The organism is Pseudonocardia charpentierae (assembly GCF_031845345.1).
In the GTDB taxonomy this organism is placed as follows: domain Bacteria; phylum Actinomycetota; class Actinomycetes; order Mycobacteriales; family Pseudonocardiaceae; genus Pseudonocardia; species Pseudonocardia charpentierae.
This window is the reverse complement of the sequence record NZ_JAVREJ010000003.1, coordinates 56,125-112,661: the sequence shown is the minus strand read 5'-3', so window position 1 is coordinate 112,661 and position 56,537 is coordinate 56,125. Positions and strand designations below refer to the sequence as shown.

Annotated in this window: 52 protein-coding genes and 4 pseudogenes (2 of these 56 only partly in view); 24 read left to right on the top strand and 32 right to left on the bottom strand. The window is 73.0% G+C overall.

Features of this window, described 5'->3' with window-relative positions; all coding sequences use genetic code 11:
- Positions 1-1,157: the 5' portion of an aminotransferase family protein gene (locus RM445_RS05975; RefSeq protein ID WP_311555044.1), read on the bottom strand. It extends 145 nt beyond the left edge of the window; the window shows 1,157 of its 1,302 coding nt (coding positions 1-1,157); it begins with the start codon at positions 1,155-1,157; the stop codon falls past the left edge of the window.
- A 98-nt stretch (positions 1,158-1,255) separates the two neighbouring features.
- On the opposite strand from RM445_RS05975, the gene RM445_RS32295 reads away from it, so the two are divergent.
- The 3 genes from RM445_RS32295 to RM445_RS05965 all read left to right on the top strand — a co-directional run bounded on the left by RM445_RS32295 (position 1,256) and on the right by RM445_RS05965 (position 3,502).
- Positions 1,256-2,056, top strand: a complete 801-nt coding sequence (locus RM445_RS32295) for a diguanylate cyclase (RefSeq protein ID WP_397469240.1) — start codon at positions 1,256-1,258, stop codon at positions 2,054-2,056.
- Positions 2,057-2,110: 54 nt separating this feature from the next.
- Positions 2,111-2,251: a hypothetical protein gene (locus RM445_RS05970; RefSeq protein WP_311555043.1), complete on the top strand. Its 141-nt coding sequence runs from the start codon at positions 2,111-2,113 to the stop codon at positions 2,249-2,251.
- Positions 2,252-2,347: 96 nt separating this feature from the next.
- Positions 2,348-3,502, top strand: coding sequence for a glycosyltransferase (locus RM445_RS05965; RefSeq protein WP_311555041.1), 1,155 nt, complete (start codon positions 2,348-2,350; stop codon positions 3,500-3,502).
- An 84-nt stretch (positions 3,503-3,586) separates the two neighbouring features.
- Here RM445_RS05965 and RM445_RS05960 read toward each other — a convergent pair whose 3' ends face one another.
- The 4 genes from RM445_RS05960 to RM445_RS05945 all read right to left on the bottom strand — a co-directional run bounded on the left by RM445_RS05960 (position 3,587) and on the right by RM445_RS05945 (position 6,595).
- The gene (locus RM445_RS05960; protein ID WP_311555040.1) at positions 3,587-4,375 is read right to left on the bottom strand and encodes a DUF899 family protein; all 789 of its coding nucleotides are present in this window, start codon (positions 4,373-4,375) and stop codon (positions 3,587-3,589) included.
- Between the two features lie 77 nt (positions 4,376-4,452).
- The gene (locus RM445_RS05955) at positions 4,453-5,685 is read right to left on the bottom strand and encodes an RNA polymerase sigma factor (RefSeq protein WP_311555039.1); all 1,233 of its coding nucleotides are present in this window, start codon (positions 5,683-5,685) and stop codon (positions 4,453-4,455) included.
- The gene (locus RM445_RS05950; RefSeq protein WP_311555038.1) at positions 5,682-6,017 is read right to left on the bottom strand and encodes a YciI family protein; all 336 of its coding nucleotides are present in this window, start codon (positions 6,015-6,017) and stop codon (positions 5,682-5,684) included. Before RM445_RS05950 ends, RM445_RS05955 begins: the two co-directional genes overlap by 4 nt.
- Positions 6,014-6,595: a TetR/AcrR family transcriptional regulator C-terminal domain-containing protein gene (locus RM445_RS05945; RefSeq protein WP_311555037.1), complete on the bottom strand. Its 582-nt coding sequence runs from the start codon at positions 6,593-6,595 to the stop codon at positions 6,014-6,016. Before RM445_RS05945 ends, RM445_RS05950 begins: the two co-directional genes overlap by 4 nt.
- A gap of 44 nt (positions 6,596-6,639) precedes the next feature.
- Between RM445_RS05945 and RM445_RS05940 the strand changes: the two genes are divergently transcribed.
- From RM445_RS05940 to RM445_RS05920, 6 genes and pseudogenes are all read left to right on the top strand, one after another.
- Positions 6,640-7,098 carry an FAD-dependent oxidoreductase gene (locus tag RM445_RS05940; protein ID WP_397469239.1) on the top strand — a complete coding sequence of 153 codons (459 nt, stop codon included), beginning with the start codon at positions 6,640-6,642 and terminating at the stop codon, positions 7,096-7,098.
- A gap of 12 nt (positions 7,099-7,110) precedes the next feature.
- A pseudogene (locus RM445_RS32290) lies at positions 7,111-7,293 on the top strand (glycosyltransferase); the annotation flags it as partial.
- A 494-nt stretch (positions 7,294-7,787) separates the two neighbouring features.
- A complete protein-coding gene (locus RM445_RS32285) occupies positions 7,788-8,342 on the top strand; it encodes a glycosyltransferase (RefSeq protein WP_397469248.1) in 555 nt (184 codons plus the stop codon).
- Between the two features lie 113 nt (positions 8,343-8,455).
- Complete coding sequence (locus tag RM445_RS05930) at positions 8,456-8,740, top strand: hypothetical protein (protein ID WP_311555034.1); 285 nt, start codon at positions 8,456-8,458, stop codon at positions 8,738-8,740.
- Between the two features lie 50 nt (positions 8,741-8,790).
- Positions 8,791-9,375, top strand: coding sequence for a TetR/AcrR family transcriptional regulator (locus tag RM445_RS05925; protein WP_311555033.1), 585 nt, complete (start codon positions 8,791-8,793; stop codon positions 9,373-9,375).
- Complete coding sequence (locus RM445_RS05920; RefSeq protein ID WP_311555031.1) at positions 9,372-10,364, top strand: DMT family transporter; 993 nt, start codon at positions 9,372-9,374, stop codon at positions 10,362-10,364. Before RM445_RS05925 ends, RM445_RS05920 begins: the two co-directional genes overlap by 4 nt.
- Here the strand turns inward: RM445_RS05920 and RM445_RS05915 are convergent.
- The gene (locus RM445_RS05915) at positions 10,282-11,460 is read right to left on the bottom strand and encodes a DUF4185 domain-containing protein (protein WP_311555030.1); all 1,179 of its coding nucleotides are present in this window, start codon (positions 11,458-11,460) and stop codon (positions 10,282-10,284) included. The two genes, RM445_RS05920 and RM445_RS05915, sit on opposite strands and share 83 nt — an antisense overlap.
- Positions 11,461-11,569: 109 nt before the next feature.
- Here RM445_RS05915 and RM445_RS05910 point away from each other — a divergent pair, with 109 nt between their 5' ends.
- Complete coding sequence (locus RM445_RS05910; RefSeq protein WP_311555029.1) at positions 11,570-12,367, top strand: isocitrate lyase/PEP mutase family protein; 798 nt, start codon at positions 11,570-11,572, stop codon at positions 12,365-12,367.
- A gap of 231 nt (positions 12,368-12,598) precedes the next feature.
- Here RM445_RS05910 and RM445_RS05905 read toward each other — a convergent pair whose 3' ends face one another.
- Positions 12,599-13,273 carry a DUF4386 domain-containing protein gene (locus RM445_RS05905; RefSeq protein WP_311555028.1) on the bottom strand — a complete coding sequence of 225 codons (675 nt, stop codon included), beginning with the start codon at positions 13,271-13,273 and terminating at the stop codon, positions 12,599-12,601.
- A gap of 52 nt (positions 13,274-13,325) precedes the next feature.
- Here RM445_RS05905 and RM445_RS05900 point away from each other — a divergent pair, with 52 nt between their 5' ends.
- Positions 13,326-13,811, top strand: a complete 486-nt coding sequence (locus tag RM445_RS05900) for a MarR family winged helix-turn-helix transcriptional regulator (RefSeq protein ID WP_311555027.1) — start codon at positions 13,326-13,328, stop codon at positions 13,809-13,811.
- A 6-nt stretch (positions 13,812-13,817) separates the two neighbouring features.
- Here the strand turns inward: RM445_RS05900 and RM445_RS05895 are convergent, their stop codons facing one another.
- From RM445_RS05895 to RM445_RS05870, 7 genes and pseudogenes are all read right to left on the bottom strand, one after another.
- Positions 13,818-14,660, bottom strand: coding sequence for an alpha/beta fold hydrolase (locus RM445_RS05895; RefSeq protein WP_311555026.1), 843 nt, complete (start codon positions 14,658-14,660; stop codon positions 13,818-13,820).
- Between the two features lie 100 nt (positions 14,661-14,760).
- Positions 14,761-15,741: an alpha/beta hydrolase fold domain-containing protein gene (locus RM445_RS05890; RefSeq protein WP_311555025.1), complete on the bottom strand. Its 981-nt coding sequence runs from the start codon at positions 15,739-15,741 to the stop codon at positions 14,761-14,763.
- A 40-nt stretch (positions 15,742-15,781) separates the two neighbouring features.
- Positions 15,782-17,026 (bottom strand): FAD-dependent oxidoreductase, encoded by a 1,245-nt coding sequence (locus RM445_RS05885; RefSeq protein WP_311555024.1) that lies wholly within the window; start codon positions 17,024-17,026, stop codon positions 15,782-15,784.
- Positions 17,023-17,298 carry a hypothetical protein gene (locus RM445_RS05880; RefSeq protein ID WP_311555023.1) on the bottom strand — a complete coding sequence of 92 codons (276 nt, stop codon included), beginning with the start codon at positions 17,296-17,298 and terminating at the stop codon, positions 17,023-17,025. Before RM445_RS05880 ends, RM445_RS05885 begins: the two co-directional genes overlap by 4 nt.
- Positions 17,299-17,357: 59 nt before the next feature.
- A pseudogene (locus RM445_RS32280) lies at positions 17,358-18,176 on the bottom strand (MFS transporter); the annotation flags it as partial.
- Positions 18,177-18,220: 44 nt separating this feature from the next.
- Positions 18,221-19,177 (bottom strand): hypothetical protein, encoded by a 957-nt coding sequence (locus RM445_RS05875; protein ID WP_311555022.1) that lies wholly within the window; start codon positions 19,175-19,177, stop codon positions 18,221-18,223.
- A gap of 83 nt (positions 19,178-19,260) precedes the next feature.
- Positions 19,261-21,228 (bottom strand): acyl-CoA thioesterase/BAAT N-terminal domain-containing protein, encoded by a 1,968-nt coding sequence (locus RM445_RS05870; protein ID WP_311555021.1) that lies wholly within the window; start codon positions 21,226-21,228, stop codon positions 19,261-19,263.
- 68 nt (positions 21,229-21,296) lie between these two features.
- Between RM445_RS05870 and RM445_RS05865 the strand changes: the two genes are divergently transcribed.
- Complete coding sequence (locus RM445_RS05865) at positions 21,297-24,140, top strand: AfsR/SARP family transcriptional regulator (protein ID WP_311555020.1); 2,844 nt, start codon at positions 21,297-21,299, stop codon at positions 24,138-24,140.
- A 21-nt stretch (positions 24,141-24,161) separates the two neighbouring features.
- Positions 24,162-24,914: a DinB family protein gene (locus RM445_RS05860; RefSeq protein ID WP_311555019.1), complete on the top strand. Its 753-nt coding sequence runs from the start codon at positions 24,162-24,164 to the stop codon at positions 24,912-24,914.
- Here the strand turns inward: RM445_RS05860 and RM445_RS05855 are convergent.
- The 5 genes and pseudogenes from RM445_RS05855 to RM445_RS05835 all read right to left on the bottom strand — a co-directional run bounded on the left by RM445_RS05855 (position 24,878) and on the right by RM445_RS05835 (position 28,980).
- A complete protein-coding gene (locus RM445_RS05855; protein ID WP_311555018.1) occupies positions 24,878-25,306 on the bottom strand; it encodes a VOC family protein in 429 nt (142 codons plus the stop codon). The two genes, RM445_RS05860 and RM445_RS05855, sit on opposite strands and share 37 nt — an antisense overlap.
- A gap of 23 nt (positions 25,307-25,329) precedes the next feature.
- Positions 25,330-25,614, bottom strand: a complete 285-nt coding sequence (locus RM445_RS05850; protein ID WP_311555017.1) for a three-helix bundle dimerization domain-containing protein — start codon at positions 25,612-25,614, stop codon at positions 25,330-25,332.
- 115 nt (positions 25,615-25,729) lie between these two features.
- A pseudogene (locus tag RM445_RS05845) lies at positions 25,730-27,349 on the bottom strand (bifunctional metallophosphatase/5'-nucleotidase).
- A gap of 369 nt (positions 27,350-27,718) precedes the next feature.
- On the bottom strand, positions 27,719-28,147 hold the full coding sequence (locus tag RM445_RS05840) for a pyridoxamine 5'-phosphate oxidase family protein (protein WP_311555016.1): 429 nt from the start codon (positions 28,145-28,147) through the stop codon (positions 27,719-27,721).
- The gene (locus tag RM445_RS05835) at positions 28,144-28,980 is read right to left on the bottom strand and encodes an NmrA family NAD(P)-binding protein (RefSeq protein WP_311555015.1); all 837 of its coding nucleotides are present in this window, start codon (positions 28,978-28,980) and stop codon (positions 28,144-28,146) included. The genes RM445_RS05840 and RM445_RS05835 overlap by 4 nt, the downstream gene beginning before the upstream one ends.
- 82 nt (positions 28,981-29,062) lie before the next feature.
- Between RM445_RS05835 and RM445_RS05830 the strand changes: the two genes are divergently transcribed.
- Positions 29,063-30,028 (top strand): AraC family transcriptional regulator, encoded by a 966-nt coding sequence (locus RM445_RS05830; RefSeq protein ID WP_311555014.1) that lies wholly within the window; start codon positions 29,063-29,065, stop codon positions 30,026-30,028.
- On the opposite strand, the gene RM445_RS05825 is transcribed toward RM445_RS05830, so the two are convergent.
- Positions 29,991-30,449 (bottom strand): MarR family winged helix-turn-helix transcriptional regulator, encoded by a 459-nt coding sequence (locus tag RM445_RS05825; RefSeq protein ID WP_311555013.1) that lies wholly within the window; start codon positions 30,447-30,449, stop codon positions 29,991-29,993. The two genes, RM445_RS05830 and RM445_RS05825, sit on opposite strands and share 38 nt — an antisense overlap.
- An 82-nt stretch (positions 30,450-30,531) precedes the next feature.
- Here RM445_RS05825 and RM445_RS05820 point away from each other — a divergent pair, with 82 nt between their 5' ends.
- The gene (locus tag RM445_RS05820) at positions 30,532-31,773 is read left to right on the top strand and encodes an FAD-dependent monooxygenase (RefSeq protein ID WP_311555011.1); all 1,242 of its coding nucleotides are present in this window, start codon (positions 30,532-30,534) and stop codon (positions 31,771-31,773) included.
- A gap of 47 nt (positions 31,774-31,820) precedes the next feature.
- Here RM445_RS05820 and RM445_RS05815 read toward each other — a convergent pair whose 3' ends face one another.
- The 3 genes from RM445_RS05815 to RM445_RS05805 form a co-directional block, all read right to left on the bottom strand.
- Positions 31,821-32,051, bottom strand: a complete 231-nt coding sequence (locus RM445_RS05815) for a hypothetical protein (RefSeq protein WP_311555010.1) — start codon at positions 32,049-32,051, stop codon at positions 31,821-31,823.
- Entirely contained in the window at positions 32,051-33,316 is a 1,266-nt protein-coding gene (locus RM445_RS05810; protein WP_311555009.1) for an FAD-dependent oxidoreductase, read from the bottom strand. The genes RM445_RS05815 and RM445_RS05810 overlap by 1 nt, the downstream gene beginning before the upstream one ends.
- A 94-nt stretch (positions 33,317-33,410) precedes the next feature.
- Positions 33,411-35,681 (bottom strand): LuxR C-terminal-related transcriptional regulator, encoded by a 2,271-nt coding sequence (locus RM445_RS05805; RefSeq protein WP_311555008.1) that lies wholly within the window; start codon positions 35,679-35,681, stop codon positions 33,411-33,413.
- A gap of 204 nt (positions 35,682-35,885) precedes the next feature.
- Here RM445_RS05805 and RM445_RS05800 point away from each other — a divergent pair, with 204 nt between their 5' ends.
- The gene (locus RM445_RS05800; protein ID WP_311555007.1) at positions 35,886-36,662 is read left to right on the top strand and encodes a CPBP family intramembrane glutamic endopeptidase; all 777 of its coding nucleotides are present in this window, start codon (positions 35,886-35,888) and stop codon (positions 36,660-36,662) included.
- Here RM445_RS05800 and RM445_RS05795 read toward each other — a convergent pair.
- On the bottom strand, positions 36,659-36,757 hold the full coding sequence (locus RM445_RS05795; RefSeq protein WP_311555426.1) for a hypothetical protein: 99 nt from the start codon (positions 36,755-36,757) through the stop codon (positions 36,659-36,661). The genes RM445_RS05800 and RM445_RS05795 overlap by 4 nt on opposite strands.
- Positions 36,758-36,967: 210 nt before the next feature.
- Between RM445_RS05795 and RM445_RS05790 the strand changes: the two genes are divergently transcribed.
- The gene (locus tag RM445_RS05790; protein WP_311555006.1) at positions 36,968-37,723 is read left to right on the top strand and encodes a hypothetical protein; all 756 of its coding nucleotides are present in this window, start codon (positions 36,968-36,970) and stop codon (positions 37,721-37,723) included.
- Positions 37,724-37,744: 21 nt separating this feature from the next.
- On the opposite strand, the gene map is transcribed toward RM445_RS05790, so the two are convergent.
- The 3 genes from map to RM445_RS05775 all read right to left on the bottom strand — a co-directional run bounded on the left by map (position 37,745) and on the right by RM445_RS05775 (position 40,659).
- A complete protein-coding gene (gene map / locus RM445_RS05785; protein WP_311555004.1) occupies positions 37,745-38,524 on the bottom strand; it encodes a type I methionyl aminopeptidase in 780 nt (259 codons plus the stop codon).
- 84 nt (positions 38,525-38,608) lie between these two features.
- Positions 38,609-40,111 (bottom strand): FGGY-family carbohydrate kinase, encoded by a 1,503-nt coding sequence (locus RM445_RS05780; protein WP_311555003.1) that lies wholly within the window; start codon positions 40,109-40,111, stop codon positions 38,609-38,611.
- A 305-nt stretch (positions 40,112-40,416) separates the two neighbouring features.
- Positions 40,417-40,659 (bottom strand): hypothetical protein, encoded by a 243-nt coding sequence (locus RM445_RS05775; RefSeq protein ID WP_311555002.1) that lies wholly within the window; start codon positions 40,657-40,659, stop codon positions 40,417-40,419.
- A 77-nt stretch (positions 40,660-40,736) separates the two neighbouring features.
- Here RM445_RS05775 and RM445_RS05770 point away from each other — a divergent pair, with 77 nt between their 5' ends.
- Positions 40,737-42,287 carry an amidase gene (locus tag RM445_RS05770; RefSeq protein ID WP_311555001.1) on the top strand — a complete coding sequence of 517 codons (1,551 nt, stop codon included), beginning with the start codon at positions 40,737-40,739 and terminating at the stop codon, positions 42,285-42,287.
- Positions 42,288-42,652: 365 nt separating this feature from the next.
- Here RM445_RS05770 and RM445_RS05765 read toward each other — a convergent pair whose 3' ends face one another.
- Positions 42,653-43,342 (bottom strand): histidine phosphatase family protein, encoded by a 690-nt coding sequence (locus RM445_RS05765; protein WP_311555000.1) that lies wholly within the window; start codon positions 43,340-43,342, stop codon positions 42,653-42,655.
- A gap of 71 nt (positions 43,343-43,413) precedes the next feature.
- On the bottom strand, positions 43,414-44,202 hold the full coding sequence (locus RM445_RS05760; RefSeq protein ID WP_311554999.1) for a maleylpyruvate isomerase family mycothiol-dependent enzyme: 789 nt from the start codon (positions 44,200-44,202) through the stop codon (positions 43,414-43,416).
- A gap of 134 nt (positions 44,203-44,336) precedes the next feature.
- Here RM445_RS05760 and RM445_RS05755 point away from each other — a divergent pair, with 134 nt between their 5' ends.
- The 6 genes and pseudogenes from RM445_RS05755 to RM445_RS05730 all read left to right on the top strand — a co-directional run.
- Complete coding sequence (locus RM445_RS05755; RefSeq protein WP_311554998.1) at positions 44,337-44,570, top strand: AzlD domain-containing protein; 234 nt, start codon at positions 44,337-44,339, stop codon at positions 44,568-44,570.
- Positions 44,571-44,753: 183 nt separating this feature from the next.
- Positions 44,754-46,193, top strand: coding sequence for an NAD-dependent succinate-semialdehyde dehydrogenase (locus RM445_RS05750; RefSeq protein ID WP_311554997.1), 1,440 nt, complete (start codon positions 44,754-44,756; stop codon positions 46,191-46,193).
- Positions 46,194-46,255: 62 nt separating this feature from the next.
- Complete coding sequence (locus RM445_RS05745; RefSeq protein WP_311554996.1) at positions 46,256-47,152, top strand: D-hexose-6-phosphate mutarotase; 897 nt, start codon at positions 46,256-46,258, stop codon at positions 47,150-47,152.
- A gap of 219 nt (positions 47,153-47,371) precedes the next feature.
- Positions 47,372-51,247 carry a Pls/PosA family non-ribosomal peptide synthetase gene (locus tag RM445_RS05740; RefSeq protein ID WP_311554995.1) on the top strand — a complete coding sequence of 1,292 codons (3,876 nt, stop codon included), beginning with the start codon at positions 47,372-47,374 and terminating at the stop codon, positions 51,245-51,247.
- On the top strand, positions 51,238-52,575 hold the full coding sequence (locus tag RM445_RS05735) for a M1 family metallopeptidase (protein WP_311554994.1): 1,338 nt from the start codon (positions 51,238-51,240) through the stop codon (positions 52,573-52,575). Before RM445_RS05740 ends, RM445_RS05735 begins: the two co-directional genes overlap by 10 nt.
- Before the next feature lie 34 nt (positions 52,576-52,609).
- Positions 52,610-52,969, top strand: a pseudogene (locus RM445_RS05730) (SDR family NAD(P)-dependent oxidoreductase); the annotation flags it as partial.
- 18 nt (positions 52,970-52,987) lie between these two features.
- Here the strand turns inward: RM445_RS05730 and RM445_RS05725 are convergent.
- The 3 genes in view from RM445_RS05725 to RM445_RS05715 are tightly spaced (at most 55 nt apart) and all read right to left on the bottom strand, a layout consistent with a single transcriptional unit that may run on beyond the window.
- Positions 52,988-53,536, bottom strand: a complete 549-nt coding sequence (locus tag RM445_RS05725) for a dihydrofolate reductase family protein (protein WP_311554993.1) — start codon at positions 53,534-53,536, stop codon at positions 52,988-52,990.
- 55 nt (positions 53,537-53,591) lie between these two features.
- Positions 53,592-56,117 (bottom strand): ATP-dependent helicase HrpB, encoded by a 2,526-nt coding sequence (gene hrpB / locus RM445_RS05720; protein ID WP_311554992.1) that lies wholly within the window; start codon positions 56,115-56,117, stop codon positions 53,592-53,594.
- A gap of 34 nt (positions 56,118-56,151) precedes the next feature.
- A protein-coding gene (locus RM445_RS05715) for a threonine/serine exporter family protein (RefSeq protein ID WP_311554991.1) crosses the window boundary here: on the bottom strand, positions 56,152-56,537 show its 3' end. It continues 883 nt past the right edge of the window; 386 of the gene's 1,269 nt are visible here — the last part of the coding sequence; the start codon falls outside the window, past its right edge — the gene reads right to left on this strand; it ends in the stop codon at positions 56,152-56,154.

Here is a 56,537-nt window from a genome sequence, read left to right as displayed (position 1 = left end):
TCGGCGATGTGCTCGGCGGCGAGGTGGTCGGCCAGGGTGACGCCCCCGAGCAGGCCGGCGACGCGGACGTCGACGACGGCGGACTGCCGCTGCGCGAGGCCGTCCAGCGCGTCGCGGAGCACGGCCTCGAGTTCGACGACCCGCGGCAGGAGCTGGTCGCGGTCGAGGATGTCGAGGTGGCACAGGGCGACTGCGGAGGCGGTGGCGTGGCCGGCGTAGGTCGCGCCGTGGCGGAAGACGGGAGTGCTGGACTCGTCGCGGTAGAAGGGCTCCCAGATCCGCGGCGCGACCAGCACACCGCCGAGCGGGGCGTAGCCGGACGTGACGCCCTTGGCGAAGGTGACCAGGTCCGGCCGGACGCCGTAGCGCTGCGCGGCGAACATGGCACCCGTGCGCCCGAAACCAGTGATCACCTCGTCGAGGATCAGGAGGATGTCGTTGTCCCGGCAGATCTTCTGCACCGCGTCGAGGTAGCCGGTGGCCGGCGGGTTCACGCCGCCCGTGCCCTGCACCGGCTCGGTGACCAGCGCGGCGATGTTCTCCGGGCCGATCTCTGCCACCGTGCGGGCGATCTGCTCGGCGTCGTGCAGCGGCACCCGGGCCGTCTCGGGGACCAGCGAGTCGGTGCCGTAGCCCTCGCGGTTGAACTCGAGGCCGGCGATGCTGGTGCCGAAGGCGTGCAGCCCGTGGTAGGCGAACTCCCGGCTGAGGATCACCTTCTTGGACGCGCGGCCCTCGCGCTGCCAGTGGCGGCGCGCGAGCTTGCAGGCCACGTCGATCGCATCCGACCCGCCCGAGTTCAGGATGACCTTGGCCCGCTCGATCGGCGCGATCGCGGCGAGCCGCTCACCGAGCGCCTGGGCCTTGTCGTTCATGAACCGGGCGAAGATGTGATACGTCTCGAGGCGCAGCATCTGCTCGTACGCAGCGCGCGCGAGTTCCGGATGGGCGTGCCCGACGTTGGCGTGCCAGAGGCCCGCGGTGCCGTCGAAGAGGCGGCGGCCGTCCGTGGTGTGGACGTACGAGCCCTCGCCACGATCGATCACCAGTTGGCGCCCGAGGACGGTGGGGAGGTGCGCCTGCGCCGGCCAGAGCGCCGGACCGTCCAGCAGCGGAGCATTCGGTGACGCCAGTGGCGACGTTCCGGTGAGAGTCATCAGGTCTCTTGTCCTCCCGTAGCGGACGGTCGCCCACAGCACACCTGCGCAGTGCCCCGACCGACATTCTGCAGTGTGGCGGCCCGTGCCACGAAGGGGTGGAACTCGCCTCGCCGCCGGTCGGGGAGCGACAGAGCGGCCTTCCTCGACGCGGCCATCCTCACCACGGGCACCGCCATGCCGGCTGCGGTGTTCGTGATCGGGCCGATGACCGCCGACACGAGCCTGAGCACGCTCGGCAAGGTCGTCGCATCGGCGTACCCCTACCGGCTACTGATGAGTGCGCTCGTGGTCACCACCGTCACGGACGTGGCGTGGAACGTCCTCGTCGCGATGTCCGGCGACGTGAACCCGGACCGGCGGTGGATCGACGTCGGGTGGCTGACCGGGTACATCCTGATGACCGCGGCCGCCACCCGGCCGTCGATGGTCCTGGTCGCCGAGCCCGTCCCCCCGACCGACGTGCAGCCATTCCGACGGCGGCGGATCGTCGCGATGGCCGTCGGGTTGCTCCTGCCCCCGACGGTCCTGGCCGTGGAAGGCCTCGGCGGCGGGACGGACGGCAGGCCGGTGATCGCGGCAGGCGCGGCGGTGATGTCCGTGCTCGTCCTGCTCCGCTTCGTCGACCTGTTCTCGGTGGCGCAGACCCAGGCCGTGCAGCTCGCGGCGCTCGCCCGAACCGCGACCACCACCGCCGCCTCTCGGTCGCGATGCTCGACATCGACCACTTCAAGGCCTTCAACGACACCTTCGGACACCAGGCAGGCGACGACCTCCTGCACAGGCCGTCGCCGCCTGGACCGCCGCCCTCCCGCCAGAGGCGTTCGTCGCCCGCTACGGCGGCGAGGAGTTCGCGGTCCTGCTCCCAGACCACGACGTCCATGCTGCGCACGCGGTGATCACCGACCTGGGCGTGCGGGCCCCCCGGGGCCAGACGGTTCTCGGCCGGGCTGGTGGAGCGGCTGCACCACGACCCGAGCACCCCGCCGGCCCTCGTCGCGGCGGCCGACAAGGCGGTTTACCGCGCCAAACGCGGTGGCCAGAACCGGGTGCTGACCGCGACGGAGAAGGATCTGCCTGCACCGATCCGCTGAGGCAGGACGGCTGTCACCGGTGGGCGGCGCACAAATCTCCGTAGTCGCCACCGATGCCGGTCGAGTCCCCGGTGCGGCTCACTGACAGTCATGAGAATGCTCTTCACCGCCAGCCCGCTCGTGGGGCACGTCTTCCCGATGCTCCCGCTGATGTATGCCGCCCGCGACGCAGGGCACGAGGTCGTGATGGCCACCGGTGCCGACATGGTGCCGGACCTGCAGCGCCGTGGTTTCACGACCTGGACCGTGGGGCCGGGCCTCGGCGAGGCCGTCGCCGAGCTCACGTCGGCGAGCGCCGTCCCGGCCGCCAATCACGAGGAACAACTCGGCCGTGACGCCGTCCACCTGTTCGCGCGCCCCTCGGTCCGCCGGGCGCTGGACCTGCTCCCCCGCGCCGCCGGCTGGGGCCCGGACATCGTGATCAGCGAGATCACCGAGCTGGCCGGCCGGGAGGTCGCGTGTGCGACCGGAGCGCTGTACGTCACCCACGGCTTCGGCACCCACGTGCCCGGAACCTCGGCCCTGGCAGCCGTGATGTTCGACCACGTCAGCGCCCAGCTCGGCACCCCGAACCGGCGGCACGCCTTTGAGACCGGCCTCTACATCGACCCGTGCCCGCCGGGCCTGCAGTCCCCGGAGCTCGGCGAGATGAACGTCCGGTCGATCCGGCCGGGCCCCGGCGGGATCGCCCCCGACGAGCGGCTCCCCCCGCAGATCCTTGAGCTGCCGGAGCGGCCGCTGGTCTACGTCACCCTCGGCACGGTCTTCAACGATCCCGACCTGGCGCGCAGCGTGCTGGACGCCATCCAGGACCTGCCGATCTCGATCGCGATCACGACCGGTCCGGGGTTCGACCCGGCGCTCCTCGGCCGGCGTCCGGCCAACGTCGCGGCGGCGCCCTTCGTCCCGCAGGCGCTGCTCCTGCCGCTGGCGTCCGCCGTCGTGTCCCACACCGGCTCGGGCACCATGCTCGGCGCCCTGGCTGCAGGGCTGCCGCAGGTCTGTCTGCCCCGCGGCGCCGACCAGTTCGCCAACGCCGACCGCCTGCACGCCGTCGGTGCGGGCATCCGGCTCCTGCCCGACGAGGTCACCCCGGAGCGTCTGCGCGCCGCGGTGTCGTCGGTTCTCGACGACCCGGCCTACGCGGACGCCGCCACCGCGATGAAGTCCGAGATCGCCGCCATGCCGTCGGCCGCCGACGTGCTCGACGACCTCGTGGGCCTCGCGTGCACCACACGGCAGATCGCCTGAGCACCGTGAGGTGAGCGGCCCGGTGATCGTTGCGGGCGTCGCCCCACGGCTGCCGTGGTAACCGTGGCGTGACGCTCGTGGTGATCATGGCCGAGGTGCGCCGGTGAGGTCGTCGGAGTGCCCGGCCCGCAGTCGCGACCAGTGCGGGATGGGGCGTCCACCCGGCCACTCCGCCGTCGGCGGCCAGTCGGGCGCGCCGTCGGCGCTCCGGGTGTAGGAGCACTCCTGCGGCCACCCCTGAGGCGAGTCCTCCCACGGCTCCTGGCGGCCGTAGGGGGTGATGTCCATGAGCGCGTAGCTGAAGTCCATCTGCTCCACGCCGCGGCGGGTCGTCCAGTAGGTCTCGAAGACGCGGTCGCCGTCGCGCAGGTAGCAGACGAGGTGCATCATCCCGATGGTGCGCCCGACGAGGAGCGTGTCGAGGGAGGCCACGGCCGAGTACCAGGAGATGTCCCAGCCCATGAACTCCCGGTAGCGGACGCTCTCCTCGTAGGGGCCCTGGCAGAAGACCGCGAAGGTGATGTCGCGGGAGTGCAAATACGACAGCTCGGCGACCTGGCTGGCGCACCACGTGCAACCTTCGCACTGCTGGGCCGCAGGTGCCTCGGGGTGCCACATGAAGTAGTAGGCGATCAGCTGGCGACGGCCGTCGAAGGCGTCGATCAGCGGGACGGGGCCCTTCGGGCCGATCAGCTCCGTGGCGGGGTCCACCTCCACCATCGGCAGCCGCCTGCGGGCGGCCGCGATGGCGTCGCCCTCGCGGGTGTGGGCCTTCTCCCGGTCGCGCAGCCTGGTCAGCTCGGCCTCGAAGCCGTCCCGGTCGACGACCGGTGGCGCGGGCGCAGCGGCGTCGGTGTGCGGGTCGATGGTCATGATGATCTCCTTCCGGTGGACTGTCACCCCACCGACGAAGAGCACCGCGCGACTTCGACATGTCGACAGCCTGGAATTCAGAGCTCGCGGAGGCGGCTCGCCAGGTACCGGCGCTCGGCGTCCGTCGGTGCCAGCTCGAGGGCCTGCTCGTAGGCCTCCTTCGCCTCGGCGGCACGGCCGGCGCGACGCAACAGATCGGCCCGGGTCGCAGGCAGCAGGTGATACCCGTCGAGCAGACCGGACGCGGCGACCTCGTCGACCATGCGCAAGCCGGCCGGAATGCCGTCGACCATCGCGACCGCCACGGCACGGTTGAGATCGACGACCGGCGACGGCGCCAACTGCGCGAGCCGCGCGTACAGGGCCGCGATCTGCGGCCAGTCGGTACTCGCGGCGTCGGGAGCGCCCGCATGACACGCCGCGATCGCGGCCTGCACCTGGTAGGGCCCGGTACGCGCCAGGGCCAGCGCTGCGTCGAGCGTGGCCACCCCCTCGTCGATCAGCGCACGGTCCCACCGGGACCGGTCCTGGTGTTCCAGCGTCACCAGGACGCCGTCGTGCGTCCGCGTCGCGCGCCGCGCCTCGTGGAGCAACATCAGCGCCAGCAGCCCACGCGGTTCGGGCTCGCCCGGCATCAACCCGACCAGGACCCGGCCCAGGCGGATCGCCTCGGCGGTCAGGGCGCGCCGGGCGGTCTGCTCGTCACCGTCGTCGTCGTAGCCCTCGTTGAAGATCAGGTAGAGCACGGCGAGGACAGCCGCCAGACGTCCGGGCAGCAGTTCCGCCGGGGGCACCCGGTAGGGGATGCCGGCCTCCCGGATCTTGCGCTTGGCGCGGACCAGGCGTTGCGCCATGGCGGGTTCGGCCGTGAGGAATGCCCGGGCGATCTCGGCGGTGCTCAGGCCCGCCAGTGTGCGCAGGGTGAGCGCCACGCGGGCCGGGAACGGCAGCGCCGGATGGCAACAGGTGAAGATCAGCCGCAGCCGCTCGTCCGGGATCTCATCCGGCGGCGGCTCGGCCGGGTCGCGATCCAGCACGGCCCGCTCACGCAGCTTGGCCGCCCCCGCGCTGTCGCGGCGGAGCCGGTCGGTCGCGCGGTTGCGGGCCGCCGTGGTGAGCCAGGCACCAGGATTTCGCGGTACGCCGTCGCGCGGCCACGTCGCCAGCGCCGCGGCGAACGCGTCCTGCGCGCAGTCCTCCGCCAGGTCCCAGTCCCCCGTCACGCCGATCAGGGTCGCCACCACCTGACCCCACTCGTCCCGGTAGGCCGCCTCGACCGCCTCCCGGGCCCGATCGTCGGGCGCACTCATTCCCAGATCGGGCGGATCTCGACGCCACCCCAGCGCGCGTACGGATGGCCGGCGGCGATCTCGATCGCCTCGTCCAGGTTGGCGCACTCGACGACCACGATCCCGCCGACGAAGTCCTTCGTCTCGGCGAACGGCCCGTCCGAGACCAGGGTCTCGCCGTCCCGGACCCGGACGGTGGTCGAGTCCACGATCGGACGCAGCCGCATGCCGGTGAGCCTGGCGCCCCGACGGTCCAGGTCCGCCTGCCACGCCTGGTGCACCGGGTCCGCGGCGAGCTCCTCGTTGCTCGGCGAGACCTGCTCGTCGTCACAGATCAACAGCGCGTACTTCACGAGTCGATTCTTCCAGTCGGGTGGACGGCGGTGATGCCCGCGAGGACGAGAGTGATGCCGGCGAGGAACTCCGCGCGGTCGTCGTGCTCGCGCATCTGGTCGGCGACGGTCCGGGTGAACGAGTAGTCGTCGGGGTCGAGCTCCGCCCATGCTCTCGACACGGCGCCGAGGTACTCGCCGCGGTCTGCTCCGGGCGCGAGAGCACGTGCGTTCGCGGCGTTCTGGCCGGCGGCGCCGAGGATGTACTGCACCAGCACCGAGGTCACGGTGAACCAGCTGCCCTCGGGCACGCCCAGAGCGCGAACCTGCCGACCGATGCTCTCGAGGATCCGTGGCGCGGTCGCCTGCCAGGAGCTGGCGGAGAGCTGTGCCGCGACCCACGGGTGCTCGTCGATCGCGTCGAACAGTCCCAGCGCGACGGCTCGGATCCTGTCCTGCGGTGGCGAGTCCGGAGACTCCGCGGGCTCGACGGCCAGAGCGGCCGCGACGACGGCGTCGGTCGCCGCGGCGAGCAGCTCGCCCTTGTTCGCCACGTGCCAGTAGATCGCCCCGGGCCCGGTCGCGAGGCGCTCGGTCATGGATCCAGGCCCACCGCGAGAGCGGCGACACCCTCCACACCTACGTGGCGTTGTCCAAGTCGCAGGACTGGTTCGCCGATATCGACTTCACCGACGCCGCTGCGGCGACGGCTCGGATCGCGCAGGAGTTCGACGGCTGGGCCCCGGAGCTCACCGCACTGATCACCAACGGCGAGACCGCTCCCGTCCTGCGCCCACTCAACGCTCTGCCGGTCGGGCACCGGTGGGACCGGGCGCCGGGGGTGACCCTGCTCGGCGATGCCGCCCACCTGTCGCCCCCGAACGGCGAGGGTGCCAACCTGGCCATGTACGACGGCGCCGACCTCGGCACGGCGATCGCTGCCCATCCCGACGACATCGAGGCCGCGCTGACCGCATACGAGCAAGCGTTGTTCGTCCGCAGCGCCGAAGCCGCCACCGAGGCCGCCCGCGACTTCGAGGCTCTGCTTCGGCGACGACACCCCCACAGCCTCATCGACCTGCTGACCGGACATCAGCAGTAGGGCGGAGATGCGATGCGCGTTCTCATCGTGACAGCGGGTTCGCGAGGTGACGTCGCGCCGTTCACGGGCCTGGGCCAGCGGCTGCAGCAGGCAGGCCACCAGGTGGCGCTGGCCGCACACGACCGGTTCGCCGATCTCGTGCGCGAGTGCGGGCTGGAGCATCGGGCCCTTCCGGGCGATCCGGTCGAGCTCGTCCGCGCACGCACCGCCGCCCCCTCCCCGGAGGCCGCGAAGTCGGTGTTCGCCGGGTTCCTCGACGAGCTGGGCGACGGCGTGATCGCCGCCGTGGCCGCCGGAACGGACGTCCTGCTCACCGCGTCCGGCCCGGCGCCGCTGAGCCGGCTCGTCGCCGACGGCTTCGGCATCCCGAGCCTCGGCGTCTACCTCGCTCCGGGTGTCCCCACCCGGGAGTTCCCCCCACCCGGCCTGCCCGTCACCGGGCAGCTCTCCCCCGCCGACAACATCGCGGCGGGCCGCGAGCTGCTCGCCCGGACCGGCTCCCTCTACGCCGACGTCCTGCGGCGGTTACGCACCCGGCTCGGTCTCCGCACCGCCGCCACGGAGGCGTCGAGCGCAGCCGACGACTGGCCGATCTGCCACGGCTACAGCCCCGAGGTGGTCCCCCGGCCCGCCGACTGGCCCGCGACGGTGCACGTCACCGGATACTGGTGGCCGGCCAGACCGCCGGGATGGCAGCCCCCGGACCCGCTGGTCGACTTCCTCGGCGCCGGTCCGCCTCCGGTGTTCATCGGGTTCGGCAGCATGACCCCGCACCACGAGCGACTCCACGACGTCGTCGCGGCCGCTGTCGAACGGGCCGGCGTGCGCGCGTCGTCCAGTCCGGCTGGGCCGGACTCGCGCCCGCGGGAGACGACATCCTGCTGGTCGGCGACCTGCCGCACGACTGGCTGTTCGTCCGGACGGCCGCCGTGGTCCACCACGCCGGCGCGGGCACCACCGGGGCCGGGCTCCGCGCGGGAGTACCGGCGGTTCCCGTGCCCGTCCTGGTCGACCAGCCCTTCTGGGCGGACAGGCTGCACCGCCTCGGCGTCGCGCCGCGGCCGCTGCCCCTGCACGAGCTGACCGCCGACACCCTGAGCGACGCGCTGCGGTCCTGTCTCGACCGATCGACCTACCGCGACCGCGCCACCGAACTCGCTCATCGGATCCGAGCCGAAGACGGCCCCGCCGTCGTGCTCTCCCTCGTCGCCCGGCTCGACGGCGAGCGCGGACGGCGGTCCTGACGACCCGACGACGCCTCGCGTCGCCGCGAACGTGCGGCCGCCGATCCGCGAGGGCATGCTGGACGGGCTCGGCTTCCCCCCGAGCGGCCCTGCCGCTGATCGAGGGGAACTCGATGCCGACCGATCGAGAATGGCGCCGGATCGAACGCGATCACGCCGACCAACAGGTCCTCCGCCGCGCCGCCGCGTGGCTGCGCCAGGACCCCGGCCGCGCCGAGTACGCCGGGCTGAGCCGCGACCAGGACGCCCTCGCCCTGGCCGAGCTGCTCGACGTCCTCGCCACCGCGCTGCCCGATGTCGACCCGGGAGTGCGGTGGCAGGCCGTGGAGTCGTGCCGCCAGCTGCTCGGCGAGCCGATGGCGTCACCCGAGATCCGGCGCACCCGGCGACGCCGCTGAGCGTTTGGTAGGTAGACTGGTCTACCTAGAGCGAGAGGGGTGGTGTCCGTATGCGGACTTCGGCCCGGGACCGGCTGCTGACCGCAGCAGCCGAGTGCTTCTACGACCACGGGGTGAACGGCACCGGTATCGACACCATCACCGCCGCTGCGGGTGTGGCGAAGATGAGCCTCTACAACAACTTCGCCTCGAAGGACGACCTGGTGCTCGCGTACCTGCAGGCGCGGCACGAGGAGTGGCTGACCCTCTACCGGCGCCGGCTGGCTGCGGCGGGTGATGCCCGAGAGCGGGTCGGCGCGGTCGTCGACGCCTACGTCGACCACGCCGAGATGGCCTACCGGCACGGGTTCCGGGGCTGCGGACTGCTCAACGCGGCCGCCGAGCTGCCCGCCGGTTCGCCCGGGCGGCTGCTCGTGCGTCGACACAAGGAGGAGGTCGAGGCGCTACTGGCCACCCATCTCGCCGAACTGGACGGCCTTCCGGCGGCGCGCGTCCCCGACCTGGCCGAACAGCTGTCGTTCCTGCTCGAGGGCGCGATGGCCCGGGCCGGCCTGGAGGGGGACTCCCGTCGGCTGCACCGGGTCCGCGAGCTGGCCCTGCAGCTGGTCGACACCGCGATGGAGACCGCGCCGTGAGCCGGGCAGCGTCCTCCGGCAGCGTGTGCGTGCTGGCGGCAGCCGTGCTGTGGGGCACGACCGGCACGGCGGCGGCGCTGGCGCCGGGGGTCGGGTCGCTCGCCGCCGGGGCGGCGGCGATGGGCATCGGTGGCCTCCTGCAAGCGGTCGCCGCATCCCGGGTCATCCGCGCCCACCGTGCCGGACTGGTCGAGCAGTGGCGGACGGCGGCGGTGGCTGCGGTGGCGGTCGCGGTGTACCCGTTGGCGTTCTACTCCTCGATGCGCCTCGCCGGGGTCGCGGTGGGCACGGTCGTCTCCATCGGCTCCGGACCCCTCGCTGCAGCGGTCATCGAACGTGTCGTCGACCGCCGGCCGCTGTCGCGCCGGTGGGCCGTCGGCGCCGCCGCCGGCTTGCTCGGAATCGTGGCGCTGGCGGCGTCCCGCAGCGGCCATGCGGATGCCGCCGCCGGCGGACGTCCCGTGCTGGGCGTCGTGCTGGGTCTGCTGGCCGGGGTGACCTACGCGCTGTACTCGTGGGGGGCTGCGCGGATGATGCGCGGCGGGCTGCCCACCCGGCCGGTCATGGGCGCGGTCTTCGGGCTGGGCGGTGTCCTGCTGATGCCGGTCCTGTTGCTCACCGGGGCGCCGATCCTCGACTCAGGCCGCAATCTGGCGGTCGTGGCGTACCTGGCCGTCGTGCCGATGTTCCTCGGCTACGTGCTGTTCGGGCGAGGACTGGCGGCCGTGTCCGCGACCACCGCGACCACCTTGTCGCTGCTCGAGCCCGCGGTCGCCGCCGTGATCGCCGTGCTGGTCCTGCACGAAGGGCTGCCGGCCCTGGGCTGGGCGGGCATGGCGGTCCTGCTCGCGAGCCTGGTGCTGTTGACCGCGGACACCCGCCGGCCCCCTCCGACGTCCGACGGAGTCACCTCCGGCCCGATGTGCCGACCCGCCGAAGGACCGCTGTCATCGCCACCACGTTGTACGGGTTCCAGGTCGACATCGTGAAGTACACCGCCGCCCGCCTGCCGGGGAGAGCGCGCGTGTAGCGGTCGATCACGTACGGCCCGTACTCGCCTCCCCATTCGTTCTCACGTCCCGGGTCGGAGAGGCCGTCCGGCGCGTCCCGGACGTGCATGAACTCGCCGTACCCGGTGCCCGCCCACCCGGGGTCGAACACGACCACCGGGTCGGACCAGGGCCCCCACGGATGCCGGGCGACGCGGGCGTTGATCCCGCGGGGCGATCCCGCGTTGTAGAGCATCAGCCACACCCCGAGCGGGGCGTTCCAGGTCACCGAGAGCTCACCGATCTGCGGGTGGGCGAACAGCGCGACGGCGTCGCTCTCGCTCTCCGACCACACCGGCCGCCGCGAGCGTGCCTCCCGACCGCACCAGAACCGCCAGCGGCTTCGATCTTCAACAGCCCCGAGCGGCACGCAGGCGAGGTACGCGTCGCTCGCCCGGTAGAGGCCGCTTCCCCACACCAGCACGGCCGTCCCGCTGAACGGCAGCCCCTCCACGCCCTCGTCCGCCACGACGCACGACACGTTGATGAACTTCCCGCCGCGGCGCGCGATCGAGAGGTCGTACAGGCACACGAGGTCCGTGGGGTCACCGTTCACCGCGCGGGTCAGGATGGACCGCCCCATCACCTCCCGGCCCGCCTCCCGGTAGTGCTCGGTGGTCCGGAAGACGTACATGTGCCCGCCGGCGCTGAACCCGTCGAGCGGCACCTCGAAGAACGTGGTGGACACCGGACGCCCGTCCGGCGTGGACACCCGCGGACGGACGAAGCGGGAGTCCGCCGACACGAACTCCAACCCGATCCCCGGCTCCGGTGTCGGATCGGTCGTCCACGCGACGCTGTCCCCACCCTCCGGGTCGGGCCACGTGTCACCGAAGAGGAACCACAGCCGGCCGTCGTGCTCGAAGGACGCACCGAGATCGGTGCCGACGAGCCCGAATCGCGTCTCCGTCCGGTTGTGCGCGGGGGTGTGCCGCTGGCGGTCCCACTCGCCGGTGAGCTGGCAGACCTTCCGGACGCTTCCGGGGACCAGCTCGATCTGCGGCACGGGCCCGATGCCGACGACGTCGTCGGCCATGTCCACCGCTCCTCACCTCGGCCGGTCCGAGCTTCCCGTGCAACGTGTCGTTCCCCGCTCGCCGTGTCAACCCGGGACGTAGCGTCGACCCCATGAAGGCGGTGCCGCGATGAACCACGGATCCCGACCCACCACGAGCTTCCGCGACCTGCACCACGGCGACAGCCCGCTGCTGCTGCCGAACGCCTGGGATGTGGCGTCGGCAGTGGCGTTCGCCGAGGCGGGATTCCCGGCCGTCGGCACGACGAGCTTCGGGATCGGCGCAGCTGCCGGGCACGCCGACGGAGCGCGGGCCAGCCGGGACGCGACGGCTGCGCTCGTGCGCGCACTCGCCGCGCTGCCTGCGTACGTGTCGGCCGACATCGAGGACGGTTATGCCGACGACCCCGACGACGTCGCCGCGTACGTCGCGGACCTTGACGTCGCGGGGATCAACATCGAGGACAGCACCGACGAGTCACTGGTCGACCCCGCGGCCCACGCGGACAAGATCGCGGCGATCAAGCAGCGGTGCCCCGGCGTGTTCGTCAACGCCAGGATCGACAACTACTGGCTCGGCCGGCAGGCGACCGTCGACGCGGTACTTCACCGCGCCGAGGCCTACACGGCAGCGGGCGCCGATGGGATCTTCGTCCCCGGGGCCGCCGAACCGTCCGAGCTGCGAGCTCTCGCCGCGGCCATCCCCGTGCCGGTCAACACGCTGGTCGTCCCTGACCTGCCGCTCACGAAGCTCGCCGAGCTCGGCATCCGTCGGGTCAGCACCGGCTCGCTCCCCTACCGGGCCGCGCTCGACGCCGCGGTCGGGGTCGCCACCGCGGTGCGCGACGGCGACGCGCCGGTCACCGCCACCCCGTACAAGGACGCTCAGCAGCGTCTCGTCCGCTTCGCCCGACGATCCACCCGGTGACGGACCGGCCGTCGTCGCCATCACCACGGGTGAGCTGATCGTGCGGGCACTATCGGAGCTGATCGGGGCCCTTTTCGTCCCGCACGATCAATGCGCTCGCCGGCGAGCTGATCGTGCGGGGGCTGTCCGGCCTCGTAGGCCCCCATTCGACCCCGGACGATCAACACGATCGCGGTTGAGCCGACCGCGCCGCTGCGGCCGACCGGCCGCCCGCTCGATCTCAGACACGCTCTAGCGGCGGGGCCGGTCGATCGGCAGCAGGACCGACGTCCCGACCAGCCAGATCAGGCCACCGAAACGACCGACGGGCAGGAGCGGGTAGAGCACGGGCGTCAGCAGCGACAGCACCCCGAGCATCCCGAGGGCGGCGATCACCAGGCCGGCCCACGCCCAGGCCCGCGGCAGCACCCCGAGAATCAGGCCGGGCACCGCGACACCGGCCATCAGCAGTGCGAAGAACGGGGTGAACCCGGGCCCGCCGGCGGCGAAGGCGAGCGTGGACAGCGCACGCAGGATCTCCGGGGTCACGACCGGCGCGGTGGTCGCGGCGGTCCACGAGACCAGCCCGGAGAACGCCAGCGACGCGCTGGCCAGAACCCCGCCGGCGAAGGCGATGGCCGAGCCGGGTGCGGTGACCCCGAGCCGGCGCAGGCGCCGGTACGCCGTGGCGCTCCAGATCGCCAGGGGTACCGACGCCCCCACGACGGCAGCCGCGAGGACGGTGGCGGCGGTCTGGTTCTCGATCAGCACCTGCGCCAGCTCGGCCGGTGTGTCGTCGGGCCGGCCCAGGCCGATACCGAGGGCGAGCCCGACGAGGGTGAGTGCGGCGTAGGGCAGGGCGAGGGCCAGCAGGGGCGGTCCTCCCTGGAGACGACGACGAGTCGTCTCGCTCTGTATATCGTTCATCTTTGTAACGATCCTCGTTGAGGAACCGTGCGTCAAGCGATACTGTTCGTCCATGAGAGGCGACGGGCCGCCGGCCGCGGGCAGCGCGTTCCTCCTGACCCAGCTCGGCACGTATGCCGCCCAGGAGTTCGCGACGCGGGTCGCCGAGCTCGACCTGACTCCCCCGCAGGCCGGTCTCCTCCGCGCGATCGCACTCGAGCCGGGACGCAGCCAACAGGCACTCGCCCGGCATCTCGGCACTCCTGCGACGCGCCTCGTCGCCCTGGTCGACGGCCTGGAGCAGCGCGGACTGGTCGAGCGCCGCCGCAACCCCGACGACCGCCGGCTCTACGCCGTCCACCTCACCGACGCCGGCCACGCGTTCATGAAGAAGCTCGGGCGCGTGGCCCGCGAGCACGACGACGCGCTGCTCGACGGGCTCGACGCCGACGAGCGCGCGCAGCTACGGACGCTGTTGACCCGGGTCGCGGAGGCCCGCAAGCTGGTGGCCGGGGTGCACCCCGGCTACCGCACGCTGGGCGAGGCCGACACCTGCTGATCCGGATCAGCGCCGCAGGAACTCCAGCAGAGCCGCGTTGACCTCGTCGGGGTGCGTCCATCCGATGTTGTGCGGTCCGTCCGCGACCTCCACGACAGTGAGGTCGGCGATGAGCTTCTCGTCGCGGAGACGGCCTGCGGTCGCTTCGAACGGCAGGATGCGGTCCGCCGTGCCGTGCACGACCAGCGTGGGCACGTCGATCCTGGGCAGGTCACCGCGGAAGTCGGTCAGCCACGAGTCGACGCAGGCGTAGGTGGCGTACGGCCCCGCTCCGGCCGCGACCTGGAAGCTCGCGCGCAGGGCGGCGTCGCCGATGCGCTCCGGGGCGAGGACGTCGGTGTTGTAGAAGTTGGCGAAGAAGTCGTCGAAGTAGGCGTAGCGATCGGCCACGATCGCCGACTTGATGCCCTCGAACACCTCGCCGGGGACACCCTGGGGGTTGTCGTCGGTCTTCAGCAGGAACGGCGGGATCACCCCGAACAGCGCGGCCTTGCTCACCCCGGCGGATCCGTAGGCGCCGAGGTAGCGGGTCACCTCCCCGGTTCCCATCGAGAACCCGGCGAGGACGACGTCCTCGGTCAGCGCGAGGTGGTCGAGCAGCGCCTTGAGATCGGCGGCGAAGGTGTCGTAGTCGTAGCCGATGGTCGGCTGGCTCGACAGGCCGAAGCCGCGCCTGTCGTAGCTGATGCAGCGGTAGCCCGCCTCGAGCAGCACGCGCTCCTGGCGCTCCCACGAGTTGCCGTCGAGCGGGTAGCCGTGGATGAGCACGATCGGCCGGCCGGACCCGTGGTCGTTGAAGTGGATCCGGATGTCCTGGCCGTTCTCTTCCCCGACGGTCACGAAGGGCATGGCGATCCTTACGGTGAGGTGGCGTGACGCCACTCCTGCTCGCGGCGTCCACCAAGCCTGGCCCAACAGATCGCCTCCGTCCACCAGGCCACGTCCGGGCTCACGTCCGCGTGACGTCGAGGCGGCGGGCGAGCCACTCACCCGCCGCGTCGAGCGCCTCCTGCGCCTCGGGATACACACCCACGCCGAGCTGGAAGAAGTGCTGCATCTCGGGCCAGATCTCGAGGCGGACCCGCGTACCGCCCACCCCCGCCGAGCGGGTGACGGTGACCGAGTCGTCGAGAAGCACCTCGTCGCCGCCGACCTGGACGAAGAGCGACGGGCAGGCAGCGGCCAGCCGCGACGGACCGGCCAGGGCGGGCGAGGCGGCGACATCGGCCGGATCGTGGCCGGCCAGGTACTGCGCGGCCATCCGCAGCAGGCTGGATCTGCTGCATTCCAGGTCGACGTCCGCCCGGCGGTCGAAGCTCGCTCCCGAGCAGGTCAGGTCGGCCCACGGCGACATCAGATAGGCGGCCGCCGGCCGCGGCAGATCGCGGCGATGCAGCTCGAGGAGTGTGGACAGCACCAGACCGCCTCCGGACGACTCGCCCGCGAGAGCGATGCCGGTGGCCGGGAACCGTTGCTCGAGCAACCAGTCGTAGCCGTCGACGGCGGCGTTCACGTCGGCCGGGAACGGGTGTTCCGGGGCGAGCGGGTAGTCCAGCGCCAGTACCCGCACTCCCGCAGCGAGGGCGAGATGCCCGGCGAAGCGGCGCCGCGCCGCCACCGACGTGATCACGTGCCCGCCGCCGAAGAGGTACAGCAGCGCGCGGTCCGCAGGTGCAGCGGGCGGCACGGCCCAGAGGCCACGCACCGGATGAGCTGCGGTGAACTCGACGCCGTCGGGCGGGACCTGCGCGTCGGCCGCGAGGTCGATGCGCACCCGATCCTGCACCGCGGAGTAGGACACGCCGGGCGGGATCGTCGTCATGTCCTCGGCGTGCTCGCCCGCCGCGCGCTGCTCCGCGAGCGGCAGCTCCGCCATCGGCGGGGCGGATCGCAGCAGCTCGGCGAACTTCTCGGCTTCCGGACTCGCCATTGCCACTCCCCTGACTCGTCGTCGACGACCTGTGCCCCTGTCAGGGCAGGCGGGCGTCCTGTCTCTGCAGCTCCGCGCGAACGTCACCGGCGGAGGGCGGGCACCCGGAGTGCACGTGGGCCGCGGCGGCGACACCGGCGGCATGACCGGTGGCCAACGCCGTGCCCATGACCCGCAGTGATCCTCCGGCCAGCCGGTCGCCGTCGGCCAGCCGTCCTGCGGCGTACAGGTTCGGGATGTCCTCGCTCATCAGGCACCGCAGCGGGATGTCGTAGGTCCCGCGGTCGGCCACCGGTAGCCAGGTGCTCGCCCCGCCGGGCCTGTCGTGGTACTCCATCGCCCACGAACCGCGGGCGACGGCGTCGTCGTGGCGCGCACCGCGAGCCACGTCGTCGGCGCTGAGGCGGTAGCGCGCGTTGACGTGCCGCGACTCGCGGGTGCCCAGCACGGGCCCGGACTGGGCCAGGTACGCGTTCTCCCAGCCGGGCATCGTCCGCAGCACGGTGACGTAGTCCCAGGCCTTCGCACGCGCCCGGATCTCGGCCCGCGACACGCTCCCGGCGTCGAGCGCGTCGTACTGTTCGTCGACGAGCAGCAGCCCGACCTCACCCGACAGCGGGAGCCGGATCATCACGCTGTCGTCCTTGTCGAGATGCGTCGAGCCCTGTCGCCTGGCCGAGGCCACCGCGGCCCTGAGATCGTCGTGCGACAGGGTCAGGTCGCGCGGTACGCCGCCGATGCGGAGGCCGAGCGTGCCGACCTGGATGTGGCCGTCGTTGCCGTAGCGCCACGACGCGCCTGCCGACGAGGTGAGGTCGCCGTCACCGCTGGCGTCGACCCAGGTCCCGGCTTCGACGACGGTGGATCCGCCGTGCCCGTGCAGCGTCGCCGACCTGAGCCCGCTCCCGTCACGCTCGGCGGCGACGACGCTCGTGTGGAACAGCACGTCGACACCGGCCCGCCCGGCGACCAGGTCGAGGACCCGTTTGACCGCCTCCGGGTCGTACACCGCCACCACACCGCGGAAGCGCACCTTCTCCACCACGGCGTCCAGGCTCCGCAGCCCCGACAGCAGCTGCTCCCCGACGCCGAACACCACCTGCTCGCTGTCGGCCTCCGTGTAGAGGCCGCACAGCGCGCTCACGCCCTTCATGGTCGCCGCACCGCCGAGGCAGCCGTACGACTCGACGAGCACCGTCCGCGCCCCGGCCTGCGCGGCGCCGACCGCAGCGGCCGTGCCGGCACACCCGCCGCCGACGACGGCCACGTCGTAACGCGTGCTCACGGTCCGGTCCGTGGTGACTGCGCGCCCGCCGTACGCCGCCGTTGACGGCTGAGGACGGCCGGAGCCACGGCCGCGAGGACGGCGAGGACCAGCAGCGGCAGCATCGGATCGATTCCCGCGATGAAGGATCCGCCGCTGACGCCCACGACCTCGCCGAGGACGAGCAGCGCGGCGTTGTTGCCCAGGACGGTGCCCTGCCGGTCGGTCGGCGCCGCCGCCGACAGCAGTGCGCCGACAGCTGACAGGCTGACGGCCAGCAGCAGGCTCGCCACGGAGGCCAGGGTGATCGCGGCGGCGAGCGCACCGGGCAACCCGAGCGCGGACGCATCGCCACCCGCCCGGCCAACCGTGGCAGGAGGACCAGGTTCCCGATACCGGCGGCGACGGACAGGGCGGCGTAGCACGTGGTGACCGGGCCGACCGACAGGTCCCACTCGTCGACGAGGTAGATCGTGATGACGCGCCAGAACCCCATCGCCGCGACGTAGGTCAGGAAGCTGCCGAGGTAGACGCGGCGCAGGGCGTCGTCGGTGACCACCTGCGAGAGGCCCGACAGAGCCCGCAGCAGGGGGGCCGCCGGGCTACGGTCGGAACTCGGCAGCGTCTCGGCGAACCGCAGGTACAGCCAGGCCAGGACGGCGATCAGGACGACGAGGACGATCCAGAACGGCAGGGCGTACCCGAGGTGCTCTGCGATGAGCCCGCCCGCGAGCGGGCCGACGGTGTAGGACACGCTGGTCGTCGCGTAGACGTACCCGAGGTATCGCGGTCGCTGGTCGCCCGTCGTCACGTCGGCGATCGCACTCATCGTCAGGGCGATCGTCGCCTCGACCAGGCCGCACAGCAGCAGGAACGGCGCCAGGAGCACGAGGTTGCGCAGCGTCAGCGCGCTCGCGATGCCCACGTAGCAGGCGATGGTGGCCGCGGTCGAGACGAGGACGACCGGACGTCGGCCGGAACGGTCGGACAGCGCGCCGAGCACCGGATTGCCGACGAACTGCCCGAGCGGGTAGAGCATCAGCAGCAGCCCGATGACGGTCGTACGCGTGGCCAGGCCGGCGTCGGGCGGGAGGTAGCCGTCGGCCGGGCGCATCAGCATCGGGACGAACAGGGTCGCCATCATCGCGTAGCCGAGGTAGCTCGCCGCCACCGTCGGGAAGAGCGGCGCGATCCGACGGCCCGCCGCCTCGACGCTCACGAGGTGTGTCCTGGCGTGGCGGGAGGGCTCGCCACCTCGTGCGGTGCCCGCGGCCGCGACGCGATGATCTGGGCGATGCCGATCCCGAGGACGACGGCGGTGAGGAGTCGCTCGGTGCGGGGCAGCTCGTCGAAGTAGGCGTAGATCTGGGTCGCGAAGGCGAAGACCTGCGCACCGAGGGGCAGGATGACCGCCGGCCACCCGACGGGCTCGAAGCCCGACAGGAAGTCGGTGGTCCGGCGCCAGGCCGCGACGGCGATCGCGACGCTGCCGGCGCTCCAGAGGAAGTCGTACGGCCCTTCATGGTACGTCGCGGAGATGGCTCCCACCGCGTACACCGCATCGACCAGCGTCATGCAGAGCAGCCCCACCCCGAGCCACCACCAGCCCGCGTCGACGCGCCAGGACATCAGCGGGACGGCCCCCAGGAGGGCGCCGATGAGGACCAGGTCGCCGAACGGGTAGCTCAGCGCCACGATCTGCCCGAACGGGTCGCTCGGAGCCTCGCGGAGAACGGGTTCGAGGACCAGGGCCACCATCGGCGTGGCCACGATCAGGACGACGACCAACCCGTCCAACCAGCGGTGCAGCTCGAAGCGCGACACGCGGCTGCGGACGATGAGCACGATGCCGGCCATGAACAGCGGGTAGCTGGCCAGCCAGAACACCGACGCGGGGTTCGGGTACGGGATCGCGTCGGGCTCGACGCCCAGGTACAGGAGCCCCCAGAGCACCTCGCCGAGACCGAGGGAGAACAGCGCGGCGGCGATGCACAACCACGCCCGCCGGCCGCTCGCGTGACGCCCGGCCCCGACGGCACACATCGCCGCGGAGCCGAAGATCAGCGTGTCGTGCAGCCAGTCGTTCGCCAGCGGATGGGGACCTACCGCGAGCTCGTATGCCGCCTCGACGACCACGCCGGCGATCAGCAGGCCGAAGACGAGAACGGCCACCCGATCGATCGACGGCCTGCTACGGCGCGCTCCGTCCCCCGCCGTACCCGTGCCCCGTGGGCCCGTCTCCCGGGTCGCTCCGGTCACCGCACGACTGCACGATCCGGGACGAGCGCCGTCACGTCCGCCAGGAAGCGCGTGACCTCCGTGATCGCCGCGCGCTGCGCGACCGCCTGCCCCTCGCGCTCGCCGCCGAGGGCGATGCCGCCGGTCCACTGGGCGTCGGTCGGGAACGCACCGAGCCGGACGAGGTGCCCGGCTCCGGCGAACCGCACGTGCCGGTCGCGGCCGATGTCCGACGCCCGTCTGCCGAGGATCGCCTCGGCCATCGGCTCCCCCGGCCACACGGCGTCGTCTGTGCCTGTGAGCAGGAGCAACGGACGGTCGACCCGTTCCGCGGCGAGCGTCCCGGCCGTGCCGTGCGCGAGGCCGGCCGCATACGCGGCGCGAAGCCGCAGCAGCGTGGGGCGGTGTGCTGCGCGGTCGCGTCCGATGCGCCAGGCGTTGCGGACCAGCTGGCCCATCAGCTCGCCGCTCTGCACCGGGCGCCACGGCACCGGCCGGCCTGAATGGGTCCACGACGGGGTGTCGGGGATCTCCCCGTCCGCACCGATCGCCTGCCAGCTCGTGCTGCTCGGGCTGATCAGCACGAGGCCCCGACACGGCGCCTCCGGATCGGCGGTGAGCACCGCGAGCAGCCCCTCCGCGCCTCGGGAGACGCCCATCGCGGCGATCCGGCCGGCGTCGACGTCCGGCCGCCCGGCGAGCAGGTGCAGCGCGCCGGTGAACCGCTCCAGCGGAACCGAGGCGATCGCCGTGGCCGCCTCCGTCTCCGTCACCCAGCACGCGGCGAGCCCGGCGAATCCGTGTGCGGCCAGCAGCTCGGCGTTGCCCACCTGCGAGTCGAACCCGCCCTCCGAGCCGCCGAAGCAGGCGACCGCGGGCCACCCACCCGGCGGGGCGTCGCCGGGTGGCACCACGAGCAGACCTGACCGCCCGTCGACCTCGACGTGCTCGCGCCGTACGCCCTCCACCCCCGCGACCCGCTCGACGGTGCGCCGGACCGTGCCCCCGCCGTCGACGGACAGCTCGACGGTGACCCGCCACGGTGCCGGCGGCACGAACAGTTCGGGGGTGACGTCGGGCTCCGCGAAGCGCATCGCGCTGATCGGGGCATCCACCGACGCACGCAGCCAGTCGCCCGTGACGGGGTCGACCGCGGCGAGGTCGACCACGCCCGATGCGGGCGCGGCGAGCCGGGCATCCGATCGCCAGGCCCGCCCGAACAGGTCGTCGCCGGACGTCGCGACGGACACCGTCGCCCCCGCGGGCACGCCCCGCACGACCACGGGGAACGGCTCGTCGTGCCGGCTGGCCGCGGGCAGATCCAGGGCCAGCGTGCGGTCGGCGAGGTCGGGCGGGGCGGGTCGCTGCGCGGCAGGCCGCGGCGTCTCCTCGGCCTCCCGCTGCTCGACCAGCGCGGAGCGCTTCTCCAACCACGGCGGGAAGAGGCCGGACACCAGCCCGGCCAACGCGAGCAGCACGTAGGGGATCACCCAGTAGCACAGGATCGAGAGCAGGTCGTCGCTGTCGCGCAGCGTCGCGTCGCCGTCGACGAAGGGTGGGACCGCGGACGTCACCGTCATCGCGGCGAACACGGCGGTCCACAACACGGTCATGTTCCAGGTGATCCGGCCGAAGCCGTCGGTGCGGGCCGTGCGCTCGTCGACCGACGCCGCGGCGTACTCCCGCACGAACGGCCTGCCCACCAGCAGCCCGCCGAGCGCGACGAGGAAGATGCCCAGGTTGGACAGCGGCTGCATCCAGCGCTCCAGAACACCGTCGTCCACGACGAACGCCGCCAGGGCGAGCAGCGCGAACACCGCGAGGCTGCCCACCTCGAGGCTGCGCCACGGCCGGTGCCGCAACCGCTCGATCACCTGCACCGCGACCGCGACCGCGAACACGAGCACGGCGGCGAGCCGGAACGGCACGTTGCCGATCAACGCCCAGTACAGGACCCACGGAAGGAACCCGAGAACGAACCCCATGGCGCGATGGTCGGCACCAGCCCTCTCACGAGGCTCGAAATGGCAGGTCGGGCCCGTTACGGTGGGACATGCGGTTCCGCGACCTGGGCGTGTTGACGATCAGTGCCGCGGACGCCGACCGGGCGCCCGGAGGCCGCCGCCCCGCTTCCGTCCTCGCGGCCCTGCTCGTCGAGCTGAACCACCAGGTGTCCGCGGCGAGGCTCGTCGAAACCGTCTGGGGATCGCGCCCCCCGCACCGCGCCGCAGCGGTGCTCGAGTCCCACGTGTGGCGCCTGCGCCGTGTGCTGGAGCCCGGGCGGCCTGCCCGGAGCCGGCCCACCGTCCTGGTCACCGACCCCGGCGGCTACCGGCTGGTCGCCGATCCCGATGCGGTGGACTCGCGACGGCTGGAGGCAGCGGTCACGACGGCCCGCGCGGAACTGGCGGCCGGCCGCCCCGAGGTGTCGCTCGACGTGGCCGACACCGCATCGACGCTGTGGCGCGGCCGGCCCTACGCCGACCTCGACGACGAGTGGATCGGCCCGGTCCGCACCCGCCTGGAGGACCTGTGGTTCGCGCTGCGCGAGGTGCGGGTCGCCGCGCTGCTCGACACCGGGCGCCCCGAGCAGGCGTTGGCGGCGATCGGGCCGCTCGTCGCCGAGCAGCCCTACCGGGAGAAGCTGCACGCACACCGGATGGTCGCGCTCTACCGGTGCGGGCGGCAGAGCGCCGCACTGGACGCCTACCGGGAGACCCGGCTGCTGCTGCGGGACGAGCTCGGGATCGAGCCGGGGCCGGAACTGCGCGAGACCGAACGGCGGGTGCTGACCCACGACCCCGCGCTCGACGCACCGGCGTCCGCGGCGACTGCCGTGTCGGCAGGCGACGCGGCCGCGGCACCGGTTCCGGTACGGCTGTCGACGTTCGTCGGCCGCACGGACGAACGGGCCGACGTACGCAGGCGCCTCGGCGCCCACAGGCTCGTCTCGGTGGTCGGCGCGATGGGGTGCGGCAAGACGCGGCTGGCCGCGGAGGTGGCCGACGCGGCCGAGGCGGAGTTCCCGGACGGTGTGTTCTTCGTGCCCCTGGCCGCGGTCGAAGCCGGATCCGTCGCGGGTGTCGCGGCTGTGGTCGCCTCGGCGCTGCGCCTCGCCGTCCGGCCCGGCGCCGCGGCCCTGGAGACCCTGGGAGTGTTCGTCGCCGACCGCCACATGCTGCTCGTCCTCGACAACTGCGAGCACCTGCTGGAACCGGCGGCAGGCGTCACCGAGGCGCTCGTCCGTGCCGCTCCGTCGCTCGCCGTCCTGACCACCAGCCGCGAACCCCTCGGGGTCGACGGCGAGCAGATCGTGCGGATCGGGCCCCTGCCCGTCCCGTCCGACGATCCCCGTGACGTCGCGACGAACCCGTGCGCGCTGCTCTTCGCCGACCGCGTGCGCGCCTTCGACGCCGACTTCGCGCTGACGCCCGCGACGGCGCCTGCTGTCGCCCGGATCTGCGCGGCGGTCGACGGCATCCCCCTGGGTGTCGAGCTGGCCGCGGCCCGGCTGCGGGCGTTCACTCTCGACGACACCGCGGAGCTGCTCGCCCGGCGGCCCGCCGACCTGAGCCGGCCAGGACGGGGCGAGCCCCGGCACCGGACGCTCGCCGACGCCGTCGACTGGAGCCATCGCCTGCTCGACGCCGACGAGCAGGTGCTGCACCGCAGGCTCGGCGTGTTCGGCGGCGCGTTCTCCGCGACGGCCGCCGCCGCGGTGTGCGGCGGGCCGCCGTTGCGTCCCGGGGTGGTCGCCGACCTCCTCGCCTCGCTGGTGCACCGCTCGCTCCTCGACTCCGTCCCACCCGCCGTCCCGGGCGGCCGCTCCCGGTTCGTCCAGCTGGTCCCGGTGCGGGCCCATGCGGTCACGCAGCTCGCCGCGGTCGCCGAGGCGGACCCGCTGCGCGACACCCGCGACCGCTGGGCGGCCGCGCTCGTCGCGGGCAGGCCACGTATCGGGCACGCCGACCAGAGCGCCTGGTACGACGCCCTGGAGACCGACCACGACCAGGTCCGCGCGCTGCTGCGGGACGCGATCCGCACGACCGATCCCGGCGCCCGGTCGCGAGGCGCGGCCGCCGCGGCACGGCTCGCCACCTTCTGGCACAACCGCTCGCACATGGTCGAGGGACTGGCATGGCTGGCGGCCACCGAGGGCGTCGCCGACGCGGCCCCTCCGGTCGAGCGCGCCCTGCTGCACGCCGCTCACGGAACCGCGCTGGGGCTCACCCAGCAGATGCACCTGGCACGCCCGCACGTCGACGCCGCACTCCCGGTGCTCCGCGGGGTCGCCGAGGAACACCGCGCCGACGCGGGCCAGGCGATGGCCGAGCTCGCCTCAGCGGTGTGGGTCGGCGACGACTATGCACTCGCCGCCCGGCTCGCGGTGGCCGCGGCCGAGGTCGGTGCGGACGATTCCGACGTCGTGCTCGCCGCCCGAGCCGTGCAGGCCGCATCCGGGATCTTGCTGCGCACGCCCGACGCCGCGGACGACGCACGAACGGTGCTGTCCGACGCCACCTCGGCCGGGAACACCTTCGCGGCGTTCTTCTCCTCGATGGCCCTCGGCGTCGAGGCCCTGCTCACCGGCGATCCGGCCGCCGGCCTGCGCCTGTCCGCGCCGACGATGCGGCACTACCTGGCGATGGGCGGCCGCGAGGTCGGCGACCTCCTCGAACAGGAGGCCAACCACCACGCGCCGGCAGGCCAGTTCGTCGAGGCGGCGCGGTGCTACGGCGCGGCGGCCGCAGCGAGCCGCCGCTCCGGGCTGACCTTTCCGCGCCATCCGCACACGGTCGACCTGCTCGCCCTCACCCGCAGCCGGGTGGAACCCGAGGCGTTCGCCCGGGCATGGCTGGAGGGCGAGCAGACCCGGCCACCGCGGCGGGCCGGTTGAGCCGAGTGCGAGGCTCACGGCATGAGTGAGGTGTCGAGCGCGAGCCACTCCGGGCTGCACATCACCGCCGTGTCGCTGACCGACGCCCGGCTGGACAACACCACGGTCACCCGGGCGAGCTTCTGGCGGATCCGGGTGCGCGGCGCGTGGATCGACGAGGTTCAGATCGACGGCCAGGTCGGCGACCTGCGGATCAACGGCGTCGACGTCGGACCGCTGATCGAGGCCGAGCTCGACCGGCGCCATCCCCACCGCGCCACGATGCGCCCGGTCGACGTCGCCGGCTTCCGCGAAGCCTGGAACATCCTCGAGTCCCTGTGGGCCGGCACCGTGGAGCGCGCACGAGCCCTGCGACCCGAACTACAGCACGAGCGGGTCGACGGCGAGTGGTCGTTCATCCAGACCCTCCGGCACCTGGTCTTCGCCACCGACATCTGGGTGCGGCGGGCGATTCTCGGTGACCCGACACCGTGGCATCCCCTGAGCCTGCCCTTCGACGAGATGACGCCCGACCCCGCCGTCCCGTGGGACCGCGACGCCCGGCCGAGCCTGGACGAGGTGCTCGCCCTGCGCGCCGACCGCACGCAGACCGTCCGGCGGGTGATCGAGAGCCTCACCGCGGAGAAACTGGCGGGCACCACCGAGCCCGTCGACGGGCCGGAATACCCCGACGCCGGCAGCTACCCCGTCGCGGAATGCGTGGGAACGGTGCTGAACGAGGAGTGGGAACACCGCCTCTACGCGGAACGGAACCTCGACGTCCTCGGATGCTGAGTCGGAGCCGGTCCCAGTAGATCCCACCGGTTGCCGGCGACGTCGAGGAACACCGCCACCTGCCCGTAGGGCTCCGTCCGCGGGTCGGTCACGAAGGTCACCCCGGCCGACAGCATCCGTGCATGGGCCCGGGCGAAGTCGTCGACGTGCAGGAAGAAGCCAACCCGGCCCGCGGTCTGGTCGCCGACGGCCCGGGCCTGGTGCTCATCGGCGCGTGCGAGCAGGATTCCGGTCTGCGCGCCGGGTGGGCGGACCACGACCCAGCGCTTCGCCCGCCCGTCGTTCGTCAGCGACGGGGAGTCCTCGACCAGGTCGAAGCCGAGCGCGTCACAGAAGAACCGGATCGCGGGCTCGTACTCCTCGACGACAACGGCGACGAGCTGAAGATGCACGAGCCCAGACTGCCGTAGAGGCCTCAGCCGTGATCGTCGGTGTCGGCCGTGATCGTCGCGGCGCCGACCTGCCGGAGGCGGAGCGCCGATCGGACGTCCCGCTCGACGAGGACGCCGATGAATCCGTGCACGCGGGCCTCGGCGTACCCGGCGAGGGCGGTGTCGACCGCCGCGTCGACCCGCGCGATGTCGATCCCCGCAGCGGCGGCGTCGGTGCGCAGCACATCACGCACCTCCCGAACCTGAGCGGCCACAGCGTTCGCGGCCTCGACGGACGACGTCCTGGGGTGGTCGGACTCGCCGGTCACTACGCCTCCTCGGGCTCGGTCGTCGTCGGCCGGTCCACCGGGATCCTTCGATAGGCCACGGCGAGCCGGAGTGATCGTCGCGGCCGCAGTGACCACCGTCAATGCTGCTGGGTGGTCAGCCGACGGTGATCCGGTCGGTGGCCGGTGGCGCCGTGGGCCGGTTCGCGCCGAGGTAGGCGACGAACGCGTCCAGGTCGGGACCGCCGACGACGTCGTTGACCCCTTCCGTCAGCACCGAGAACCCGTCGCCGCCGCCCGCGAGGAAGCTGTTCACCGTGATCCGGTACGCGGCAGCGGGATCGACGGGGACACCAGCGACGACGATCCCGTCCACCTTGGTCCCCGCACACGGATCGCTCGCCGTACCCGGCGTTCCCGCCTACCGGACGGTGTAGCGCACGCCGGCCGAGGGCTGCAGCATCCGCTCGGTGACGAACTGCTGCTCGAGCAGACAGTCGAGCTGGGCACCGGTCAGGTCGAGCGTGGTCAGGTAGTTGCCGAACGGCTGGACGGTGAACGCCTCCTCGTACGTCACGGGCCCGGCGCCGAGGTCGGCCCGGACACCGCCCGGATTCATGAACGCCGCGACCGCGCCCTGCTCGTCGTCGGTCGCGCTCAGCTGGGCGTCGGCGATGAGGTTGCCCAGCGGCGTCTCCCCGGACGGCCCGGCGGCCCGGGTGACCGCCGCGCTGGTCTCCCCCACCTCCTCGGCGGCCACCGGCCCGAGCAGCGTCCGATAGCGCCCGATCAGCTCCTTCTGCGCGGCGTCGGGCGCCACGTCGTGGGCCACCACGATGTTGCGAGCCCGCGCGTCGACGACGTCACCACTCGCCGGGTCGATCCGCAGGTCGATGTCGGTGACCAGCCGCCCGAACGAGCTCGCGCTGGTGACGACCCGGCCGTCGAACACGCAGTTGTAGGCCTGGTGCGTGTGCCCGCTGACCACGACGTCGATCGCCTTCGAGAACCGGGGGACGATGTCGACGATCGGCCCGGCGAGGTTCGCGCATCCGTTGATGTCTTCGCCGCCGTTCTGGGCGCCGCCCTCGTGCAGCAGCACCACGATCGCCTGCACGCCCTGCTCCTGCAGCTCCGCGGCGTACCGGTTGGCCGTCTCGGCCTCGTCGCCGAACCCCAGCCTGCTGATCCCGGCCTGGGTCACGATGTCCGGGGTGCCCTCGAGCGTCATCCCGATGAAGCCGACGCGTACGCCCTGCACCTCGCGGACGGCGTACGGCGGCAACAGCGGCTGCCCGGTGGCCGTGACGAACGCGTTGGCCGACAGGTACTGGAACGCGGCACCGCCGTACGGACGCGCCGGGTCGGCGCACCCGTCCTGCGGATGACATCCGCCGTTCTGGATACGCAGCAGCTCGTCGGAGCCGTCGTCGAACTCGTGGTTGCCCACGCCGGCGAGGTCGAGCCCGGCGAGCCCGAGCGCCTCGGCCGTCGGCTCGTCGTGGAACGCCGCGGAGAGCAGCGGCGACGCCCCGATCAGGTCACCGGCTGCGACCGTGATCGTGTCCGGCCGCGCCGCCTCCTCGGCCAGCAGCCGCAGCTGGGTGGCGAGGAACTCCACACCGCCCGCCTCGACGCCGCCGATGCGAGCGCTGGACCCGCTCGGCGGCTCGAGATTCCCGTGGAAATCGTTCAGCGCGAGCAACTGCACCTCGACCGCAGGCGGAGCGTCGTCCCGCGTGGAGACGATCACTGCCGCCGTGACGACGGCGGCCATGACGAGGCCGCCCACGACCAGCAGCGTGCGGCGGGAAGGCATACGGGCCATGCCGCGATCCTGTCCCACCCCTCGCCCGTCAGGTGGACGAGGTCGGGCCCTATCGCCGGAGGAACAGCCGTGGCAGGCTCATCGGAGAGAGTCGACAGGAGGTGGCGAATGCCACGACGACTGCGACACCGGCTGCGACGGCATCGTGCCGGGGGCATGGTCTTCGCCCATCGCAACGAGCGACGCCTGCGGACCGGCCCGGAAGCCGTCCCCCCGGCAGAGCCGCCCGAGCTCCTGACCGGACGCCTGTTCTCCCTCGTCGACCGGCTCCGCCTCCGACGGCCCGGCTGAGCGGTCGCGCCTCGACCTGTGCTGCGCTCAGTACGCGTAGCGGTGCACGGCCTCCGGGTGGATGACGACGCGGACCTGGTCGTCGGCCAGGATCGCAGCCAGGTCGGCCGCCCGGACCGGGTCGTCGAGGTCCCAGTAGCGGGCGGCGAGGCGTGAGCACAGGTCGTGCGCGCCGTCGGTCTCCACCGTGGTGCGACCGGCGACCGACACCCAGCGCTCGCGCTCACCCACCGGGGCGGCGACGACGATCGAGACGCGGGGGTCGCGACGCAGACGCCGGATCTTCAGCGAGTCCGGAGCGGTGAAGAACTGGATCGTCCCGTCCGCGGTGGCCTCGAACCACACCGGCCGGGGCTGTGGCGGTTGCGGCCCCTGGGCCACGGTCAGGAACCCGTGCAGCGGGCGTCCGAGGAACTCGAGGTCGTCGGTGGTCAGCGTGCCGGTAGGGGTACTCATCGCTGCCACGCTCCCGCCGCCGCGACCCGCACGACGTAGTCCTCGAAGGTCCGGGGCGCACGGCCCAGCACGGCGGCGACGTCGCCGGTCGTCCCGGCGATCACCCCGCGTTCCATGATCACGAACATCTCGGCGACGTGGTGGGCGTCGTCCTCGCTCCACCCCTGGTCGACCAGCGCCGCGGTGTACTCGGCCGGCGAGACCTGCTTGTAGGTGATGGGCAGCCCAGACGCGCGGGAGATCAAGTCGACGGCCTCCGCGAAGGTCAGCGCACGCGGTCCGGTGAGCTCGTAGATCCGTCCGGTGTGCCGGCCGGGCTGGTCCAGCACCGCGGCCCCGACGTCGGCGACGTCGTCGATGTCGATGAACGGCTCCGGGACCTCCCCTGCCGGCAACGCCAGCTCGCCCGTGGCCAGCGGGGCGTGGAAAAGGTCTTCGTCGAAGTTCTGGTCGAAGTTCGACGACCGCAGCACCGTCCACTCCAGTGCCGAGCCGCGCACGGCGTCCTCGGCCGAGCGCATGTCCAGCCCGAACGTCGAGTCACCCCACAGGTCGGCGCCGCGCCCGGAGAGCAGGACGAGGCGCTGCACGCCGGCGGCGTCGGCCCGTGTCACGAACTCGTGCACCGGGCCGGGCACGGCCGGCGGCACGATGTAGACCGCGGTGACGTCCTGCAACGCCCGGTCCCACCCGGCAGGGTCGGCCCAGTCGAACGGGGTCGCGCTGGACCGGGAAGCCGCGCGCACCGGCGTGCCGCGCAGCCGCAACCGGGCCGCGACCCGCCGGCCGGTCTTCCCTGTGGCGCCGAGTACGAGGGTGGTGCTGCTGGTCATGATGCCGATTCTGGCGGCACCGCCTCGGACGATCCATGGGCAAGGAGCTGGATCGCCTGTGTATTCGTCTAACGTGGCGAGAGTGGACGCCTTCGGTGATCTGTTCCGTGGTGTACGAGCTCAGGGGTCGCTGTTCGGCAGTTCGACCCTGTCGGCCCCCTGGTCGTTGCTGTTCGTGGACGGCGCCCCGCTCACGTTGTGCACCGTGCTCGAGGGGTCCGGGTGGATCGTGCCGGAGGGCCGCGCGCCCGAGCACGTCGCCGCAGGCGACACGCTGATCGTCCGGGGTCCCGCGTCGTTCGCCTTCGTCGACGCGATCGGGACCGCAGCCGAACCGATCGAGTGCGGCGAGGAGTGCGCGACGCCCGAGCAGGGCGGCACCCTCCACCGGCTCGGCTGGAACGACTGCGGCCCCGGCATCCCCGCCGACGCGACGACGCTGATCGTCGGTGCCTACCCGGTCCGAGGCGAGATCGGCCGGCGGCTGCTCGATGCGGTGCCCGACGTCCTGCGCGTCGCGCCCGGCGGTACGACCGACGCCGTGCGGGACCTCCTGGCCGCCGAGGTCGCCGTCGACGCCCCGGGCCAGCAGGTCGTCCTCGACCGCCTGCTGGACTGGATGCTGGTGTGCACGCTGCGCGAGTGGTTCGACCGGCCCGGCGGCGAGCCACCGGCCTGGTACGCCGCGCACCGCGACCCGGTCGTGGGCCACGCCGTGGCGCTGCTGCACGCCGAGCCGGCGGCGCCATGGACGGTCTCCTCGCTGGCCGACCGGACCGGGGTGTCGCGGGCCACGCTGGCGAAACGGTTCGCCGAGCTGGTCGGCGAGCCGCCTCTGACCTACCTCACGCGCTGGCGCATGACCCTCGCGGCGGACCTGCTGGCCGAGCGCGAGACCGCCACTATCGGCGAGATCGCCCGCGCCGTGGGTTACTCCGACCCCTTCGGCTTCAGCGCGGCGTTCAAACGCATCCGCGGCGTGAACCCCAGCAAGTTCCGGCGCACCGAGATCAGCCTCGATCAGTCTGGACGGCCACCGGGCCGGTGATCGCCGCGGTGATGCGGTCGAGGAAGGTGCTGACGACGCGTTGCTCGTCCTCGGAGAGCGACCGGCCGACCTGGTCGATGGCCAGGATCGCGGGCAACCAGACAGCGAGGCTGGCTTCGCGGGCGGACGGCCGGGCGGCGACGATCACGCGACGTCGATCGGTGTGGTGACGAATGCGCTCCACGTGGCCTGCGGCTTCGAGGCGATCCACGAGAACCGTCGCCGAGGCCGACCGGATGCCCAGCCGGCGCGCCAGCTCGGCGGCACCCATCGGGCCGTGGACGTCGAGGAGGTCCAGCGCGACCATGTCGGTCGCGTTCATCCCGAGCTCGCGCGACATCCGGGCCGTGAGTTCCCGCGCGGCGTTCATCAGGGCTCGGACGCGCAACGTGGGCCCGCTGAGTTCGGGGACCTCGTCCACCGCTGTCACCCCTCCGTCGTCGACCGGCGCCTAGACCGTCTAGCAACTAGACTAGTGGAAGTACTTTGTCGAGGGGACTCCATTGCGCACTCCCACCGTCCTGATCTCCGGAGCGAGCATCGCCGGACCTGCACTGGCCTACTGGCTCAACACCCGGGGGTGGCGGACCACCGTCGTCGAACGCTTCGACGAGCTCCGCGACGACGGGCAGAACATCGACGTCCGGGGCGCCGGCCGCGAGGTGGCCCGCCGGATGGGCATCGAGGACGCCATCCGCGCCGCGTCGACCGGCGAGACGGGAACCGAGTTCGTCGACGCCGACGGCACTCCCGTGGCCCGCTTCGCGGCCGGTCGATCCGACTCCGGCGGAGCCACCGCCGAGCTGGAGATCCTGCGCGGCCAGCTGTCCCGCATCATCGTCGACCGCACCCGCGACGACACCGAGTACGTCTTCGGCGACCAGATCGTCGCCCTCGACGACGGCGACGACGGCGACGACGGGGTCACGGTCACCTTCGCCCACGGGCCGACCCGCACGTTCGACGTGGTGGTGGTCGCCGAGGGCCTGCGGTCCCGCACCCGGTCGCTGGTCTTCCCCGGTGTCGACGCCGTGCGCGAGCTCGGCCTCTACTGCGCCTACCTGACCATCCCCCGGACCGCCGACGACACCGATCTGTGGCGCTGGCACAGTGCCGCCCGCGGTCGCAGCCTCAGCCTGCGGCCGGACAACGTCGGCACCATCCGGGCCACGCTGACCTTCCTGTCCGACGTCCGTGGCCTCGACGAGCTCGACCACGACGCCGTGGTCACGATCCTGCGCCGCACGTTCGCCGACGTCGGCTGGGTCGCACCCCGTGTACTGAGCGCGCTCGACGACGCCCCGCTCTACTTCGACGCCGTCGGTCAGGCTCGCCTGCCGTCATGGAGCAGCGGGCGCGTGGCCCTGGTCGGGGACGCGGCCTACTGCTCCTCCCCCGTCAGCGGCATGAGCACGAGCCTCGCGCTGACGGGCGCCTACATCCTTGCGGGCGAGCTCGCCGCCCATCCGCACACCGCGGCGTTCGCCCGCTACGACGCCGTGGTGCGGCCCTACGTCGACCAGGCCCAGAAGCTGCCGCCGGGCACACCGCGGATCGCCAACCCGCGCAGCCGCGCCGGCGTCGGCGTCATGAACACCGTCCTGCGGATCGCCGCCAGCCCGGCCGCCGAGCGCCTGGGCGGCCTCAGGTCGAAGCTGTTCACGCCGCCCGCCGACGCCATCGACCTCCCGACCTACCCCACGCGGCCCTCGGTCTCACCGGCCCGTGCCGGCGGACAGCAGTAACGCAAGCGCGCTCCAGGTACACCCGGTGACCGCGGTCGACACGCCCTTCACTGCTCGTCTCGGTCGCGGTCCGGACGGATCCGCACGCTGACCACGTCGGCGTTGGCGTCCCACAGGAGCGTGAGCAGTCCTCGCAGGGCCGCCTGGTCCATCACGTTCCCGTGCACGGTCGCCGGTCGACCCTGCGTGATCCGCACCGCGCCGAACCTGCGCTCGATCTCGGCGACGACACCGGTGGGGAGCGGAGCAGCCACTCCCACCCGGTACCGCAGGTTCATCAGCTCGACGGCGCGACGTCCGGGACGGCCGCTACACGAGGTGCGACCGCGGTGCGCACCCGCTCGTTCCGAACACCCAGCGCCAGGAACCGGGACACCAGGCGACGCACCGGCCGGAAACGCGTGGCGAGCCGCATCGGCAGCGGGACCCGGGTGTGGTCCGCCTGCATGGAACCGATCATGGATCGCTGCATGCCGAGCTGCAGCCGCTGGGTCAACCGGGTCGGCAGTTCCCGTCGCCGCTGCACCGCGCGCAGGTCGGCGGGACGCACCCGCCCGTCGAGCAGCGGTCCGACGAGGACGTTCGCCGCGGCGACGGCGTCCTGGACCGCCAGGTTGATCCCGACGCCGCCGACGGGCGACATCGCGTGCGCCGCGTCGCCGATGCACAACAGGCCGGGCCGCGACCACGAGACGAGACGGTTGACCTGGACCTCGAGGAAGCCGACGCCGTCCCAGTCGACCTCCTCCACACGGTCGCCCAGGAACGGCAGGTAGGTGCGCAGGGTCGCCCGGAACTCCTCGATGCCGCGGGCGCGCAGCTGCGCGAACCCGCCCTTCGGGACGGTGTGGGCTCCTTGCCAGTACGTGCCGCGGTCGATCATCGGGAACAGGCCTCCCGGGGCGATGCGCAGCAGGGTGCCGGACGGGTCGCCGGCTGCACGCGACACCCGGTACCAGAGCACGTCGAGCGGCGAGCCGTACTCGGTCGTCACCAGACCGGCCGCGGCGCGGGTGGCGGACGACCGGCCGTCGGCGGCGACCACCAGGTCCGCGCGGATCTCCTCCTCCCCGGCGGCGGTGCGGCAGCGCAGCCCGCGGACCACCCCGTCGCCGTCCTCGACCAGGCCGGTCACCTCGACCTCCCGGTGCAGCGAGAACCCCGGGTAGTGGGCGGCCTGGGCGGTCAGGAAGGACAGGAAGTCCCACTGCGGAACCATGGACAGGTAGCGGAACCTGCCGGGAAGCTCGGTGAAGTCGCCCATCGCCGTCATGCCGTCGTCCGTCATGAGGTTGATCCGCGTGGTCCGGTGCTGCGGCACGCGTGCGAAGGCCTCGGTGAGGTCGAGGTCGTCGAGGATCTGCAGCGTCGACGCGTGGACTGTGTCGCCGCGGAAGTCGCGGAAGAAGTCGGGGTGCTTCTCGAGCACGACGACGCCGACGCCGGCACGCGCGAGCAGCAGCCCGAGCATCGCGCCCGCGGGTCCGCAGCCGGCGATGACGCAGGTGGTCGAGTCGGGCAGGGTTCGGTCGTGGGCAGCCACGGTGGCCTCCGGAGGATCGGGTGCGCGGTCCCGGCCACGATCGCCGCGGGTCGGGTGGGCCCACACCACCTCCTCCGGGTTCCACCCGGGTGGTTCAGATCAGCCCCAGGGCACGCCCTTCCCGCACCGCGTCCTCCCGGCTCCCGACGCCGAGCTTGCGGTAGAGGATCTTGGTGTAGCCCTTGACCGTGTTGATCGACAGGTGCAGGGCGGCGCCGATCTCGCGCTGCGTGGCGTCGCCGCCCAGCGCTCGCAGGATCGCCTGCTCGCGGTCGGTCAGCTCCTCGACCAGAGCGCCAGCCCGGCGTGCGTCCCGGACCGCCGTGCGCCCGGCGCGGTGCTCGACGGCCTCCAGCCTGCGGACGGTGAGCGGAGCCACCGGCTCGTTGTCGACGACGTCTCTGGCCTCCGCGAGGACTGCGCGGGCCGCCGCGCGGTCGTGGCCGTCGAGCTCCACCTGGGCGAGGGCGGTGAGCGCGGTGACGTGGGCGACGGGTTCGCCGAAGGTGCGGGCGAGGTCGGCAGCCCGGCGCAGCAGCGTCGCGGCGGCCGCCAGGTCGCCGTCGCGGTGGGCGAGCTCCCCTTCGACCGTCCGCAGGCGCGCGATTCCCGGTGACGTCGCACTTCCCCACCGGTCCTGCGCCGCCCTGACGACCGGTCCGACCTCGGCCAACAGGCGTCGGAGCTGGTCCGTCCGGCCGGTCTCACCGAGCACCATCGCCTGGATGCTGGCGGCCTGCAGGCCGAGCAGCGGTGGGAGCCCGATGGCCCGCGCCGTGTTCCACACCCCGTCTAGAACCCGCACCGCCTCGTCCGGCCGCCCGTAGAGACCGAGCACCGCGCCGAGCACCGTCCGCGCCATGACGTAGCCGGCAACCGCCGGGTCGCACTCCAACCGGCATCCCTCCGACGCCGCCGCCAGCGCCGCCTCCATGTCGGCACGGGCGATGCTGTACTCGACGCCCCGCAAGGTCGCGACAGCCCCACGCAGCGTGTGCCAGCCCTCCGGAGTCGGGCTGTCGTCGTCGATCGTCTTCTCGGCGGCGTCCAGCCACGGCCCCATCCACGCGAACCTGCCGCTCAGGCCGGCCGCCCACGCCAGGGACACGCACAGCCGCGGGTCCCGCAGCACCGTCGCCGCCGGCAGTCGCCGACCCAGTTGCAGGTGGACGGCGAGCTCGCCGCGCTCGAGGAAGGCGGGGACCTGTGAGCGCAGCAGGTCCGCCGCACCCCCTTCGTCTCCCGCGGCGATCCGGTGCGCGACGGCTTCGGCGACGTAGCCGCGCTCGAGGAACCAGTCGGCGGCCCGGGCGAGCACGCGGGTGCGCGCGTCGGGGTCGGCCGCCAACCGGCGCAACAGCACGTCGCGGAACAGCCGGTGGCAGCGGTACCACTCCCGGCGCGGGTCGAGCGCCGTCACGAACAGGTCGGCGCGGTCCAGCGACTCGAGAGCGGCGGCCGATCCGGTGCGGTCCAGGGCGGCGTCACACAGCGGCCCGGACAGCCGCTCGAGCACGGAGGCTCGGACGAGAAGGTCGCGGTGGTCCGGGGCGAGACGGTCGACGACCTCGAGGGACAGGTAGTCGAGGATGTGCCGGTCACCGCCGTCGAGCCGGGCCGCGGCCTCGGCCGGCCGCTCCGCGTGGCGGATCGTGAGGGCCGCGAGCTGCAGTCCGGCAGCCCAGCCCTCGGTGCGCTCGGTCAGCACCGTCGCGGCGGACGGCTCGACCGGAGTCTCGCCGACGGCGGTCAGCAGCGCCGCCGCCTCGTCGACGCGGAAGCCCAACTCGGCGGCGCGGAGCTCGGTCAGCTCGCCGCGGGCCCGGAGGCGGGCCAGCGGCAGCGGCGGATCCGACCGGCCCGCGATCACCACCCGCAGCGCGGGCGGCAGGTACGAGAGGAGGAACTCGACGCCCTCGTGAACGGCCGCCGATCCGACGAGGTGGTAGTCGTCGAGGACGAGTACGTACGCGCCGTCGACGGTGGCGAGCTCGTTGAGCAACGTCGGCAACGCGAGGTCGACGGGCTCCAGCCCGGGCGTGGACAGCGCCCGCAGCGCGGCGGGGCCGAGCCCGGCGACGTCACGCTGAAGCGCGCTCAGCACGTAGGTCCAGAACCGCACCGGATCGTCGTCCGCCTCGTCGAGGGAGACCCACACGACGCACCGGGTCTCGGCCGGGTCGTGGGCCCACTGCGACAGCAGCGTCGTCTTGCCCCATCCCGCCGGCGCCACCACGACGCTGAGCCGGGACCAGGCGTTGGCGAGCAACGGTGCGTGCAACCGGGCCCGGCGCACCGCGCCGGGGCGCACCGGCGGGACCACCTGCTTCGCCGCGATCAGCGGGGCCGTTCGACCCTCCGACATGGCGGCTCCCGGCTTCGCCCCGGTCCGGTTCCGGGCGCGGTGCCGGGAGTGTCCCAGCTTCCCGTCGTGGCGTCACGGCATCGGTCGGCGACGACGCTCCCACCCGGGTGGACGGCTGCGGGGTGGTGTGCCGCCACCCCGTGCGCCGCCATCCTCGCTCCGCAGCTGCCGATCGGCGGCCGCGTCCCACGGGAGGTCCACGCCATGGCGAGGCAACAGCGGACGGCGACGGCGATCCGGCCGCGTCCGGCGGTCGGGTCGCTGCGGTCCTGGCTCAGGTTCCTCGCCGGCTTCGCCGTGCTCTGCGCGGTGCTGCTGGGCACGAGTGCGCTGGACGCCACCGGCCGATGGGGTGTGCTCATCCTGGCCGCGGTCCTGCTGACGGCGGTGGTCATGGAACGGATCCGGCACCCCTCGCCGCTTCCCGATCTCCTGCGCCGGCTGGGGCTGGGACGGCCGGGGGGCCGCGCGCTCGCGGTGGCGGCGGCGGTGTCGGCCCTCGTCGTGCTGGTCTTCCCGGTGACCGCGGCGGTGAGCGGGACGGAGATCCTCCTGCGTCCCGACTGGCCGTGGCTGCTGCTCGGGGTGTTCGCCTTCCACGGTCTGGCCGAGGAGCTCGTGTGGCGGGGGTATGCGTTCCGGCGCCTGCGCGAGGGGCGTTCGTTCCGGGCTGCGACGGTCGCCACGATGCCGCTCATCGCGGCGGCTCACGTCCCGATCGTGGTCACGCTCGGTCCGGCGGTGGGCATCGGCGCGATGGCAGTGGCCGCGGTGACGTCGGTGCCGTTGGCGTACCTCTACGAGACGGGCCGCCGCACGGTCTGGGCCCCGGCGCTGGTGCACACCGCGATCGACACGTTCAAGCTCGTCGTCATCCCCGCCGCGGCGCTGCCGACCTTCTCCGTACTGATCATCGTCGTCAGCCTCACCCTGCCGCTGCTGGCCCTCGCCGTTCCACCAGGTGCTTCCCCACGCCGCTAGAGCCGGGTGCCGGAGATGCCGCCGTCGATCGCCAGGACCGCGCCGTGGACGAACGCGGCGTCGTCGGAGACCACCCACGTGACGGCACGGACGATGTCGTCCGGTGTACCACCCCGCCCGGCCGGGGTGCGCGAGGTCGTGGTCTACACCGTGCAGCCCGACTCCCCGACCGCCCAGGTGCTGCCCCTGCTCGCCGCCTGGGGCTCCGACCACTCGCGGCAGGCGCAGGAGCCGGCGGCCGTCGTCGCTCGTCGGCGCAGCGCACTGCGGTAGGTGGTCGAGGATTCGGGTACGGACATGCTGTGGTGAGCCTCTTCCGATCCTCCTCCGACCGCATCGACGCGGGCCAGCCCGCTGTGGAATCCGTACCGGCGGCGCCCGCCGGTATCCAGGGGCGCGTGTTGCGCAACGTGGTGGAGCGGGCGCTGCGGGCCCAGCACCCGCGGGTGACAGCGCACATCGCGAAGATCCGCACCAAGGAGCCGGACGCCACACCGGAGCAGGTGATCGCCGCCCTGGACCGCCGCTACCAGTTCGCCGTCGCGGGTCTCGGCGCGGTGGGCGGCGGGATCGCGATCTTCCCGGCGATCGGGACCGCCGTCTCGCTGGCTACTGCGGCCGCGGAGGCTGCCGCGGCCCTCGATGCCGCGGTGCTCTACACCCTCGCCGTTGCCGAGGTGCACAGCATGCACATCGACGACGTGGAACGTCGGCGCGCGCTGGTCCTCGGGATCGTCATGGGCGCGGGCGGGACCGAGCTGATGCGCAAGGTCACCGGCGGGAAGGACCGATGGGCCCGCACCGTGACCGAGGCCCTGCCGCTGCGCGTGCTGGGCCCGGTGAACACCACGCTCGGGCGGTGGTTCGTCAAGCGCTACGTCACGCGGCAGCTCGCCCTTGCGGTAGGACGGGCGCTCCCGTTCGGGATCGGCGTGATCATCGGCGGAGTGGGCAACGTCGTCGCCGCTCGCACCGTGATCAGTGCGGCCGGGCGGGCGTTCGGTCCCCCGCCCGCCCGCTGGCCCGAGGAACCGGCCATCGCAGCTCCGCGGGGCGCGTGAGGCGCTACCTCGATCCGCCCCTCAGGCCGCGGTGGACGGGCGTCGGGTGAGCACGAGGGGACCGTCGTCGGTGATCGCAACCGTGTGCTCGGAGTGGGCGGTGCGCGAGCCGTCGGCCGAGCGGATGGTCCAGCCGTCGGGGTCGAAGACGATCCGGTCGGTAGTGCGGGCGAGCCAGGGTTCGAGGGCCAGGGTCATGCCTGCCCGGAGTCTGAGGCCGCGCCCGGCGCGCCCCTTGTTGGGGACGTGGGGATCCTCGTGCATCGTCCGTCCGAGCCCGTGGCCGCCGAACTCGGTGTTGATCGGGTAGCCGTAGCCGGTGGCGACCCCCTCGATCGCCGCGGAGACGTCGCCCAGGCGGTTTCCCGGCCTCGCGGCGTCGATGCCGGCGGTGAGCGCTTCCTCGGTCGCACGGACGAGTCGCAGGTCGTCGTCGGCCGGCGTGCCCACGATGACGGTGCGGGCGGAGTCGGCGACCCAGCCGTCGATCCCGACAGCGAGATCCATACTGACGACGTCCCCGTCGCGCAGTGCGTAGTCGTGGGGCAGTCCGTGGAGCACCGCGTCGTTGACCGACAGGCAGACGACGTTGCGGAACGGGCCCTTGCCGAACGACGGGGAGTAGTCCCAGTAGCAGGACTGCGCCCCGCGCCGACGGATCTGGTTGCGGACGTGGTGTTCCAGGTCGAGGAGGTTGACGCCCACGTCGGCGAGTTCGCCGAGCTCGGACAGGACCTGGGCGACGAACTGCCCGGTGGTGCGCATCCGTTCGATCTCTGCGGGCGACTTCAACTCGATCATGACGTCCTCACACCTCGCGCACCGGTATAACAATACCAACGTAGCAGCTGCGGTATGACGCAAGATCGTTGAGACACGGGGCGGTCATGCAGTTGCGCGGCTCCGTGCGTGCGCGGCGATCCCGGAGTCGAGCCACCCGCGGCCGGTCAGGGCATCGAGGAAGTCGGCGTAGCCGACGGCCAGCTCGGTCCGGCGGCCAGCATCCGGATGAAGGACCTCCCGGGTTCTCACCATGCGAGCGGCCGCAGCCGGCACGTCACCCTCGACGGCTCCGGCCGCCAACACAGCCATGCCGAAGGACCCCTCCGCGCTGCTCGGGATCCGCACGTCCACACCGAGCAGGTCGCAGCGCAGCTGGTTCCACCAGGAGTTGCCCGCGCCCCCACCCGTGAAGCTGACGGGCCCGCTGACGTCGGCGCCGGCGCCGTCGAGCAGGTCGAAGCACAGCCGCTCCACGTGCGCGACCCCGGTGCACACGGCGGCGAACATGCGCGCCTGGTCGTCGACCTCGTCCGGACCGGTGGGCAGCGGGCCGTCGCCGAGGAACCCACGCGCCTCGGGCTCGACGAACGGGAACCGCTCGCCGTGCTCGGCCAACGGGTAGCACAGCGGGACGTCGCGGACCTGGCGTGCGCGCTCGGTGAGCGCGTCGAGATCCTGCCCTCCGAACAGCGCCGCGACCACGCGGGCGCCCGTGCCGGACGCGCCTCCGGGCAGCCACAGGTCGCCGTACGGAGCGCGATGGGAGTACACCGCGCCGGTCGGATCGTGCAGCAGCGTGTCGGCGACACCCTTGAGGGCCAGAGTGGTCCCGAGCACCGAGTTCCACTCCCCCGCCGACAGCGCGCCCGCCGCGAGCTGGGCCGCGCAGCTGTCGGTCATGCCGGCGACGACGGGCACGCCTTCCGGCAGACCGGTCCGTTCCGCCGCGTCCGCGCCGACCTGCCCGAGCACGGTCCCGGACCGCTGCACCGACGGCAGCACCCCCGGGTCGACGTTCAGCTTCTCGAGCACCTCGGTCGGCCACCGCAGGCCGATCAGGTCGTATCCGGTCTTGAGCGCGTGGCTGGTGTCGCTGGCCACCGGATGCCCGACGAGGTTCGCCGTGATGACGTCGGCCTGGTGGGCGAGGCGGACGCCATCGCGCAGCATGCCCTCGTCACGCCACCACAACAGCTTCGGCAAGGCCCACACCGGCTGGATCCGGTAGCAGAGCCGCTCCCAGAGCGCCTCGCCCGCCTCCTGCGCCTCGGCGGCGAGCGCCCCGGCCCGGGAGTCGTCGTGCATCAGGCCGGGCGTGCGCGGAGTGCCGTCGGGATCGGTGAGGAGCACGGTGCCGGACGTGGCGTCCACCGCGATGCCGGCGATTCGCGCCGCCGCCCCGCCGGGCAGGTTGCCGGTCATCTCGGCCAGGGCGTCGGCCACCTGCACCCACCATTCACGGGGGTCCTGCTCGTGGCGATTGCCGTCGCGCCGACTGGCCAGCGGTCGAGCCGCCGCGGACTGCAGCGTCCCGGCGGCATCCACGGCGACGGCGCGGACGCTCTGGGTGCCGAGATCGACGCCGACCCATACCGCATCCGCCATCTGCGCTTCTCCCTGTCGTCGTCGGCCCCGCATCGGCAGTGTGCGCCGTGCGGGCGTGAGCCCGCACGGTCCGCACAGTCTCGAGGAGCAGCCGCCGCCCGGTCAGCCACCGACTCTGGCCACCCGACGCGGCGTTGGCCAATATGCCCGCTATGGACGTTCCAGCGCGGCGGTCGGGCTACCGGTGAGCGACCTCGCCGCGGCAGTGAAGTGGTACCGGCAGGTCCCGGGCGGCAACGTGCTGAGCCTGTACTCGGAGATCACGTAGCCGGCGCGGCCAGGTGCGGGCGCCGTGTGTCGGCGCCCTACGCGGCGCGTCGACCGGCGCGCCGCCTGATGACGTACGGCTGCGCGAACATGTACAGACCCGTGAACAGGAGAAAGGCGAGCGGGAGCAGAGGAACGTAGGACACCCAGACGAGGGGCTCGTCCTGGAGCAGCGCAACGGTCGTCACCACGATCGACACGGTGAAGACGACGGCCAGCCAGCGGTGCACCTGCCGGAACCACTTGGTCCAGTTCACGCTCGCCCGAGTGCTGATGTTCATGCCGGTCACGCTAGGTGTGGCTCGACGACCGATGCTTCTCGATTCCTGACCGGTCTGCCGCAGGTCCGGACCGACCGATGTGGAGGAGAACCCTGATCAATCTCACCGAACTCGCCCGGCTGGACGCGACCGCCCAGGCCGGGCTGGTCCGCACCGGGGACGTCACGCCCACCGAACTCGTCGAGGCCGCGATCGAGGCGGTCGAACTGCTCGACCCGCAGCTGGGAGCCGTATTCATCCGGACGCATCAGCGCGCCCTCGAGCACGCCCGGGCGGTGTCGCGGGACGCACCGTTCCCGGGCGTCCCGATTCTGGTCAAGGACATCGCGCTGGAGCTGGAGGGCTACCCGTACGGTCACGGTGGGCTGCGCCTGCTGCGCGACCGCGGGCACGTCTCGGACCGCACCACCTACCTGGCCGCCGCACTGCGGGACGCTGGCTTCGCCTTCCTGGGCCGCAGCACGTCGGCGCTGCAGGGCGTCGAGCTGGGCGTCTCCGACCTCGCACTGCACACGATGCCCCGCAACCCCTGGAACACCGACCACGCCACCGGGGGCTCGAGCAGCGGGTCCGCCGTGGCCGTCGCCGCCGGCCTCGTCCCGCTGGCACACGGCAACGACGGCGGCGGATCCCTGCGCATACCGGCCGCGCTGTGCGGGCTGGTCGCCCTCAAGCCCACCCGCGGGCGGGTCTCCCCCGGCCCGCTGATCAGTGCCGTCAACTCCGTCGCGCACGCCTGGATCGAGGAGTTCGTCCTCACCCGGACGGTGCGCGACACCGCCGCGGTGCTGCCCCTGCTCAGCGGCCGCCGCCCGGGAGACCCGTTCGCCCCCGTCGACGCACCGCGGACGGCCGCAGGCGGCGGGCGGCTCCGGATCGGGATCACCACCACCCCGTTCCTGGTGGCACCCGGGCTGGAGACCGACGCCGTGGTCGCCCGCGTCGCGACCGAGACCGCCGACCTGCTCGCCGAGCTGGGTCACACGGCGATCCCGGTCGACCCGCCCCGCTACGACCTCCTCGCCCACGACTGGCAGTACGGCCTGTCCGGGCCTGCGCCGACGATGCTCGCACGCGATCTCGACACCGTCGCGAGGATCATCGGCCGCCCCCTCACCCCGCAGGACGTCGGCCCGGTGCTCTGGACCCTGTCCGAGCAGGGCCGGTCCTTCAGCGCACTGCAGGCCCTCGAGTTCGCCGAGTTCATGCAGCAGACCTGCGTGGCCGTCGACCGGTGGTGGGACGAGCAGGACCTCGACCTGCTGCTCACCCCCACCGTCGGCAGGCGGGTGCCACCGATGACCGACTACCTGCCCCCACCTGCAGGCGACTACGCCGTCAGCCTCGACGATCCCATGACGATCGCGTACGCGCTGGCCCCGCTGCTGCCGCTCGTGTGCTTCACGCAGCTGTTCAACTGGACCGGGCAGCCCGCCGTCTCACTCCCGCTCGGCGTCGACGACGACGGCCTTCCCGTCGGTGTGCAGCTCGCCGCACGTCGCCTGCGCGAGGACCAGCTCCTTGACGTCGCCGCCGAACTGGAGACCGCCCGGCCCTGGGCCGGCCGCATCCCGGCCGTGTACGCGGGGAACGCCAGCTCTGCATCAGCCGGTCGGTCGAGCCCGTGAACGTGTTCACCGTGTCCTGCGCCCGGCGCTCGGCCAGTGGCAGGTCCTTGCCCTTCTGCACGACCGCGTCGACGTCGCCCAGCAGCGAGAGGTCGAGGTAGAACGGATCGGCTGCGCGTCCCGCCCATACCCGGCCACCGGAGGGCAGCGGGGCCGTCTCACCGGTCCGGCCACGCACGAGGACCTGCCCGTCGGCGGTGTCGTCCGTCATGTACTGGTCGGTGATGTTGAGCCGGGAGTCGCGGCGAGCGAGGGGAGAGTCCAGGTGATGGGACATGCCGACGACGTTGGGCTCGGCGGGAGGGCCGCGACTTGAGTCGAATGACCGAACTCCGCGCCCGCGACGGACCGGGCCGAGCGTCTGCTCACCCGTCGATGACGGTGTTCTGGTCCTGCGGCAGCACGAGCTCGGGAAGCTGGGCGAACAGCCAGCCGTCAGCGGTCCTGGTGAAGGTCCAGATCACGTCGAACCGGTCGCCCGGCCAGTCGGCGGGCGGCGTGGGCGTGACGCCGGGGAAGGCCGCGGCGATGTCGGGGAGCTCGCCGTGCTGCCAGCAGATCAGGACGGGTCCGGGCCGGCCGGTGGCGTTCTTGACGAGGGCCTGCTCGTCGCCCTTGCCGTAGTCGGTGTTCACCGTGATGCCGAGCCGCTGGGCGAGCGGAGCGACCGTCTCACGCGGTCGCTTCCCCTCACCGTCGTCGTCCGCTCCCGATGCGTAGATCGCGGTGGGGCGCGCGAGCCCCGGTCGGAGCGGGCCGGAGGTGGGGTCGAACAGGTCGGCCAGTGCTTCTGCCCGCTGCCAGCCGACGGCGGTCAGGGAGCTGTTGTCCTTCTTGCCCCCTGCGTCGACGCCGGGGTCCGAGCCGTCCGGCTTCTCGCCGTGCCGGATCACCAACACCACGGTGCCCTGCGCCGCGCCGTCCGACGAGGTGCCACCCGACCCCGCCGGGCTCGGGGCGGCTCCCGGCGACGGCGAGCCGGTCGCGCAGGCGGCCAGCACGGCCGACAGCACGAGGGCGATCACCCCGACGAGCACGCGCGACGTCCTGTGCATGTCCTTACTCCCGCTCACTGCGCACGATCGGACCGGTCGGCGGCGCTGGTGCGGGCGCCGACGGCAGGGCCCTAGTAACCGGGGAACACCCGGCGCAGGTCGTCCAGGGTGACGGCGCCCGTGACCTTCACGCTTTCGGGCGTGTTGGCCGGGCGCAGGCGGCCGCCGACCAGCCGGATCGCCGCCTCCAGCGGGCCCGTGAACGTCGCGGTCGGGTCGGCGGGCTCGGCGACGACCGCAGCCTTGTCGGTGACGACGAGGCCGTAGCCGGAGCCCTCGAAGTCGACCACCACCGGCGCGGCGAGCGCGTCGGCCTTGCCGATGAACCCGGCCAGGAAGCTCAAGCCTCCCGCCAGGTGCTCGGCCAGCACCGCCGCCGCGTCCGCCCGGATCGCCGCAGCCGGATCGAACGCGACCCTGACGTCCCAGCGGTGCTGCGCCGCCTCGTTCAGCCGCATGCCGGCGAACGACGCGAGGGACAGTGGCTCGGGCAGGAAGCCCAGGTCGACCTGCCCGGTCGAGCGCTGCTCGGAGGTCAGGCCCTCGAACGCCGCCACCAGCCGGGCGTCGTGGTCGAGGTAGTTCGTGGCCTGCTCGCGCGGGCTCATCGCGTTCCAGCGGTCCCATACGCTCTGGTTGAAGTCCGGACCGGCGGCAGGACCGGCGGCGAGCGCCGTCTGCAGCGTGGCGAGGCCGATCTCCGCGCCACTGCCCAGGTGCGACAGCACCTGCGCGACCGTCCACTCGGAAGCCCCGGACGGTCCGGTGAGCTGCTCGTCGGTGAGGCCGGGCACCAGGGCGGCCAGATCGTCGTGGGTTGCGCGCAGAACGGCGATCGAGCGATCAGCCAGAGTGGTCACGGACGGGCGAACACCGCGGGCCCATCGGTTTCTTCCCTATCTGCGGAGCTTGAGCAGTTTCATGGTGATCCGGGAGTCGACGCGGGCGATGGCCGGGTCGCCCATCAGTTGGGTGGTCAGCCAGCGCTCGTAGAGTGACGGCCCTGGCGGTCACTGTCGCGATCACCGTTGCCTTGCGTGCAGTGCCGTTCGCGGTGAAGAACGCCGTGGCCGGGTCGGCGCTGCTGGCCGACGTCGGCCGGTGGATGCCGCTGGGCGCGATCACCGTCCTCGCCGTCTACTGCCTGGCGCAGATCGACCTGACCACGCCCACCCGCGGCCTGCCCGAGCTGGCCGGCGTCGCCGTCACCGTGGCCGCGCACCGGTGAGGCCGCAACGTCGTGCTCAGCATCCTCACCGGGTACGGCGACCTGCATGATCCTCACCAACTGGGTCCTCCCCACCTGAGCTCGGAGCTCGGCACTCGCACCGGTGGCGCGCCTCGTGACATCGTCAGGTCGGCGGCCGCGCGACTCGTCGCGCTGACCATCGTCCACGATCGGAGCGGACCCATGACCTACCCGAACACGTCGCTCTTCATCGACGACGCCTGGGTCGACGCAGCCGACGGGCGCACGATCCCGGTCCACAACCCGGCCACCGGGGACGTGATCGGTTCGGTGGCCCACGCGTCGATCAACGATCTCGACCGTGCCCTCGACGCCGCACAGCGCGGGTTCGAGGTATGGCGTGACCGGACCCCCGCGCAGCGCAGCACGATCATGCGACGGGCGGCCCAGCTGATCCGCGAGAGGGCGGACGACATCGCCCGCCTCATGACCCTCGAGCAGGGCAAGCCGCTCGTCGAGGCCCGCGGCGAGACGGCGGCGGCCGCCGACATGCTCGACTGGTTCGCCGAGGAGGGCTTCCGGGTCTACGGCAGGTTGGTCCCGCATCGCTCGAACCTCGCGATCCGGCAGATGGTCATCAAGGACCCCGTGGGGCCGGTGGCCGCGTTCGCCCCGTGGAACTTCCCGATCAACCAGGTCGCGCGCAAGGTCGCGGCCGGGTTGGCGGCCGGCTGCTCGATGATCGTCAAGGCGCCCGAGGAGACCCCGGCCAGCCCGGCCGCGTTCATCCGCGCCTTCCAGGACGCAGGCCTCCCCGCAGGCGTGCTCGGTCTCGTCTACGGCGATCCGGCGGAGATCTCCGGTCACCTCATCCCGCACCCCGTGATCCGCAAGATCACGTTCACCGGATCGACACAGGTCGGCAAGCAGCTGGCCGCGCTCGCCGGGCAGCACATGAAGCGGGTGTCGATGGAGCTCGGCGGCCACGCCCCGGTGATCGTGTGCGAGGACGCGGACCTGGAGCCGGCGGTCAAGACGCTGGGCGGGGTCAAGTTCCGCAACGCAGGGCAGGTGTGCATCTCCCCCACCCGGTTCCTCGTCCACCGATCCATCGCCAAGGACTTCGGCGCGGCCCTGGCACGCGTCGCGGACGGCCTGACCGTCGGCGACGGACTGACCGAGGGGACCCAGATGGGCCCCCTCGCCAACCCCCGGCGGCTCGACGCCATGCAGGTCCTCGGAGAGGACGCCGTGCAGCGCGGCGCCACGGTTCTGGCCGGTGGACGCCGGCTCGGCGACACCGGCAACTTCTGGGCCCCGACCATCTACGAGAACGTCCCTCTCGACGCGCGGCTGTTCAACGAAGAGCCCTTCGGACCGGTGGCCGGGATCCGCGAGTTCGACGACCTCGACGACGCGATCACCGAGGCCAACCGGCTCTCGTACGGGCTGGCCGGCTACGCCTTCACGCGGTCGCTCGCGTCGGCGGACCAACTCACCCGGCGCGTCGAGGTCGGCATGCTCTGGGTGAACATGCCGGCGATGCCCTCGGCCGAACTGCCCTTCGGCGGCCTCAAGGACTCCGGATACGGCACCGAAGGCGGCCCCGAGGCGCTGGAGTGCTACCTGAACACGCGGGCGGTCAGCATCCTGCAGGCCTGAGGAGCCGGCGTTCGTCCTGATCGTCTGCAGGGCGCCGGACGACCTGTCGTATCGTCCACGCGATGAGCGAGCCCGCCGACGTCGCGCTTCCCGATTCCGTGACCCTTGCCGACGGCGAGGGCGGCCTGCCTCTGGTGCGGGTGCGCGCGCCGGGTGGCGCCGGGGAGATCTACCTGCACGGCGCCCAGGTGACGGCATGGGCGTCTGCCGGGCAGGCACCGGTGATCTGGATGAGCCGCAGGAGCCTGTTCGAGACCGGCCGGGCGATCCGGGGCGGAGTGCCGATCTGCTTCCCGTGGTTCGGACCCGGCCGCAACGGCGACATGTCACCGGCTCACGGGTTCGCCCGTGTCGCGGACTGGAAGCTGCACGGCGCCCGGCAGGACGGCGATGCCGTCGTCGTCACGTTGCGCCTGACCGACGGCGATGTCGTCGGGCTGCCGGGCGCCGAGCTGTGGCCGTACCGTTTCGAGGCCCTCTACACGATCACCGTCGGCGCAGAGCTCGACCTGGAGCTGTCGGTGCGCAACACCGGCGCCGAGGCGGTCACGTTCGAGGAGGCGTTGCACACCTACCTGTGCGTCTCCGACGTCCGCGAGGTGCAGGTCGACGGTCTCGACGGGGCCACCTACGCGGACAAGACGTCCGGGGGCGCGCTCGTCCGCCAGGAAGGCCCGGTCGTCTTCACGGGCGAGACGGACCGTGTCTACCGGTCCACCGCGGACGTGAGCGTGCGCGATGGTGCGCGGACCCTGCTCGTCGCCACGACCGGTTCGGAGAACACGGTCGTCTGGAACCCCTGGGTCGCCAAAGCTGCGGCGATGAAGGACTTCGGCGACGAGGAGTGGCCGACGATGGTGTGCGTCGAGACCGCCAACGTCGCCGACGACGCGGTCGTCCTCGCGCCAGGGCACAGCCACGCCATGCACGCCCGGATCGGCCTCGCGCTCCCGGCGTGATCGCTGGGGTGAACTCCCGCACGTCTCCGAGACCGGCCGGACATCTGCCGTTAACCTGCCGAGGAGAGTTCGCTGTGCCCCGGGTGGTGCCGCCAGACCCGCACCCAGCCCCGACCCGGCTGACGACACAGCACGTTCACCCGGAAGGTGAGACTTGCACCCGCGCGCTGCACGCCGCCGTCGTCGTTCCCGTACCGCGTCCACTGCGGCCGGTGTGCGGTGACCCTCGCGCTCCTCCGCACCCCCGCCGTCTATCCCGTCGCGCCTGAGCCCGTCCGTCGCACGCTGCTCGACGTGCTCGCCGAGACGATGGCGCAGCACCCCGACGAGGCCGCGGTCGACGCAGGCGGCACGATCCTGAGCTATCGCAAGCTGGCCGAGGAGGTCGACGCGGTCCGGCGGCGCCTCGCCGCCGGCGGCATCGGGGTCGGCGACCGCGTCGGCGTCCGGATCTCGTCCGGCACCGCCGAGCTCTACGTCGCCATCCTCGCCGTGCTCTCCGCGGGAGCCGCATACGTGCCCGTCGACGCCGACGACCCGGAGGAGCGGGCCGAGCTCGTCTTCGGCGAAGCCGGGGTGTGCGCCGTCCTCGGCGACGGCGGGTCAGTGACCATGCACGGCGCGCCGCTCGGTCGGCCGGGCACGCCCGGGCCCGACGACGACGCGTGGATCATCTTCACGTCCGGCTCGACGGGCACCCCGAAGGGCGTCGCGGTGAGCCACGGTGCCGCCGCGGCGTTCGTCGATGCCGAGGCGCGCCTGTTCCTCGTCGACGAGCCGATCGGGCCCGGTGACCGGGTGCTGGCGGGGCTGTCGGTGGCGTTCGACGCCTCCTGCGAGGAGATGTGGCTCGCGTGGCGGCACGGCGCCTGCCTGGTCCCGGCGCCCCGGGCGCTGGTCCGCACCGGTGTCGACCTCGGGCCGTGGCTGGAGGCCCAGCGGATCACGATCGTCTCCACCGTCCCGACGCTCGCCGCGCTGTGGCCGCCGGACGCGCTGGAGGACGTGCGGCTGCTGATCTTCGGCGGCGAGGCGTGCCCGGCCGAGCTGGCCGAGCGGGTGGCCGTCGAGGGCCGCGAGGTGTGGAACACCTACGGGCCGACGGAGGCCACCGTCGTCGCCTGCGCGGCGCAGCTGACCGGCGAGGGGCCCGTGCGGATCGGCCTGCCGCTCGACGGCTGGGCGCTCGCCGTCGTCGACGCCGCGGGCGAGCCGGTCGCGATGGGCGAGAGCGGCGAGCTGGTGATCGGCGGGGTCGGGCTCGCCCGCTACCTCGACACGGACAAGGACGCCGCGAAGTTCGCTCCCCTGCCCTCGCTGGGCTGGGCGCGCGCCTACCGCAGCGGCGACGTCGTCCGCGCCGACGAGGCCGGGCTGCTGTTCCTGGGCCGGGCCGACGAGCAGGTCAAGCTCGGCGGGCGCCGCATCGAGCTCGGCGAGGTCGACGCCGCGCTGCTCGCGCTGCCCGGCGTGCGCGGCGCGGCGGCCGCCGTCCGTCGCACCCCGGCGGGCAACCAGGTGCTGGTGGGGTACGTGGTGCCCCGGGGCGAGCTGGACACCGACGCCGCGGCGCTCGCCCTCCGCGAGCAGCTTCCGGCCGCACTCGTGCCGCTGCTCGCGATCGTCGACGACCTGCCGACGCGCACGTCGGGCAAGGTCGACCGCGACGCACTGCCCTGGCCCCTGAAGGATTCAACACTGTCGCCGGCGAACGGTCTCGACCCTGTCGCGGCGGGTCTGCTGACCCCGACCGAGGGGTGGCTGGCCGAGGGCTGGGCGGAGATCCTCGGCGTGCCCGTGACCGACCCGAAGGCCGACTTCTTCACCCACGGCGGCGGCAGCCTCACCGCCGCGCAGCTGGTGGCCCGGATACGCACCCGACACCCGCAGGTGTCGGTCAACGACCTCTATCTGCATCCGCGGCTGGGAACGATTGCGGCCCACCTGGACGCCATGAGCGCGACCCGGACCACACAGCGCGACGTCGTGCCGACGCCACGCCGCACCGCCGTCGCACAGGCCCTGCTCATGGCTCCGATGCTGACGCTGGTCGGCCTGCGCTGGACGAGCGTCGCCGCGGCGATCTCGACGATCGCCGCTGTTGTCGTCCCGTGGGCGCCGCCGTCCTGGATGGTGACAGCGCCGTGGTGGTCGCTCGCTATAGCCTGGGCGGTGTTGTTCAGCCCGGCCGGACGGATCGGGATCGCCGCGGGCGGCGCCCGCCTGCTGCTGCACGGCGTGCGGCCCGGCAACTACCCGCGCGGCGGATCGGTGCACGTGCGGCTGTGGGCGGCCACGCAGCTCGCCGAGCTGTCCGGTGCGACGGGCGTCTCGGGCGCGTCGTGGACCACCCGCTACGCCCGCGCGCTCGGCGCGAAGATCGGCGACGACGTCGACCTGCACTCCGCACCGCCCGTGACCGGCCTGCTGAAGCTCGGGCGCGGCGCGGCCGTGGCGCCGGAGGTGGACCTCGGCGGCTACTGGGTCGACGGCGACGTCGTGCGCATCGGCAAGATCCGGATCGGCGCCGGGGCCACGATCGGCTCGCGCAGCACGCTCCTGCCGGGCGCGCGGATCGGCAAGGGCTCCCGGGTCGCGGCCGGGTCCACGGTCCGCGGCGCGATCCCCGCCGGGCAGCACTGGGCGGGTTCGCCGGCGCGGCGGGCAGGCAGGTCCCGTGTGTCCTGGCCGTCGACCCGCCCCTTGCGCTCGCGGTCATGGGCCCTCGCCTACGGCATCACGTCGATGCTCCTCGGGCTGCTGCCCGCGGTGGCGGCGCTGCCTGCGCTCGCGATCGTCGCGGTCGGCGTCGCCGGTGCGGCGTCCCCCGCCGACGCGACCGGCGGGGCGCTGCTGATGGTCGCACCGGCGACCGTGGCCTACCTGGTCACGTACGCGGCGCTGGTCGTGGTCGGCGTGCGCCTGCTCGGCATCGGCATGGACGAGGGCTTCCACCCGGTGCACAGCCGCGCGGGCTGGCAGGTCTGGGCCACCGAGCGGCTGATGGGCATGGCCCGCACGGGCCTGTTCCCGCTGTACTCGAGCCGGTTGACGGCCGCATGGCTGCGGTTGCTCGGTGCCCGGATCGGCCGCGACGTCGAGGCGTCGACCGTGATCGCGCTGCCGAAGATGACCACGGTCGCCGACGGCGCGTTCCTCGCCGACGACACGATGGTCGGCACGTACGAGCTCTCCGGCGGCTGGATGCACGTGGCACCGTCGCGGGTCGGCAAGCAGGCCTTCCTCGGCAACTCCGGGATGACGGCGCCGGGTCGGTCGGTGCCCGACCGCGGGCTCGTCGGCGTGCTCTCCGCGACGCCACGGAAGGCGAAGAAGGGCTCCTCGTGGCTCGGCCTGCCGCCGATGCCGCTGCGCCGGGCCGTCGAGCGGGGCGACACGAGCCGCACCTTCCACCCGCCGCGGCACCTCAGGATCGCCCGCGGGCTGACCGAGCTGTGCCGGATGGTGCCGGTGATGTGCTCCGCCGCGCTCGCCGTCCTCGTCGTCGGAGTGCTGACGACGATCCTGGCCGGCACCGGGATCGTGGCCGCGGCCGTGCTCGCCGGTCCGCTGCTGCTCGCCGCCGGTGTCGTAGCCGCCAGTGTCACGACGGCGATGAAGTGGCTGCTCGTCGGCCGGTTCCGGCCGGTGGAGCACCCGCTGTGGAGCTCGTTCGTGTGGCGCGACGAGCTGGCCGACACGTTCGTCGAGGTGCTGGCGGTCCCGTGGCTGGTGGGGCACGCGGGCGGCACCCCCGTCCTCACCGCGTGGCTGCGCAGCATGGGCGCGAGCATCGGGCGCGGCGTGTGGCTGGAGACGTACTGGCTGCCCGAGTCCGACCTCGTGCGACTCGGCGACGGTGCGACCGTCAACCGGGGCTGTGTGGTGCAGACCCACCTGTTCCATGATCGGATCATGAGCATGGACGACGTGCGCATCGACGAGGGCGCGACGCTCGGGCCGAACGGGATCGTCCTGCCGGGCGCGCACATCGGCGCGGCCACGACCATCGGCCCGGGCTCCCTGGTCACGCGCGGCGACGCCGTCCCCGCGTCGACCTGTTGGCTGGGCAACCCGATCACGACGTGGAGCTGAGCCGCAAACCGAAGGCCGGCGCAGCTCGGTCCGGTGACCCGTACTTCCCCGCCCACGGCAACGGCGGGTATCGGGTCGAGCACTACGACCTGGACATCGACTACAAGCTCGCGGCCAACCGGCTCGGCGGGCGGGCCGTGCTCACCGCCGTCGCCGACGCACCGCTGAGCCGGTTCAGCCTCGACCTCGCCGGGTTCCGCGTGCCCCGCGTGCTCGTCGACGGCCGTCCGGCGAAGTTCACGCAGTCACGGTCGCCGCGCGACGGCGGGAAGCTCCACGTCACGCCGGACCGCCCGGTCGTGGGCCGGTTCACCGTCGACGTGCGCTACAGCGGCAACCCGACACCGGTCGCCAGCCGATGGGGCGGCGTCGGCTGGGACGAGCTGACCGACGGCGCCCTCGTCGCGAGCCAGCCCGTCGGTGCGCCGTCCTGGTTCCCGTGCAACGACCACCCCTCGGACAAGGCGACCTATCGCATCGCCGTCACCACCGCCGCGCGCTACACGGTCGCCGCCACCGGTGTGCTCACTGCGCGGCGCCGCTCCGCCGGCACGAGGACGTGGGTGTACGAGCGATCGGAGCCCACGGCGTCGTACCTGGTCAGCGTGCAGATCGGGCGCTACGAGAAGGTGGTGGTCGCCGAGGGCCCGGTGCCGCAGGTGGCGCAGATCCCCGCCCGACTCACCAAATTCGCCGCCCGCGACCTCGGTCGACATCCCGCGATCATGACGACGCTGGAGGGCTTCTTCGGTCCCTTCCCGTTCGCCGACTACCAGCTCGTCGTCACCGACGACGAGCTGGACGTCCCGATCGAGGCCCAAGGCATGTCGATCTTCGGGTCGAACCATCTCGACGGGCGGCGCACCCACGAGCGGCTCGTCGTACACGAGCTGGCGCACCAGTGGTTCGGGAACAGCCTCACGATCGCCGACTGGAGCCACATCTGGCTCAACGAGGGCTTTGCAACGTACGCGGAATGGCTGTGGTCCGAGTCGTCCGGCGGCCGCACCGCCGCTGTCCATGCCCGGGAGTGGCACGCGCACGTCGCGGCGGGGCCGGCCGACCTCGTCCTCGCCGACCCGGGGGTCGCGCGGTTGTTCGACGAGCGGGTCTACAAGCGCGGCGCGCTGGTGCTGCACGCGCTGCGCGGTCGGATCGGCGACGAGCGCTTCTTCGCGCTGCTGCGCGACTGGACGGCGCGGCACCGCCACGCGACGGTGACGACGGCGCAGTTCGTCGAACTGGCCGGGCAGCACGCCGGCACGGACCTCACCGCGTTCTTCACCGCGTGGCTGTACCGCCCCGCCCTCCCCGGCGAGCGGGGCTGACTCGGATCACGCCGAGGCGCCGCCCGTCCGGACCTTCCACGCCTTCCTGCCGCTGCTGCGCAAGGCGCCGGCCGGCGTGGTGGTGAACGTCTCGAGCGGCCTGGGCTCCCACGCGGTCACCTCCGATCCGGAGCGGATCGAGAGCTCCTTCCAGGCGCCCGCGTACACCTCGTCCAAGGCCGCGCTCAACATGCTCACCACCCAGTGGGCCGCCGCCGTTCCGGAGCTGCGCATCAACTGCGTCGACCCCGGCTACACGGCCACCGAGTTCAACAACCACAGCGGCCCCCAGACGGTGGAGGAGGGCACCGAGGCCATCGTCCGCATGGCGACCATCGGCGCCGACGGCCCCACCGGCACCTACACGGACCGCCACGGACCCCTCGGCTGGTGAGCCGAATTCATCGGGCGCTCACCGCGTGGCGTAGTGCAGGAGCGTGACCCCGCTGTCGAAACCGGCGACGTCCACGACCCGGAGCCGGTCGGCCTCGAACCCCTCGGGGAACAGTCGCCGCCCGCGCCCCTGCACGACGGGGTAGACGAACAACCGGTACTCGTCGACCAACCCCGCCTCGATCAGCGCGTGGCACACCCGGATGCTGCCGGTCACGCCGATGTCGCCGCCGGGTTGCTCCTTGAGCTCCGCGACGCGGGCGAGCCAGTCGCCGCTGAGGATGGTCGAGTTCTGCCACTGCGGGTCGGTCATCGTCGAGGACACCACGTACTTCTGCACCCGGTTGAGCTCGTCGGTGACGCCGGTGTGGTCGTCGGTCTGCTTCGGCCAGAAGCCACGGAAGTCCTCGAAGGTCCGCCGGCCGAGCAGCAACGCGTCGCCGCGCTCGGTGAACCGGTTCATGGCCTCGGTGACCTGCCGGTCCTCGGCGGTGGGGTCGAACCAGTCTCCGAGCATCTCCACCGCGCCGTCGGCGGTCACGTTCTGGGTGATGGCAAGCGTGCGCACGGCCCGTCCTCCTCGATGATCGCTCCCGGGTGACGACCGAGGCGGCGGCCGGAAGTCATCGGTGGGCCCTGGGCGGCCTCGTCGGCGCCGTCAGCGGATCTTCCGGCCACGCGTGCTTGGGGTAGCGGCCCCGCAGCTCGGCGCGCACCTGCGGGTAGCCGGTGGCCCAGAACGACGTCAGGTCCGCGGTGACCGCGGCCGGCCGACCCGCCGGGGACAGCAGGTGCAGCACGACGGGCAGCCTGCCGTCGGCGACGGTGGGGGTGCCGGTCCACCCGAAGACCTCCTGCAGCTTCACCGCGAGCACCGGCTGGTCCGCGGAGTAGTCGACGGCGATCCGGGCGCCGGAGGGCACCGCGATCCGCTCGGGGGCGAGCTGGTCCAGCCGGGCGGCGTGCCGGTGGTCGAGCAGCGCACGCAGGACGCCGGCGGCGTCGATCCGCGCGAGGTCGGCGCGGTTGCGGGCGCGGGCCAGCGCAGGGCCCCACCACCTTTCGGGTTCGGCCAGCAGGGCGGCGTCGGACACGTCGGGCCACCCGTTGCCGTCGCCGCTGTCGACGAAGACGCGGTGCAGGGTGGCGAGCCGGTCGCGCAGCCGGCGCGCGTGCTCGCTCCACCGCAGCAGCCCGAGACCCTCGGTCTTCAGCCCGTGCCGCAGAGCGTTCGCGACGGCCTCGGGGTCGGGGCGCTCGAGGCGGCGCTCCGTCAGCACGATGGCCCCGAGCCTGCGCACCCGGCGGGCGACGACGTCCCCGTCGGCCCAGCGCACCTCGTCCTCCTCGACGAGCAACGCGGGCGCGGCCAGCTCGGCGAGCTCGCGATCCGCGGCGGCGGCCAGCCGGATCCGCCCGTGCTCCGCGCCCGGCGTCCGGTCGGCGTCGGCGACCGCCAGCCATTCCTGGCCTGCCAGCGGGCTCCCGGTAGGCAGCTCCACGGCCGTCCCGCCGGACATCAGATAGACGTCGCGGTGTAGCCGTTGCGGGCCCGTGCCTGCGGAGCGGCGACGCGCCAGGCGCTCCGGGTAGGCGAGGCCGACGACCAGGGCGGCTCCGGCACCAGGTCCCGCGGGCGACGAGGAACGCGCGGAAGTGCTGGATGTGCGGGGCAGCATGCGCTGCAGTCGGGTGACCTCGGCCCGCCAGCGTCCGGCCCCGCGGGCGGTTCCGGACCGCAGCCGTCGCAGCTCGTCGTCCGCCGCCCCACCCACGCCACCGCCCTCGGCCAGGGTGTCGTCGTCGATCAGAGCCACCACCTCGGCGGCCGCTTGCGCACCCACCAGGGCCGCCCCGTCGAGCAGCGCGCGGGCGAGCCGCGGATGCAGTCCGAGCTCGGACAACCGCCGCCCGCGGTCGGTGACACCGCCGTCGTCGAGCGCCCCGAGTGCCCGCAGCACCTGCTGCCCGGCCTGCAAGGGACCGGCCGGCGGCGGGTCCCACCAGCGCAGCCCGCTGCCGTCCGGCGTTCCCCAACACGCCAGATCCAGCGCCAGCCGGGTCAGATCCGCGGTGCGGATCTCCGGCTCGGGATAGCGGGCGAGCAGCTCGCCCTCGGGCCAGCAGCGGTACACGCGACCCGGCGCCTCCCGCCCGGCGCGGCCGGCGCGCTGCTCCGCGACGGCCGCCGACACCCGCACGGTGACCAGCCCGGCCAGCCCACGCCGATGATCGGTCCGGGGCGTCCGGGCCAACCCGGCGTCCACCACCGCGCGGACCCCGGGCACGGTCAGGCTCGACTCCGCCACCGCCGTCGACAGCACCACCCGCCGCCGCGGCCCGGGTGCCAGCGCCAGGTCCTGCTCGGCGGGGCGCAGCCTGCCGTGCAACGGGAGCACGTCGACGTCGGCCAGGTCGGCGCCCCCGAGCAGCGTGGCCGTGCGGCGGATCTCCGGCACGCCGGGCAGGAAGGCGAGCACGTCGCCGTCGCCCTCCTGCAGGGCGGTCCGCACCGCGCGGGCCACGCAGGCCTCGATGCGCTCGCCGCGGGCGGGCGGGACGTGCCGGGTCGCCACCGCGAACATCCGCGCCTCGACCCGCACCACCGGTGCCTCCCCGAGCAGCTCGGCGAGCCGGTCCGTGGCGACCGTGGCCGAGGTCGCCAGCAGCCGCAGGTCCGGGCGCAGCCCGGCCCGCGCGTCGAGCAGCAGCGCGAGCAGCAGGTCCGCGTCGAGATGCCGCTCGTGACATTCGTCGAGCAGCACCGTGTGCACGTCGGCCAGCTCCGGGTCGGTCATCAGCCTGCGCAGCAACAGCCCGGAGGTCACCACCTCGATGCGGGTGCGGTCCGACCGGCGGGAGTCGCCACGCACCGCGTAGCCGACGGTCTCACCGACCGGTTCACCGAGCAGTGACGCCATCCGGGCTGCGGCCGCGCGCGTGGCCAACCGGCGCGGTTCGGCGACCAGCACCCGGCCCCGGTCCGCATCGGCCGCCGCCCCCAGGGCCAGCGGGACGAGAGTGGTCTTCCCGGTGCCCGGCGGCGCGACCAGCACCGCATTGCCGTGCGCGGCCAACGCGTCGGTGACCTCGCCGAGCACCGCGCGAACCGGCAGGTCGGGCAGCCGGGACGGATCGGGGAGCCGCATCAGCCTCGTTCCAGCGTCGGCGACCAGGTGGCGGTCATGACGTGAAGTCTTCCTCGGAAGACGTCCGCCGACGCAGGCGGCCGACGAGCGCCCGCAGGGCGCGCGACACCGCCGAACCCACCAACAGACCCATGGCGATGGCCAGGACCACGCCCACCACGTCGAAGCCGACGGTCGAACCCTCCCCCGAGAGGATCGCCACCTCGCTGACCCCGATCAGCCCCAGGCTGCCCGGGACCAGCAACCAGAACGACGGCAGGAAGACCACCAGGCGGGGCAGCTGCCGGCGGACCAGCTCCGCGGTCGACGCTCCGATACTCGCCGCGATGGCGCCCAGGAAGCTGCCCAACGCCGGCGTGCCGAGACGCTGGCCGCCGAGCTGCACCAGGAAGGTCACGGCCAACACCCCCAACACCCACG

Excerpts from the sequence above, each read along its gene's own strand:
- RM445_RS05965 (WP_311555041.1), top strand. The coding sequence starts at position 2,348 with ATGCTCTTCACCGCCAGCCCGCTCGTGGGGCACGTCTTCCCGATGCTC.
- RM445_RS05960 (WP_311555040.1), bottom strand. The coding sequence starts at position 4,375 with ATGACCATCGACCCGCACACCGACGCCGCTGCGCCCGCGCCACCGGTC.
- RM445_RS05955 (WP_311555039.1), bottom strand. The coding sequence starts at position 5,685 with ATGAGTGCGCCCGACGATCGGGCCCGGGAGGCGGTCGAGGCGGCCTAC.
- RM445_RS05945 (WP_311555037.1), bottom strand. The coding sequence starts at position 6,595 with ATGACCGAGCGCCTCGCGACCGGGCCCGGGGCGATCTACTGGCACGTG.
- RM445_RS32285 (WP_397469248.1), top strand. The coding sequence starts at position 7,788 with ATGGCAGCCCCCGGACCCGCTGGTCGACTTCCTCGGCGCCGGTCCGCC.
- RM445_RS05930 (WP_311555034.1), top strand. The coding sequence starts at position 8,456 with ATGCCGACCGATCGAGAATGGCGCCGGATCGAACGCGATCACGCCGAC.
- RM445_RS05925 (WP_311555033.1), top strand. The coding sequence starts at position 8,791 with ATGCGGACTTCGGCCCGGGACCGGCTGCTGACCGCAGCAGCCGAGTGC.
- RM445_RS05915 (WP_311555030.1), bottom strand. The coding sequence starts at position 11,460 with ATGGCCGACGACGTCGTCGGCATCGGGCCCGTGCCGCAGATCGAGCTG.
- RM445_RS05910 (WP_311555029.1), top strand. The coding sequence starts at position 11,570 with ATGAACCACGGATCCCGACCCACCACGAGCTTCCGCGACCTGCACCAC.
- RM445_RS05905 (WP_311555028.1), bottom strand. The coding sequence starts at position 13,273 with ATGAACGATATACAGAGCGAGACGACTCGTCGTCGTCTCCAGGGAGGA.
- RM445_RS05900 (WP_311555027.1), top strand. The coding sequence starts at position 13,326 with ATGAGAGGCGACGGGCCGCCGGCCGCGGGCAGCGCGTTCCTCCTGACC.
- RM445_RS05895 (WP_311555026.1), bottom strand. The coding sequence starts at position 14,660 with ATGCCCTTCGTGACCGTCGGGGAAGAGAACGGCCAGGACATCCGGATC.
- RM445_RS05890 (WP_311555025.1), bottom strand. The coding sequence starts at position 15,741 with ATGGCGAGTCCGGAAGCCGAGAAGTTCGCCGAGCTGCTGCGATCCGCC.
- RM445_RS05870 (WP_311555021.1), bottom strand. The coding sequence starts at position 21,228 with ATGGGGTTCGTTCTCGGGTTCCTTCCGTGGGTCCTGTACTGGGCGTTG.
- RM445_RS05865 (WP_311555020.1), top strand. The coding sequence starts at position 21,297 with ATGCGGTTCCGCGACCTGGGCGTGTTGACGATCAGTGCCGCGGACGCC.
- RM445_RS05860 (WP_311555019.1), top strand. The coding sequence starts at position 24,162 with ATGAGTGAGGTGTCGAGCGCGAGCCACTCCGGGCTGCACATCACCGCC.
- RM445_RS05840 (WP_311555016.1), bottom strand. The coding sequence starts at position 28,147 with ATGAGTACCCCTACCGGCACGCTGACCACCGACGACCTCGAGTTCCTC.
- RM445_RS05835 (WP_311555015.1), bottom strand. The coding sequence starts at position 28,980 with ATGACCAGCAGCACCACCCTCGTACTCGGCGCCACAGGGAAGACCGGC.
- RM445_RS05815 (WP_311555010.1), bottom strand. The coding sequence starts at position 32,051 with ATGAACCTGCGGTACCGGGTGGGAGTGGCTGCTCCGCTCCCCACCGGT.
- RM445_RS05805 (WP_311555008.1), bottom strand. The coding sequence starts at position 35,681 with ATGTCGGAGGGTCGAACGGCCCCGCTGATCGCGGCGAAGCAGGTGGTC.
- RM445_RS05800 (WP_311555007.1), top strand. The coding sequence starts at position 35,886 with ATGGCGAGGCAACAGCGGACGGCGACGGCGATCCGGCCGCGTCCGGCG.
- map (WP_311555004.1), bottom strand. The coding sequence starts at position 38,524 with ATGATCGAGTTGAAGTCGCCCGCAGAGATCGAACGGATGCGCACCACC.
- RM445_RS05780 (WP_311555003.1), bottom strand. The coding sequence starts at position 40,111 with ATGGCGGATGCGGTATGGGTCGGCGTCGATCTCGGCACCCAGAGCGTC.
- RM445_RS05775 (WP_311555002.1), bottom strand. The coding sequence starts at position 40,659 with ATGAACATCAGCACTCGGGCGAGCGTGAACTGGACCAAGTGGTTCCGG.
- RM445_RS05770 (WP_311555001.1), top strand. The coding sequence starts at position 40,737 with ATGTGGAGGAGAACCCTGATCAATCTCACCGAACTCGCCCGGCTGGAC.
- RM445_RS05765 (WP_311555000.1), bottom strand. The coding sequence starts at position 43,342 with ATGCACAGGACGTCGCGCGTGCTCGTCGGGGTGATCGCCCTCGTGCTG.
- RM445_RS05750 (WP_311554997.1), top strand. The coding sequence starts at position 44,754 with ATGACCTACCCGAACACGTCGCTCTTCATCGACGACGCCTGGGTCGAC.
- RM445_RS05745 (WP_311554996.1), top strand. The coding sequence starts at position 46,256 with ATGAGCGAGCCCGCCGACGTCGCGCTTCCCGATTCCGTGACCCTTGCC.
- hrpB (WP_311554992.1), bottom strand. The coding sequence starts at position 56,117 with ATGCGGCTCCCCGATCCGTCCCGGCTGCCCGACCTGCCGGTTCGCGCG.